The organism is Aestuariirhabdus litorea (assembly GCF_003864255.1).
GTDB lineage: Bacteria > Pseudomonadota > Gammaproteobacteria > Pseudomonadales > Aestuariirhabdaceae > Aestuariirhabdus > Aestuariirhabdus litorea.
In genome coordinates, this window is record NZ_QWEZ01000001.1 from 1882601 (window position 1) to 1940271 (window position 57671).

General features: G+C 61.2%; 52 protein-coding genes (1 of these 52 cut by a window edge). 14 read left to right on the forward strand and 38 right to left on the reverse strand.

Annotated elements, in window-relative coordinates; translation table 11 throughout:
* Positions 1 to 47, forward strand: partial view of a hypothetical protein gene (locus D0544_RS08730; RefSeq protein ID WP_125015564.1) — the 3' end only. It extends 340 nt beyond the left edge of the window; only the last 47 of its 387 coding nucleotides appear in the window; the start codon falls outside the window, past its left edge; it ends in the stop codon at positions 45 to 47.
* Positions 48 to 116: 69 nt separating this feature from the next.
* A complete protein-coding gene (gene plsB / locus D0544_RS08735; protein WP_125015565.1) occupies positions 117 to 2579 on the forward strand; it encodes a glycerol-3-phosphate 1-O-acyltransferase PlsB in 2463 nt (820 codons plus the stop codon).
* On the opposite strand, the gene D0544_RS08740 is transcribed toward plsB, so the two are convergent.
* On the reverse strand, positions 2551 to 3366 hold the full coding sequence (locus D0544_RS08740; protein ID WP_207905800.1) for a class I SAM-dependent methyltransferase: 816 nt from the start codon (positions 3364 to 3366) through the stop codon (positions 2551 to 2553). The genes plsB and D0544_RS08740 overlap by 29 nt on opposite strands.
* A gap of 97 nt (positions 3367 to 3463) precedes the next feature.
* On the opposite strand from D0544_RS08740, the gene D0544_RS08745 reads away from it, so the two are divergent.
* Entirely contained in the window at positions 3464 to 4255 is a 792-nt protein-coding gene (locus D0544_RS08745) for an FG-GAP repeat domain-containing protein (protein ID WP_125015566.1), read from the forward strand.
* Here D0544_RS08745 and D0544_RS08750 read toward each other — a convergent pair.
* The 9 genes from D0544_RS08750 to cysM form a co-directional block, all read right to left on the reverse strand.
* A complete protein-coding gene (locus D0544_RS08750; RefSeq protein ID WP_125015567.1) occupies positions 4243 to 5043 on the reverse strand; it encodes an undecaprenyl-diphosphate phosphatase in 801 nt (266 codons plus the stop codon). The two genes, D0544_RS08745 and D0544_RS08750, sit on opposite strands and share 13 nt — an antisense overlap.
* A gap of 78 nt (positions 5044 to 5121) precedes the next feature.
* Positions 5122 to 5796 (reverse strand): tRNA (adenosine(37)-N6)-threonylcarbamoyltransferase complex dimerization subunit type 1 TsaB, encoded by a 675-nt coding sequence (gene tsaB, locus D0544_RS08755; RefSeq protein ID WP_125015568.1) that lies wholly within the window; start codon positions 5794 to 5796, stop codon positions 5122 to 5124.
* A gap of 109 nt (positions 5797 to 5905) precedes the next feature.
* Positions 5906 to 7030 (reverse strand): hypothetical protein, encoded by a 1125-nt coding sequence (locus D0544_RS17235; RefSeq protein ID WP_207905801.1) that lies wholly within the window; start codon positions 7028 to 7030, stop codon positions 5906 to 5908.
* Positions 7031 to 7445: 415 nt separating this feature from the next.
* Positions 7446 to 8090, reverse strand: coding sequence for an adenylate kinase (adk, locus tag D0544_RS08765; RefSeq protein ID WP_125015569.1), 645 nt, complete (start codon positions 8088 to 8090; stop codon positions 7446 to 7448).
* A gap of 235 nt (positions 8091 to 8325) precedes the next feature.
* A complete protein-coding gene (locus D0544_RS08770; protein ID WP_125015570.1) occupies positions 8326 to 9720 on the reverse strand; it encodes an HDOD domain-containing protein in 1395 nt (464 codons plus the stop codon).
* Positions 9721 to 9821: 101 nt separating this feature from the next.
* On the reverse strand, positions 9822 to 10658 hold the full coding sequence (mazG, locus tag D0544_RS08775) for a nucleoside triphosphate pyrophosphohydrolase (protein WP_125015571.1): 837 nt from the start codon (positions 10656 to 10658) through the stop codon (positions 9822 to 9824).
* 3 nt (positions 10659 to 10661) lie between these two features.
* Positions 10662 to 12893, reverse strand: coding sequence for a GTP diphosphokinase (gene relA / locus D0544_RS08780; protein WP_125015572.1), 2232 nt, complete (start codon positions 12891 to 12893; stop codon positions 10662 to 10664).
* Between the two features lie 65 nt (positions 12894 to 12958).
* On the reverse strand, positions 12959 to 14305 hold the full coding sequence (rlmD, locus tag D0544_RS08785; protein ID WP_164880877.1) for a 23S rRNA (uracil(1939)-C(5))-methyltransferase RlmD: 1347 nt from the start codon (positions 14303 to 14305) through the stop codon (positions 12959 to 12961).
* 86 nt (positions 14306 to 14391) lie between these two features.
* On the reverse strand, positions 14392 to 15291 hold the full coding sequence (cysM, locus tag D0544_RS08790) for a cysteine synthase CysM (protein WP_125015926.1): 900 nt from the start codon (positions 15289 to 15291) through the stop codon (positions 14392 to 14394).
* 224 nt (positions 15292 to 15515) lie between these two features.
* Between cysM and D0544_RS08795 the strand changes: the two genes are divergently transcribed.
* Complete coding sequence (locus D0544_RS08795) at positions 15516 to 18335, forward strand: ATP-binding protein (RefSeq protein ID WP_125015574.1); 2820 nt, start codon at positions 15516 to 15518, stop codon at positions 18333 to 18335.
* On the opposite strand, the gene acpS is transcribed toward D0544_RS08795, so the two are convergent.
* The 13 genes from acpS to rpoE form a co-directional block, all read right to left on the reverse strand.
* Positions 18296 to 18679, reverse strand: a complete 384-nt coding sequence (acpS, locus tag D0544_RS08800; protein ID WP_125015575.1) for a holo-ACP synthase — start codon at positions 18677 to 18679, stop codon at positions 18296 to 18298. The genes D0544_RS08795 and acpS overlap by 40 nt on opposite strands.
* Positions 18680 to 18690: 11 nt before the next feature.
* Positions 18691 to 19446, reverse strand: a complete 756-nt coding sequence (pdxJ, locus tag D0544_RS08805) for a pyridoxine 5'-phosphate synthase (protein WP_125015576.1) — start codon at positions 19444 to 19446, stop codon at positions 18691 to 18693.
* Positions 19447 to 19506: 60 nt separating this feature from the next.
* The gene (recO, locus tag D0544_RS08810; RefSeq protein WP_125015577.1) at positions 19507 to 20217 is read right to left on the reverse strand and encodes a DNA repair protein RecO; all 711 of its coding nucleotides are present in this window, start codon (positions 20215 to 20217) and stop codon (positions 19507 to 19509) included.
* Between the two features lie 11 nt (positions 20218 to 20228).
* Positions 20229 to 21131 carry a GTPase Era gene (era, locus tag D0544_RS08815; protein WP_125015578.1) on the reverse strand — a complete coding sequence of 301 codons (903 nt, stop codon included), beginning with the start codon at positions 21129 to 21131 and terminating at the stop codon, positions 20229 to 20231.
* The gene (rnc, locus tag D0544_RS08820; RefSeq protein ID WP_125015579.1) at positions 21118 to 21807 is read right to left on the reverse strand and encodes a ribonuclease III; all 690 of its coding nucleotides are present in this window, start codon (positions 21805 to 21807) and stop codon (positions 21118 to 21120) included. The genes era and rnc overlap by 14 nt, the downstream gene beginning before the upstream one ends.
* Positions 21804 to 22178 carry a DUF4845 domain-containing protein gene (locus D0544_RS08825; RefSeq protein ID WP_164880878.1) on the reverse strand — a complete coding sequence of 125 codons (375 nt, stop codon included), beginning with the start codon at positions 22176 to 22178 and terminating at the stop codon, positions 21804 to 21806. Before D0544_RS08825 ends, rnc begins: the two co-directional genes overlap by 4 nt.
* 18 nt (positions 22179 to 22196) lie before the next feature.
* Positions 22197 to 23015 (reverse strand): signal peptidase I, encoded by an 819-nt coding sequence (gene lepB / locus D0544_RS08830; protein WP_243647309.1) that lies wholly within the window; start codon positions 23013 to 23015, stop codon positions 22197 to 22199.
* Positions 23016 to 23024: 9 nt separating this feature from the next.
* Complete coding sequence (lepA, locus tag D0544_RS08835; protein WP_125015582.1) at positions 23025 to 24824, reverse strand: translation elongation factor 4; 1800 nt, start codon at positions 24822 to 24824, stop codon at positions 23025 to 23027.
* A gap of 254 nt (positions 24825 to 25078) precedes the next feature.
* Positions 25079 to 26479 carry a DegQ family serine endoprotease gene (locus tag D0544_RS08840; RefSeq protein ID WP_207905802.1) on the reverse strand — a complete coding sequence of 467 codons (1401 nt, stop codon included), beginning with the start codon at positions 26477 to 26479 and terminating at the stop codon, positions 25079 to 25081.
* 41 nt (positions 26480 to 26520) lie between these two features.
* Complete coding sequence (locus tag D0544_RS08845; protein ID WP_164880879.1) at positions 26521 to 26946, reverse strand: SoxR reducing system RseC family protein; 426 nt, start codon at positions 26944 to 26946, stop codon at positions 26521 to 26523.
* A gap of 25 nt (positions 26947 to 26971) precedes the next feature.
* Positions 26972 to 27970, reverse strand: coding sequence for a MucB/RseB C-terminal domain-containing protein (locus tag D0544_RS08850; RefSeq protein WP_164880880.1), 999 nt, complete (start codon positions 27968 to 27970; stop codon positions 26972 to 26974).
* Between the two features lie 13 nt (positions 27971 to 27983).
* Complete coding sequence (locus tag D0544_RS08855) at positions 27984 to 28625, reverse strand: sigma-E factor negative regulatory protein (protein WP_125015585.1); 642 nt, start codon at positions 28623 to 28625, stop codon at positions 27984 to 27986.
* A 143-nt stretch (positions 28626 to 28768) separates the two neighbouring features.
* Complete coding sequence (rpoE, locus tag D0544_RS08860) at positions 28769 to 29347, reverse strand: RNA polymerase sigma factor RpoE (protein ID WP_481147841.1); 579 nt, start codon at positions 29345 to 29347, stop codon at positions 28769 to 28771.
* 270 nt (positions 29348 to 29617) lie between these two features.
* On the opposite strand from rpoE, the gene nadB reads away from it, so the two are divergent.
* Complete coding sequence (gene nadB, locus D0544_RS08865; RefSeq protein ID WP_125015586.1) at positions 29618 to 31240, forward strand: L-aspartate oxidase; 1623 nt, start codon at positions 29618 to 29620, stop codon at positions 31238 to 31240.
* Here nadB and D0544_RS08870 read toward each other — a convergent pair.
* Together D0544_RS08870 and D0544_RS08875 are read right to left on the reverse strand one after the other, a co-directional pair.
* Entirely contained in the window at positions 31237 to 31704 is a 468-nt protein-coding gene (locus D0544_RS08870; RefSeq protein WP_125015587.1) for a protein YgfX, read from the reverse strand. The genes nadB and D0544_RS08870 overlap by 4 nt on opposite strands.
* 28 nt (positions 31705 to 31732) lie before the next feature.
* Complete coding sequence (locus D0544_RS08875) at positions 31733 to 31987, reverse strand: FAD assembly factor SdhE (protein ID WP_125015588.1); 255 nt, start codon at positions 31985 to 31987, stop codon at positions 31733 to 31735.
* Positions 31988 to 32130: 143 nt separating this feature from the next.
* Between D0544_RS08875 and ygfZ the strand changes: the two genes are divergently transcribed.
* Both ygfZ and D0544_RS08885 read left to right on the forward strand, forming a co-directional pair.
* Positions 32131 to 33129, forward strand: a complete 999-nt coding sequence (gene ygfZ / locus D0544_RS08880; protein ID WP_125015589.1) for a CAF17-like 4Fe-4S cluster assembly/insertion protein YgfZ — start codon at positions 32131 to 32133, stop codon at positions 33127 to 33129.
* A gap of 75 nt (positions 33130 to 33204) precedes the next feature.
* Entirely contained in the window at positions 33205 to 34041 is an 837-nt protein-coding gene (locus D0544_RS08885) for an HDOD domain-containing protein (protein WP_125015590.1), read from the forward strand.
* A 62-nt stretch (positions 34042 to 34103) separates the two neighbouring features.
* On the opposite strand, the gene mmsB is transcribed toward D0544_RS08885, so the two are convergent.
* The 5 genes from mmsB to D0544_RS08910 all read right to left on the reverse strand — a co-directional run bounded on the left by mmsB (position 34104) and on the right by D0544_RS08910 (position 39765).
* A complete protein-coding gene (gene mmsB / locus D0544_RS08890) occupies positions 34104 to 34988 on the reverse strand; it encodes a 3-hydroxyisobutyrate dehydrogenase (RefSeq protein WP_125015591.1) in 885 nt (294 codons plus the stop codon).
* Positions 34989 to 35055: 67 nt separating this feature from the next.
* Positions 35056 to 36189, reverse strand: coding sequence for an enoyl-CoA hydratase/isomerase family protein (locus tag D0544_RS08895; protein WP_125015592.1), 1134 nt, complete (start codon positions 36187 to 36189; stop codon positions 35056 to 35058).
* A 12-nt stretch (positions 36190 to 36201) separates the two neighbouring features.
* On the reverse strand, positions 36202 to 37002 hold the full coding sequence (locus D0544_RS08900) for an enoyl-CoA hydratase (RefSeq protein WP_125015593.1): 801 nt from the start codon (positions 37000 to 37002) through the stop codon (positions 36202 to 36204).
* Between the two features lie 12 nt (positions 37003 to 37014).
* Positions 37015 to 38175, reverse strand: a complete 1161-nt coding sequence (locus tag D0544_RS08905; protein WP_125015594.1) for an acyl-CoA dehydrogenase family protein — start codon at positions 38173 to 38175, stop codon at positions 37015 to 37017.
* 93 nt (positions 38176 to 38268) lie between these two features.
* Entirely contained in the window at positions 38269 to 39765 is a 1497-nt protein-coding gene (locus D0544_RS08910; protein ID WP_125015595.1) for a CoA-acylating methylmalonate-semialdehyde dehydrogenase, read from the reverse strand.
* A gap of 261 nt (positions 39766 to 40026) precedes the next feature.
* Here D0544_RS08910 and D0544_RS08915 point away from each other — a divergent pair, with 261 nt between their 5' ends.
* The 3 genes from D0544_RS08915 to D0544_RS08925 all read left to right on the forward strand — a co-directional run bounded on the left by D0544_RS08915 (position 40027) and on the right by D0544_RS08925 (position 42709).
* The gene (locus D0544_RS08915; RefSeq protein WP_125015596.1) at positions 40027 to 40914 is read left to right on the forward strand and encodes an AraC family transcriptional regulator; all 888 of its coding nucleotides are present in this window, start codon (positions 40027 to 40029) and stop codon (positions 40912 to 40914) included.
* Positions 40915 to 41019: 105 nt separating this feature from the next.
* Positions 41020 to 42210 carry an AGE family epimerase/isomerase gene (locus tag D0544_RS08920; RefSeq protein WP_125015597.1) on the forward strand — a complete coding sequence of 397 codons (1191 nt, stop codon included), beginning with the start codon at positions 41020 to 41022 and terminating at the stop codon, positions 42208 to 42210.
* A 166-nt stretch (positions 42211 to 42376) separates the two neighbouring features.
* On the forward strand, positions 42377 to 42709 hold the full coding sequence (locus D0544_RS08925) for a hypothetical protein (protein WP_125015598.1): 333 nt from the start codon (positions 42377 to 42379) through the stop codon (positions 42707 to 42709).
* A gap of 77 nt (positions 42710 to 42786) precedes the next feature.
* Here the strand turns inward: D0544_RS08925 and D0544_RS08930 are convergent, their stop codons facing one another.
* From D0544_RS08930 to D0544_RS08940, 3 genes are read right to left on the reverse strand one after another with little or no spacing between them, the layout of a single operon-like run.
* On the reverse strand, positions 42787 to 44199 hold the full coding sequence (locus tag D0544_RS08930) for an NAD(P)(+) transhydrogenase (Re/Si-specific) subunit beta (RefSeq protein ID WP_125015599.1): 1413 nt from the start codon (positions 44197 to 44199) through the stop codon (positions 42787 to 42789).
* The gene (locus D0544_RS08935; RefSeq protein ID WP_125015600.1) at positions 44199 to 44492 is read right to left on the reverse strand and encodes an NAD(P) transhydrogenase subunit alpha part 2; all 294 of its coding nucleotides are present in this window, start codon (positions 44490 to 44492) and stop codon (positions 44199 to 44201) included. Before D0544_RS08935 ends, D0544_RS08930 begins: the two co-directional genes overlap by 1 nt.
* Positions 44489 to 45622 (reverse strand): Re/Si-specific NAD(P)(+) transhydrogenase subunit alpha, encoded by a 1134-nt coding sequence (locus tag D0544_RS08940; RefSeq protein WP_125015601.1) that lies wholly within the window; start codon positions 45620 to 45622, stop codon positions 44489 to 44491. Before D0544_RS08940 ends, D0544_RS08935 begins: the two co-directional genes overlap by 4 nt.
* Before the next feature lie 273 nt (positions 45623 to 45895).
* Here D0544_RS08940 and D0544_RS08945 point away from each other — a divergent pair, with 273 nt between their 5' ends.
* A complete protein-coding gene (locus D0544_RS08945) occupies positions 45896 to 47185 on the forward strand; it encodes a hydroxyacid-oxoacid transhydrogenase (protein ID WP_125015602.1) in 1290 nt (429 codons plus the stop codon).
* A gap of 48 nt (positions 47186 to 47233) precedes the next feature.
* Here D0544_RS08945 and D0544_RS17155 read toward each other — a convergent pair whose 3' ends face one another.
* The 3 genes from D0544_RS17155 to D0544_RS08955 form a co-directional block, all read right to left on the reverse strand.
* The gene (locus D0544_RS17155) at positions 47234 to 47380 is read right to left on the reverse strand and encodes a hypothetical protein (RefSeq protein WP_164880881.1); all 147 of its coding nucleotides are present in this window, start codon (positions 47378 to 47380) and stop codon (positions 47234 to 47236) included.
* Positions 47381 to 47496: 116 nt separating this feature from the next.
* Positions 47497 to 48177, reverse strand: coding sequence for a methyltransferase domain-containing protein (locus D0544_RS08950; RefSeq protein WP_125015603.1), 681 nt, complete (start codon positions 48175 to 48177; stop codon positions 47497 to 47499).
* Between the two features lie 81 nt (positions 48178 to 48258).
* Entirely contained in the window at positions 48259 to 49086 is an 828-nt protein-coding gene (locus tag D0544_RS08955; RefSeq protein WP_164880882.1) for a substrate-binding periplasmic protein, read from the reverse strand.
* A gap of 208 nt (positions 49087 to 49294) precedes the next feature.
* Between D0544_RS08955 and katG the strand changes: the two genes are divergently transcribed.
* Positions 49295 to 51505, forward strand: coding sequence for a catalase/peroxidase HPI (katG, locus tag D0544_RS08960; protein WP_125015605.1), 2211 nt, complete (start codon positions 49295 to 49297; stop codon positions 51503 to 51505).
* A gap of 99 nt (positions 51506 to 51604) precedes the next feature.
* On the opposite strand, the gene D0544_RS08965 is transcribed toward katG, so the two are convergent.
* Positions 51605 to 53083: a pyridoxal phosphate-dependent decarboxylase family protein gene (locus D0544_RS08965; protein ID WP_125015606.1), complete on the reverse strand. Its 1479-nt coding sequence runs from the start codon at positions 53081 to 53083 to the stop codon at positions 51605 to 51607.
* A gap of 188 nt (positions 53084 to 53271) precedes the next feature.
* Between D0544_RS08965 and modF the strand changes: the two genes are divergently transcribed.
* Positions 53272 to 54717, forward strand: a complete 1446-nt coding sequence (gene modF / locus D0544_RS08970) for a molybdate ABC transporter ATP-binding protein ModF (protein WP_125015607.1) — start codon at positions 53272 to 53274, stop codon at positions 54715 to 54717.
* A 100-nt stretch (positions 54718 to 54817) separates the two neighbouring features.
* On the opposite strand, the gene D0544_RS08975 is transcribed toward modF, so the two are convergent.
* On the reverse strand, positions 54818 to 55624 hold the full coding sequence (locus tag D0544_RS08975) for an NYN domain-containing protein (protein ID WP_125015608.1): 807 nt from the start codon (positions 55622 to 55624) through the stop codon (positions 54818 to 54820).
* A gap of 898 nt (positions 55625 to 56522) precedes the next feature.
* Between D0544_RS08975 and D0544_RS08980 the strand changes: the two genes are divergently transcribed.
* The gene (locus tag D0544_RS08980; protein WP_125015609.1) at positions 56523 to 57578 is read left to right on the forward strand and encodes a hypothetical protein; all 1056 of its coding nucleotides are present in this window, start codon (positions 56523 to 56525) and stop codon (positions 57576 to 57578) included.
* Positions 57579 to 57671 lie beyond the last annotated feature (93 nt).

Consider the following 57671-nt stretch of genomic DNA (forward strand, 5'->3'; position numbering starts at 1 on the left):
CGGAGCAGGGCGAACAACTCATTGAGTGGGCGCAGACTGAGAGCTAAGTTGGTCCCATTGCTCACCCGAGGGCGTATAATAGCCCCCGATTCCACAGGTCCCTTACTGCCGCCTCCATGAACCGACTCTTTACCTCCCGCTTTCTCTTTAACCTGCTCAGACCACTCCAGAATCTCTGGGTTCGCCCGACCCTGGACGGTCTCGACAACCTCAACCCCCTCGATCCCGAGCGTCCTGTCTGTTATGTGCTGTCACAACGGTCACTGAGCGACCTGCTGGTACTGGAGCAGCAGTGCATCAAGGCGGGGTTACCGAGGCCCTATCAGGCGATGCTGCCGGCCGAGATCGAGGAGCCCCGTGCCTACTTTTACCTGTCCCAGGCCCAGGGACTGATCCTGCAACGTGACCGTATGCTATCGGCCCAGCGGCTTGCCCGCCTGCTGCATTGGGTTGGGGAAGCGCCTCACCGCGATGTACAGCTGGTTCCCGTGAGCTTTTTCTGGGGACGTGCGCCGGATAAAGAGGAATCCCTGCTCAAGTTGCTGTTTGCCTATAACTACAGCGTGGGCGGTCGCTTTAGAAAGTTCATCACCACCCTGCTGCTGGGCCGCCAGACGATGATCCACTTCAACCACCCTCTGTCACTGCGGGAGCTGGTGGATGAGGGGATGGACCCGGCGCGAACCATGCGCAAGGCCAACCGTATTTTAAGGGTTCACTTCCGTCAGCAACGTACCTCGGTGGTAGGGCCCGATCTCTCCCACCGGCGCACCCTGGTGAGCGGCTTGGTGAAGACCCATGCGGTTCAGCTGGCGATCGAGGAGGAGGCAAAAAGCAGTGGTCTCAAGCCGGCCCAGATTGAGGGTCGCGCCCGCCTCTACGCCAACGAGATCGCATCCGACTACACCATCTCCGCCATCCGCTTTCTGGAATCCCTGCTGAGCTGGTTCTGGAACCGGATCTACCAGGGCATCGAAGTCCATAACCTGGAGCAGATCAAGGAGTACGCCAAGCGCCAACACGCCCTGGTCTATGTGCCTTGCCATCGCAGCCACATCGACTACCTGCTGCTCTCCTACCTGCTCTATCGCAACGGCCTCACCCCGCCCCATATCGCCGCCGGCATAAACCTCAACATGCCACTGGTTGGCGGCCTGCTTCGTCGCTGTGGCGCCTTTTTCATGCGCCGTAGCTTTCGCGACAACGCACTTTACACCGCCGTCTTCAACGAGTACCTGCACACCCTTTTCACCCGTGGTTTTCCGGTGGAGTACTTTGTTGAGGGGGGGCGCAGTCGCACCGGCCGTACCCTTAAACCCCGCACCGGCATGCTCGCCATCACCCTGCGCAGCTTCCTGCGCGACCACCGTCGACCAATCACCTTTGTGCCAATCTACGTGGGGTACGAACGGGTGCTCGAAGGCAACACCTATCTCGGAGAACTGCGCGGCAAGAGCAAGAAAAAGGAGTCTCCTCTCGATATTATTCGCACCCTGCGCGGCCTCAACAGCTCCTTCGGCAAGGTGCGGGTCACCTTCGGCGAACCCCTCGAGCTGGAACCCTTCCTGGACGCCCACAGCGATCAATGGCGCACGGCCGACAAGGACCCCCGCAGCCCGGCTCCCGAGTGGTTATCCCCCCTCACCAACCAGCTGGCCACCCGTATCGCCAGCCACATCAATGGCGCTGCCGCCATCAACCCGGTCAACCTGATCGCCATGGTCCTGCTCTCAACCCGTAACCAGGCACTGGGAGAGGAGGTGCTGGTGAGCCAGCTTGACAGCTACCTGAAATTGCTGCAGCAGGTTCCCTACGCCCCCCATGTCACCCACCCGGAGATGAGCGCGGCGGAGCTGATTCAGTATGTGGAAAACCTGGGACTGGTGGCCCGCCGCAGTGACTCACTAGGGGACATCCTCTTCCTGGAGGGCAACAACGCGGTATTAATGACCTACTACCGCAACAACATCCTGCACCTGTTTGCCATTCCTTCGCTGCTGGCCAACTATTTCATCAACGCCCACCGGGTGTCAGAGGCGGAGCTGATCGAGTTCAGCGCGCTCCTCTACCCCTATCTCAGCTCTGAGCTGTTCCTCCACTACGACGAGTCGCAGGTACCCGAGCTGATCCGCCGCTGGCTGGCGGCCATGGTGGAGCAGGGGCTGTTGATCGCCGAACAGGGGGATTATCGCCGCCCCGACAGCAGCTCCCCCGCGTTCGTGATTCTCAACCTGCTGGGCAAAGCGATCGCACCCACCCTGGAGCGTTTTTACATCGTGGCGAGCCTGCTCGACAGCAGTCACCACCACCCCATGACCGCCCAGGAGCTGGAGAACCAGTGCCATGACCTGGCCCAGAGGCTCTCCATCATTAACGGTCTCAATGCACCGGAGTTTTTCGACAAGGCGCTGTTCCGCAACCTCATCAACACCTTACAGCAGAGGGAGGCAGTGGTTCAGGAGGCGGATGCAACGCTCTGTGCCAGCGATCCCCTGAGCGGATTATTGACCAACGCCCGGCGGGTGCTGACGGCGGATGTGCGTCACAGCATCACCCAGGTGACGCGGGGGAATCAGTAGCGGCGGGCAGGGCGGCCCGCACGTAGAGGTCGAAGCGCCCCGATTTTCCCTCCAGGCTGTAGTCGGGCTTACGCTCCCCCAGCCAGGGGGCCTGGCGCGGGCGCTTGACCACCACCCGATAACGGGCCACCTCCCAGGCCAGTGGCAGCAAGCTGTCGGCATCCAGGTCGTCCCCCAGCAGCTCCCGGAAGACTCGCATCTCCTTTTTAACCAGTGCGGATTTGGTGCGATGGGGGAACATCGGGTCCAGGTATACCACATCCCATTGTGTTCCCTCGGCGGCAGCCTCCGCCAGAAACGTCTGCGCATGGGCTCGCTGCAGACGCATCCGACCCAGCACCTCGGCCACTTCGGGCTCGTACCGTCCTCGCTCCAGTCCGTCACGCAGCAGGGTATAGACCGCCGGTGCCCGTTCCAGCAGGGTCACCTCACAGCCCTGGGTCGCGAACACAAAACTGTCACGTCCCAATCCCGCGGTGGCATCCAGTACACTGGGACGGTAGCTCCCCTTGAGACCCAGGGCGCGAATAATCGACTGTCCCTTACCGCCGCCAAAGCGCCGACGATGATCAACGGCGCCACTGGCAAAATCGACCCGCACCGGACCGGGAGCCCCCTTCCCCCCCTGCTGTAAACTCCAGCCATCCTCGCCCAAAACCAGGGCGACACGGTTTGATGGCAGCTCTGCAGGCGCCTCCTCCAGGAAGCTAACCTGTAAATCGCCAGCCGTGTCACGGGCCTGATCCACCCATGCGGGGCTTTGCGCTATAACAACCAGATCCAACACGATCGATAACCTATCAACAAACAAACTAAAGGGAGGCTCAATTTTATCCCATTCGCGCCGATAAACCCCATTAAGATTGAGCCTCGGACCCCTTACTGTGGATATCAGTGCCTCCCCTCTCCCTAACCCCCACTCCGCCGCCGATACCCAGGGGCTGGATCCCCGCAGTTCATTGCGTTACCAGATACTGGCGCACACCTTTGGCGTCCGTATTGAGGCGCCACTGGGGCTGGGCAAGGCAGAGGCAAGTAGTGACCCGGTCGCCCCCAGGGTAAACGCCGTCAGCGCCTCTGCACAGCCGGTGCTCGAGCGCAGCAGCAGCCGCGTCATTAACCAAAGCCAAAGCTTGCAGGTCAGCGGTCAAGCGGAGAGCGAAGTCGTAGTGAATGATCCGCTGGCGATTGATTTGGGAGGCGATGGTTTCTCCACCACTTCGGTCGAGCAGGGAATCTGGTTTGATATCAATGGCGACGGCCACAAGGAGTTGACCAGTTTCGTCACCGGGAACGATGCCTTTCTCGCACTGGACCTCAACAACAACGGCACCATCGACAGTGGCCGGGAGCTGTTCGGTGACCAACTGGGAGCGCGAAACGGCTTCGAGCAGGCCGCCAGCCTCGACAGCAACGGTGATGGCTACCTGGACGCCATGGACGAGCAGTTCCATCGGCTGAGCCTGGTGACTCTGGGCGAAGATCGGCAGCTTCAACAGCAGTCTCTGGCACAGGCGGGGATCAGCCGTATCGGGCTCGCCTATCGCGACACTCACCAGGCAATTAACACCTACGACAGTATCCGCCAGCTGGGCACCGTCGATACCGTCGACGGGCTACGCCTCGACAGTGCCGACCTGATGCTGGGAGCCCGCAGTCCGGCTCAGGAAAAATAGATCAGGAACAGCAAGGCAGCCAGCAGCACCCGGTACACCACAAAGGGCAGCATACCGATCCGATTGATCACCGCCAGGAACCAGCGGATGCAGAGCCAGGCGCTGACGCCCGACAGCAGTGCCCCGATAAAGAGAACCGACCACTGCACCGGTTCAGCCTGGGCGATCAGGTCTCGGGTTTTCAAAGAACCCGCCGCCAGGATAATCGGGATGGACATCAGGAAGGAGAAGCGCGCCGCTACCTCGCGGGAGTAACCCAACAGCAGCGCCGCAGTGATGGTGATGCCGGAGCGCGAGGTACCGGGAATAATGGCCAGGGCCTGCGCCAACCCGATCAGCAGGGCATCACGCCAACCGATAGCACTCATGGGCTTTCCGCGAACGAAGCGCTCGGCCACCCCCAGCAAAATACCAAAAAGCAGTGTGGTGGTGGCGATCACCGCAATCGAGCGCATCGCCTCATCGACGCCACTGATGCTGACCGCCAACCCAAACAGCACGGCCGGGATGGTTGCCAACACCAGCAGCAGGGAGAGGTGTAGTTCGGCATTAAACTGCCGCGCACTCAACGCCTGCTGGCAACCGCGGGTCAGCTGCCACAGGTCGGAGCGAAAATAGATCAGGACGGCAGCCAGGGAGCCGAGGTGGACGGCAACGTCAAACGCCAGCCCCTGATCGGGCCATCCCAGTAGCTGCGATGGCAATATCAGGTGAGCCGAGCTGGAGATAGGAAGAAATTCACTGATACCTTGAATGAGTGCCAGCACAACTACCTGAACCGTTTCCATCAATGGGTCCTACCCTCTGCAAGCTGGCAACATAAACAGCAGCGGAATCCGTTCAACACGGAAACGCCGCACCGGCGTTCAACGCTCATGGCGTTTTTTGGCGACGCGATCACGGAGATAAACCGGCAACGCCTGCGCGGCAGCTACACTCTTACCCTGCTCGAAGAGCGGAACGGCCAGGCGCACAATATCCTCAGCCAACGGATAGGCGTCCACCTCGACCCGCGCCGGTGATAGCGGAATGCGGGAGCCCAGCCCCCAACCGGTACCGATGCCCATCCACCCCTGGGTATCTGCGGGCAGCACCACCTGCTCGGGCGCGCATACCTGCTCGGGAATGATCTCGACCACCCCATCGTCGCTGCAGTGATATCCGGCCCAGTAGATCTCGTCCATGCGAGCATCAATGGCGGCCAGCACGCGGGTGGCCTGATGGCACCTCGCGGCCTGTTGCGCCAGAGCTGCAAGGGTGGAGATCGGCAGCACCGGCTTATCGGTTGCGAAGGCAAGTCCCTGCACAATCGCGGTGGCGATTCGAACCCCAGTGAAGGCACCAGGACCGCGGCCAAAAGCGATGCCGTCAACCTGCGACAACACCAGGCCGGCACTCGCCAGCAGGCGGTCCACCATGGGCAAAATCATTTCACTGTGCTGGCGGGGAATCAGTGCCCACTCGGAGAGCGTCTCGCCATTCACATCAAGGGCGACGGAGCAGGCTTCGGTCGCAGTATCAATCGCTAGTAAGGTGCTCATGGATCCGCACAGCATGGTTAGGGGCCGCGATTATAGCAACAGTCAGCGACGACAACAAAAAGGCCCCCTGAAAAGGGGGCCCTGGGGCGGGTCATGCGATCACTCCGGCCTATCCGGCTTGCCCCTCCGCGGCCGGAGCCGCCGCTGGCGCGGCCGAAGCGGATTTTTTCGCAGCCGGTTTCCTGGTGGCCGTTTTTTTGGCTACCGGTTTTTTGGCCGCTGTCTTTTTGGGGGCTGCTTTTTTGGCAGGCGCTTTTTTGGCAGGCGCTTTTTTGGCAGGCGCTTTTTTGGCAGACGCTTTCTTCGCGGGAGCTTTTACCGCCGTTTTTGCTGCGGCTTTCTTGGTGGTTGAGGCCTTGGTGGTTGATTTTTTAGGGGCCGTTTTTTTCGGGGCTGCCTTTTTAGCCGCAGGCTTTTTAGCGGACTCGGCTTTGGCCGCGGGCTTCTTGGCAGCCGCTTTTTTGGTGGGGGCTTTGGCCTTGCCAACGCTCTTGGCTTTGACGGCTGACTTCTTCAACGCAGCCTTCGCCTTCTGCTCGGCTTTCTTCTCGGCCGCCTTTATTTTTGCAGCCGCTTTTTTTGCCGCCGCTTTGGCCTTGAGCAGCTCCTTCTTTTCCAACGCTTTCAAACGATCGGCTTCCGCCTTCTGTATCGCCTTGGCCTTGGCGGCTGCTTTTTTGGACACTTGCTTGAGCTTAGCCTTCTCCTTATCAGCCCGTGCTTTTACCTTGGCAGCATCCACTTTCGCACGGGCCTGCTTCCATTTGTTTTCAAATACCTTGACGGCTTTGACCAGCTCCTTGTCCGCTTTCTCCTGCAGCTTCTCTTTGAACAGCTCTACACGCACCTTGAGTGCCTCTTCCGCTGCCACCAGTGATGCTTTCACAGAGGCTTCCGCCAGGCTGGTTTTTGCAGCGCGCACACTGTCCTTCTCTTTTTGCAGCTTAGTTGCAAGACGCTTGGCAGCGCTGGCCGCTGAAGCCGCTGCCCGTTTCGCGGCTGCAGTGGAGGTCTTAGCTGCCTTATCCTTTGCCGCAGCCGATTTCTTTTGAGCTGCATCCAGTTGCTTTTGCACCGCTGTCACATTTTTTTCTGCTTTAGCAACAGCATCCTGGGCTTTGGTTAAAAACGCAGGAACAACGGGCTTCTTTGAAGCCTTGGGGGTTGCTTTCTTCGCTACCGATTTTTTGGCAGTCGGTTTTTTTGCCACGGTGGTTTTTTTACCTTTAGCCATCTCGCGATCTCCTGGAACAACTCAACAGTTTTTGGAACGAACCTGCTAAAACATAGCACAATAATTGTACGACCAATAAAACAAAGCCCGCTTTAGCGGTAGCAATGAAAAAAAACATTGAAGAGTAACCATCGTTTCTGCGTTTGTTTTTTCCGAGTCCCTTTCAGTCATCCATACAAGCACGTGGATTTATCACCTGAGGAGCGGAAAGTGAGCCCAGCGAGCCCGTGGATGCAGTAATCCACAGCGCCTGTTTGCTGGCGATGGGGTTTGAGGCCAGCACAGAAGGAGCTGCCAATACTTCTAGGAACAGACTCTGTTTTTGGCGGTTGCTGCGGTCTTTAGGGAGTCCCCTGGCTACAGATTCCGGGCGAAAAAAAACCGGGGTAAGCCCCGGTTTTTTTTCGCCCTGAAACTAGCTTAACGCGGAAAAGACCGACTGCGTTATCTGGTCGACACTGCCTACCCCCGCGATGCGGACGTAACGCGGCGCGTCATCCGCCTGCAGGCTTTGGTAGAAGTCGATCAGCGGAGCGGTCTGGCTGTGATAAACCTGCAGCCGCTTACGCACCGTCTCCTCTTTGTCATCCTCACGCTGAATCAGGGGTTCCCCGGTAAGGTCATCCTTGCCCTCAACCTTGGGAGGGTTATAGACAACGTGGTATACGCGACCGCTACTTTCGTGCATGCGTCGACCGCTCATACGCTTGATGATCTCGGCATCTTCGACCGCGATCTCCACTACATAGTCGATGGCAACACCGGACTCTCGCAAGGCTTCGGCCTGGGGAATGGTGCGGGGGAAACCATCAAACAGAAATCCCTTGGCGCAGTCGGGCTGCTGGATGCGCTCCTTGATCAGGTCAATGATGATCTCATCGGATACCAGGCCGCCCGACGCCATCACCTCTTTCACCTTGAGACCAAGGGGACTGCCGGCCTTGACCGCTGCACGCAACATATCACCGGTGGAAATCTGCGGAATCTCAAACTTCTCGGTAATGAATTGCGCTTGTGTACCCTTTCCGGCGCCCGGGGCACCCAACAGAATAACTCGCATGAAAACACTCCTTCACCACTATTCAGAAAAATCTTTCCCTTTTGGCTCTGATCAGGAACCACGCACGCACCGACTGCCGGGCAATTACGCCCGAAAAAGGGGCCCACAAGCATACTCAGGTCTGTGCGGCAGTACAAGCCGCCAGCGGATTGGGATTATCCCAAGTTAGCGGTGGTCAATTAATACGACTTTGGGCTACGCAGGTCCCGACCTGCAACGGGAGAGAGGCGGAGTTTCAAGCCGCCGCCATAGAGGAGGAGATCTGCTCAATGGAGTCACTTGACTCCAGTAGCGCTTCGAACTCAGCCTGGGCCTCCTCAATGGAGATACCCAGCAGCGCGCACACCTGGGAATCCAGCTGTGACAGGGTTGTGTACTCAATCTGGTTGCGGGTCAGCAGGTAGTTCACCAGCTGCATCAAGGCCACATAGGGCTGCTGCTCATAGTTCACCCCCGGTTGGGTATGATGAATGGCAGCGGACACCAACTCCGCCGGCATCTGCCACTCCTCCAGCAACCAGCCACCGATGCGACCATAGCCCAGGCTCAATATATCCCGCGCCTGGCCAAACCCCATCACCCGCTTTTCCAGCTCGAACAGCGGCTCCTCAGGCTCACGCTCTACCAGTCGGCAAAACAGGTTGAACTCAGGTGGGAACAGGTGCGCCAGCAACACCAGCCCAAACTGGTGCAGCATGCCGCATAGATAAGCCTTGGCGGGAACCAGCTTCAGGCTCGGGTTGGATTTTGCGGCAAGCCGCCGTGCCAGCTCGGCGCTGTAGAGGGAGTGGCGCCAGTAACGTCCGAGCGACAGCGGGCCACTGGAAGGCATGTGAAACGACTGACAGGCGGCGAGCCCGAGTGCGATGTTGCTGACCAGGTCGAAGCCCAGCACTCGGGTTATGGCATCCTGCACCGTCTCCACCTTGCCCCGGTACCCGAACAGGGCCGAACGTGCATGCCGCATGACCTGCAAAGAGAGACTGGGATCGGTCTCCACCAGCGTCGCCAGATCACGGGCACTGCTGTCAGGATCGTTGACCAGCTGTAGAATGCGCACCACATTGGCCGGCATCGGAGGCAGGCGCTGAAGGGATTTCAGCTTGGCACAAACCGCCGCTTCCAGGCCCGTGGCAGAGAGGCACTCAAGGTCGTCACAACCCGGCTCGCTGAAGCGGGCCACCAGGGCTCCAGGATTCAGGAAGCGAAACTCATCCAGGTCGGTGGCAATCAGGGTCTGTTCGCAGCCCGCTCTAAAGTAGACCGTCTCATGCTTGAGCAGGGCCGGATCGATCACCACTTTGAGACCATAGGGGGCGCCTATGGGGGGCAGTGCGTTGACGGCACAGTCATCAAAGAGTGTTTCAACCTTGTGCAACTCGCAACATCGGGCCTTGGGACCCAAAAGCGCCTTGATCTCATCTTCAGACAGCTTGTGGGTAAGGGGGTAAACCAGCAGGCTTTTACCGTTTCGGTGCTCGTAGACCCTGGCAAACGCCACCGCTGAAGGCTCGATACCCCGGCCGCTAACGGCCTCGCAGACAGAGAGTACAGGAGAGGCGAGGCGGTGCACCTTAAAGCGTGCCCCATTGGCCTGAAGATATCGTTTTACACGCGTGGCGATCGGCATACTACAATCCTGCAAATCCTATACGTTCAACCGCAACTATACGCCGACGATACTGGGACGATAGTAACCCTTTCACAATTTAACCTGTACAAACTGATCAATCAACCGCCATTTTCCGCCACCTTCACCCGTTGCCAGAGCGCCTCCATCTGCTCCAGGTCCGCCTCCTGGAGAGAGCTTCCCGCTTGCCTCAGCTGCGCTTCGACCCCTTCAAACCGACGCTGGAATTTGCGGTTGGCCTGCGACATGAGGGACTCGGCATCCGTGCCCAGATGGCGCGCCAGGTTGACACAGGCAAACATCAGGTCACCCAGCTCCTCGAGCGCCGCTTCGCGCCCTTCATCTTTGAGGGCCCGCTCGAGTTCATCCACCTCTTCAAAGATCTTGGCCACCACCGGCTGCGGGCTGTCCCAGTCAAAGCCCACCTCAGCGGCCCGTTTCTGCAGCTTTTGCGCACGCTTCAAAGCCGGCAGGCTTAGCGGCAGGTCGTCGAGCCACCCGCCCGGTTTGTCGTCGCCCCGGCTCTGTTTCAGCGCTCGCTCCTGCTGCTTGATGCGATCCCAGGTCGCCTTGATCTCCTGCTGGGAAACGGTCTGTTGAGGTGAACGGCGAGACGCCAGGGTACCCTCGGGAAACACATGGGGGTGGCGGCGAATCAGCTTGGCTACCAGGTTGTCGAGGATATCCGCCAACTCAAACAGCTGCTGCTCCTTCCCCAGCTGGGCGTAGAAGATCACCTGAAACAGCAGGTCCCCCAGCTCATCCATGACATGGGGATAATCCTCCCGCCGGATCGCATCGGCCACCTCGTAGGCCTCCTCCAGGGTATAGGGCACGATGGTCTCGAAGCTCTGTTGCAGATCCCAGGGGCAGCCGGTCTCCGGGTCCCGCAGACGCTCCATCAGTAACACCAGGTCCTCCAGCTGGTATCGAGCCATCCCTTAACCCCGCCGACTGCGCGATGCTTCGATCACGTTGGGGAGCTGGTTGATACGCGCCAGCACCATGGAGAGCGAATCCAGGCCATCGACCTCGATGGTCAGGGTCATGCGCGCCATGTTGTCGCGGGTATCCGAGAGGGTGTTCAGTGCAATCACGTTCACCTTCTCGTTAGCCAGTACCATGGTGATATCCCGAATCAACCCGGGCCGGTCGTAGGCCAGCAACTCGATCCCCACGGCATAGGTATTTTCCGGTTGACCACCCCAGTCCACCTCGATGAGCCGGTTGGACTCCCGCTCCTGCAGGAGCAGCGCCTGTTGGCAATCCTGGCGATGGATGGTCACACCCCGACCGAGGGTGATGTAGCCAATAATGGGGTCCCCCGGCAGTGGGTGGCAGCAACCCGCCATCTGGGTCAGCAGGTTACCCACCCCGCGAATGCGGATATCACCATCGGATACCTTGGCCTTGGGCATACGCAGCTGCAGTTCAAACTGCTTCTCATCGTCGTAGCCAACCTGGCGCTGGGCCGCATGGATCACGTGGGCCTGGCGAAGATCCCCGGCGCCTACCGCAGCGAACATATCCGCCGCCGTTTTGTAGTTGAGTTCGGGAGCCAGGGCATCGAAATCGACATCCACCAGCGCCAGGCGCTTGAGTTCGTGCTCGATCTGCTGGCGCCCGGCCAATTCGTTCTGGTCCCGGTCCTGCTCCTTGAACCAGTGCATCACCTTGGAACGCGCTCGACTGGTGGTGATGTAGCCCAGGTTAGGGTTCAGCCAGTCCCGACTGGGGGAGCCCCCCGCCGCGGTCAGGATCTCCACCTGGTCGCCGGTCTTGAGGCTGTAGGTCAGCGGAACGATGCGTCCTCCCACCTTGGCGCCCCGGCAGCTGTTACCCACCTCGGTGTGGATGCGGTAGGCGAAATCGATCGGGGTCGAGCCCACCGACAGATCCACTACGTGACCGTTTTTAGTAAACACGTAAATACGATCGGATTCGATATCGCTGCGCAGCTGGCCTGCCAGGCTATCGAGATCGCCAATATCTTCATGCCACTCCATCACCTGGCGCAGCCAGGCAATCTTCTCCTCGTAGCTGCCGCTGGCCTTGGTGTCGGTTCCCTTATAGCGCCAATGGGCACAGACCCCGAGCTCCGCTTCTTCGTGCATCTCGTGGGTGCGTATCTGCACCTCCAGGGTTTTTCCGCCCGGGCCAATCACCGCCGTGTGCAGGGAGCGATAGCCGTTCTCCTTGGGGGTCGCAATGTAATCATCGAACTCGCGGGGAATATGGCTCCACAAGGAGTGCACGATACCAAGGGTGCCGTAGCAGTCACGCAGCTGCGGTACCAACACCCGTACCGCGCGGATGTCGTAGACATCACGAAAATCGATCCCCTTGCGGCGCATTTTGCGCCAGATACTGTAGATATGCTTGGCCCGGCCGCTGATCTCGGCCTTGATCCCGGCCTCCGCCAGCGCCTGCTGAAGCTGCTGCATCACATCATCAATGTATTGCTGGCGGTCGAGGCGACGTTCATCCAGCAGGCGGGCGATCTTTTTGTAGTCCTGGGGTTTCAGGTATCTAAACGAGAGATCCTCAAGTTCCCACTTGATGTGACCGATTCCCAATCGATGGGCCAGGGGAGCATAGATCTCGAACACCTCGCGGGCCACCACCAGGCGCTTGTCCTTATCGAGATTCTTGACCGCCCGAATGGCGCAGGTACGCTCGGACAGTTTTATGAGGGCAACGCGCACATCGTCGATGATCGACACCAGCATCTTGCGCACATTCTCCAGCTGGCCCTGCACCTGGCCCAGCACCGCACCATGGCCCGGAGTCTGGATGGCACTGATAGCCGCCATACCCAGCACGCCCGAAATCAGCTTGGCCACACCGGCACCGAAGCGCTCTTTGACCAGCTCCAGCTCCAGTTTCCCTTCACGCACCCCGCGGTAGAGGATAGCGGCAATCAAAGACTCCTGGTCCAGGTTCAACTCCGCCAGGATCTCGGCCATCTCCAGGCCGGTGCGGTAGCTGTTGCTGTCCTGCCAATGGTCATCGCGATCGCCGCCCTGCAAGGAGGCGTCGCAGGACATCTGGCAGGCGGCCGTAATCAGCTCGACGTCACGAACATTGCTATCGCGGCCAATACGCGTCAGCCAGGCATCGATATTAACCGAACCATCTTCGTGAACCGGGTGATCTTCTCTTACTTTAACCATATTACGTCTTCACTTTCCTTCCGCACCTGCAGGAGACCCCAAGGAACGGGTTGGCTCCCACACTGTTAGTTTCCGGACTGCACGAAAAGTGCCATTGACTCTATGTGACCGGTCTGGGGAAACATGTCCATGACACACAGACGCTGCAGGCGGTATGCCCTGTCCCTGAGCAAGCCGGCATCCCTCGCCAGGGTGGCAGGATCGCAGGAAATATAGAGTATGCTGGCGGGGCCCAGCTGGCAAATATCGCTTATTGTCTCGGCGGCCCCAGCCCGCGGGGGGTCCAGCACCACCTTATCGACCCCATTGGGGCAGAGTGACCGCAACACCCCCTCTTCGGTCAGGTCCAGAACGTGGAAGCGGGCCGTCTCGATGCCCGCTGACTGTGCATTGAGCTGCGCCCGCTGCACCATGGTAGCACTTCCCTCCACACCCACCACCTCGGCCCCCAGCCGCGCCGCCGGCAGGGAAAAGTTGCCCAACCCGCAGAACAGGTCCAGCACCCGCTCGCCGGGCCCGGGGTCAAGCCACTCCATGGCCCGGGTTACCATCGCCTCATTGAGGGGACGGTTCACCTGGGTAAAGTCCAGTGGCTGGTAAGCGAGGGAAAGCGAAAAGGCCGACAAGGGGTAACTCAGCCGGGGGTTCCCCTCCCGGCTCCAGAAACAGTGCACCGAATGGCTGTCGCCCTGCAGATAGAGCTGCTGCAGGTGCTGCTCTGCGAACGCCTGCAAGCGCTGCTGATCCTCCTCGCACAGCGGCTGCAGGTGACGAAACAGCACCGCCGGCCCCCGTTCGCCCAGTAACAGCTCAAGGTGCGAGACCTGGTCGAAGGCCTTCAGGGAGCCAATCAGTTGCTGCAGGGGTTGCAGCAGGCACTCCAGTTCAGGGGCCAACACCGGGCACTGCGCCAGGGAGATCACCTGCCGACTGCGCGCTTCGCGAAAGCCAACCAATAGCTGCTTCTGTTTGCGGTGATAGTAGACCGCCAGGCGGGCCCGCGAGCGGTAACCAAAGGGCTGGGAACCAAGTGGGGGGGCCAGCTGGTCGGGCTGAACAGCGGCAAAGCGCTCCAGTTGACCCAGTACCGCCTGTTCCTTGTGGGTCAGCTGGGCCTGGCTGTCGAGATACTGCAGGGAACAGCCTCCGCAGCGGCCGAAGTGTTGGCAGCGAGGAGAAACACGCTCCCGGGAGGCCTCCTCAATGTGCAGGGCCCGCCCTTCGAGATAGCGCCCGTGGCGACGTTCGATCCGCACCGATACCTGCTCGCCGGGCAGAGCATTGTCGATAAAGAGGGGTTTCCCCTCATGGCGCGCAATTCCGCGCAGGTCGTGGGTCATCCCCTCCACGTGCACCCGCACCGGCTTCTGTGGCTGTTGCCGGGAGCGTCCCGGCTGCTGGTAGAACTTCACATTAACCCCATCAATGGGCGCCCCCCAACGGGGTGCGAGCTTAAAAGCCGCTAATTTTACGTGATATCGATCGGTTTATCAGCGCTTCACAGGGCACTGCCGGAAAATACTCCGGTGGAGAGATAGCGATCGCCGCGGTCACAGATGATCGCCACGATGGTCGCGTTCTCCAGCTCCCGGGAGAGGCGCAGGGCACCGGCCACCGATCCGCCCGATGAGACGCCACAAAAGATCCCCTCCTGGCGGGCGAGGGCGCGCATGGTGCGCTCCGCCTCCTCCTGCCCCATATCGATCACCCGGTCGACCCGCTCGGGCTCGAAGATTGAGGGCAGGTAAGCCTCGGGCCAACGTCGGATACCGGGGATGGAAGCCCCCTCCCTTGGCTGCAGGCCAACGATCTGCACGCTCGGGTTCTGTTCCTTGAGGTAGCGCGACACCCCCATGATGGTACCGGTGGTCCCCATGGAGCTGACAAAGTGAGTGATCTCGCCGCCGGTCTGGCGCCAGATCTCGGGACCGGTCCCGCGGTAGTGAGCGCCGGGGTTATCGAAGTTGCCAAACTGGTCGAGTACCCGCCCTTCACCCCGTTGCTGCATCGCCAGCGCCCGGTCACGAGCTCCCTCCATCCCCTCCTCACGGGTCACCAGCACCAGCTCGGCGCCATAGGCGGTCATCGCCGCACGCCGCTCTGCGCTCATGTTATCGGGCATGATCAACACCATGCGATAGCCCTTGATGGCGGCAGCCATTGCCAGGGCGATGCCGGTGTTGCCGCTGGTAGCCTCGATCAGGGTGTCGCCGGGGCAAATATCCCCCCGCTCTTCGGCCTGCTGGATCATGCTCAACGCCGGCCGGTCCTTGACCGATCCTGCGGGGTTGTTACCCTCCAGTTTAACCAGCACCCGATTGCTGGTCTGCCCGGGCAGGCGCTGCAAACGAACCAGCGGTGTCTCACCGATTAACTGTTCGATGGTGGGGTATTCCATGCCAGCGTTCTCCTGCCTGTCAGAGGGTTTATGAAAGGTGGCTTGCGCAACCGGTGAGGGGCAATAGTTGACGGTTTCGCTCAAAAACAAGGACATGATACTGTGATTCCTGAATCCATTATAAATACCCAAAACCTATATATTTATAAGAAATCAATTGGACCTATTTTATTCTCTAAATAGAATCCTGACTTCAACGGATACTTCCCGTAACCAAGGGTAAAATGTCGATGTTCCTGGCCGGAAAAAACAGTGGTATCAAACAGCGCGTGTTGGCCATGGCGCTACTGCCCACCCTCTCAATCACACTGATGTTGGGGGTCTTCTTTACCCTGACCCGCCTCAAGGATCTCGACAACCTGCTGTTTGAACGCAGCCTGACGATTGCCGAACAGTTTACTGCCACCGCCAGCTTCGGTTACCCCGCCGACGACTCCCCGCTGTTGCAGGAGGTTGCCAATGCCGCCCTGGAAAAAAGCGATGTGCGTGCCATCAGCCTCTACAACGCCGCCGGCACCCGTATTATCCACTCCGGTCCCGGCATGCTGCCGGTTCATCACCCGGCCAGCCCCTTCGGCAGCCAGCAACAAATTCTCCAGGGTGACCGGTCGTTACGCATCATCACCCCCATCTATCCGCCCGCCGAAAACCACTTGCACAGCGCCAATGAGTTACTCGCCCCACTGGGATGGCACGAGATCGAGTTTTCCACCGCCAATACGGAGATCAAGCAGTACCAGACCCTGCTCGGCAGCGGCGTACTGATCATCGTTGGTGTATTACTGAATATCTTTCTTGCACTGCGTATCGGTAGCCACATCACCCGACCGCTGCAAAAGATCTCCAACGCCGTCAGCCATATCCGCAACGGCAATCTGGATACCCGCATCAACACCGAAACCGGCGGTGAACTGCGCACCCTGGAGTCGGGTATCAACTCCATGGTCTCCTCCCTGCAGCAGGCCCATCATGAGATGCAGCAGAACATCGAGCAGTCGACCCGCGACCTGCAGGAGACGCTGGAAACCATCGAGATCCAGAACATCGAGCTCGACATGGCGCGTAAAGAGGCCCTCGAGGCGAGTCGCATCAAGTCGGAATTTCTCGCCAACATGAGCCACGAGATCCGCACTCCGCTCAACGGTATCATCGGCTTTACCAACCTGCTGCTGCGATCAAACCTCAATGAGCGCCAGCGTGAGTACCTGCAGACCATCCACAGCTCCTCCGAGGGGCTGCTGGCCATCATCAATGATGTCCTCGACTTCTCCAAGATCGAGGCGGGCAAGCTGGAGCTGGAGAGCATCCCGATGAACCTCGGTGACACCATCGACGAGGTGCTCAATATCCTTGCCCCTGCGGCCCACGAGAAGCAGCTGGAGCTGATTCCCCTGCTGTACTCCGACACCCCCACCCAGCTGATTGGCGATCCCCTGCGGATCAAGCAGATACTCACCAATCTGGTCAGCAATGCCATCAAGTTCACCCACCAGGGCTCAATCACTGTGCGCGCCATGCTGGAGGAGCAGCGCGCCAAGAACGCCGTCATCAAGATCAGTGTCACCGACACCGGCATTGGCCTCTCACGCCAGCAGCAGAAAGAGCTCTTCAAGGCCTTTACCCAGGCCGACACCTCCACCACCCGCCGTATTGGCGGCACCGGGTTGGGGCTGGTGATTTCCAAACGCCTGGCTCAACAGATGGGCGGGGATATTGGTCTCGAGAGCGAAGAGGGTGAGGGCTCCACCTTCTGGTTTACCATCAACGTTCCCCTGTCCAGTGAGCGTATTGACAAGACCCCCGAGCGTCACTACCCCCAGCGCAGTGCCCTGCTGCTGGAGACTCAGGAGTTGGTTCGCCAGGCCAGTGGCCACCTGATCCGCGCCATGCAACTGCAGTTGACATCCGTTGACACGGCGCAGGAGCTGGAAGCACAGCTCAGTGACGGAAGTATGCCTCCCTATGACCTGGTGATACTGAGTCACAACGAGCAACTCTTGCCTACCAGTAAGCTGCGACAGCTATTGGCCCTGCCCTGGGCCGCCCATACCGCTTTCCTGATCCTGGTGGACACCAACAAGGAGTACGAGGTTAACCGCCTGCTCACCACCACCTCCCGCGCCCTCACCATCGTCAAGCCCATGGTCCGGGCACGTCTTCACAAGGCCGTGGCCTGGGTACTGGGTTCAGTGCCCGAAGCTAACGAGCTGTCGCTTCCCCACGATACCCCTGTTGAGGTGGCCACCCGCGCCCCCCACATACTGGCGGTGGACGACAACGCCGCCAACCTCAAGCTGGTAACCGTGCTGTTGGAGGGGATGGGGGTACAGGTGACGGCAGTGGACAGCGGGCAGCAGGCAATCGTCAAAGTCAGGCAATATCGCTTCGACCTGATCTTTATGGATGTGCAGATGCCGGATATGGACGGCATGGACACCACCCGCCGCATTCGAGACATTGAGCTGGCCGAACACCGTACGCCCATCGTGGCGCTGACCGCCCATGCCCTGGCCGCCGAGAAAAAGGCCCTGTTGCTGGCGGGCATGGATGATTACATGAGCAAGCCCATCAGTGAGCCACAACTGCAGCAGATGATTCGCAAATGGACCGGCATCAAACTGAGCCTGCCCAGCCTGGAGATGTCGACCCGCGACTCACATCCGGAGCACCCCCCTTCCCGCCTGATCGACCTGCAGGAGGGTGTTCGACTGGCCGGTGGCAAAGAGGACCTGGCGGAGGAGATGCTCGCCATGTTGCTCGATAACCTGCCCCAGGATCGTCAACAGATCGAGCAGCAGTACAACGACAAGCAGCTGCCACAGCTGCTGGAGACCGTTCACAAACTGCACGGCGCCACCCGCTACTGTGGCGTCCCCCTGCTGCGACAGGCCTGTCACGAGATGGAGTCAGCCCTGAAGCTCAGCCGGAGGGGGGAGGAGAACAGCTCCCTGCAGCAGTTATGGAAAGAGTTGCTGACCCAGATCGATGCCCTCATCCAGTGGCATCACGCGCGCGCCGAGAGCACCACAAAGGCCACCACGTAGTCCTTCTCGTCGGACAGGGTCACTAAAAAGTCGCTGGCGCCGCGCTCGCTGGCGATCGCCAGGGCACGCTCACGCAACCGCAACAGGGGCGCCCCCAACGGGTCGTGCTCGACAAAGATATGCTGGAAGGAGACGCCATTGCCGATGCCGGTGCCCAGCGCCTTGGAGGCGGCCTCCTTGACCGCAAAACGTTTGGCCAGGAAGGTTGCCGGTTTGCTGGCCCGCTGGAACTGCTCCAGTTCGTCGGGGGTCAGTACCCGCTCGGCGAATCGATCTCCCAACTTGTCCAGCGAGCGCTGGATGCGGTCGATGCGAACGATATCGGTACCAATACCCACCACCATCACAATAATCCTCAGGCGCGCAGCGCACTAAAGCGTTGCGCTTCGAGCATCACGCGTTTCATTTCGACAATGGCCGGGGCCAGCCCGGTAAACAGCGCCCGGGCAATAATACCGTGGCCTATATTGAGCTCGTTGAGGCCGGGAATGGCGGCGATCGGCTCCACATTGTCGTAGTTGAGGCCGTGGCCGGCATTCACGATCAGCCCCTGTTCGAGAGCGAAACGAGTGCCCTCAACCACCCGCCGCAGCTCTGCCTCCATGGTCTGGGGAGCCGCATCGGCATAGGCACCGGTGTGAATCTCAATGGCAGGGGCACCACAACGCACCGCGGCGGCAATCTGCTCGGGGTCGGCGTCGATAAAGAGCGACACCTGGATACCCTGCTCTCCCAGATTGTCGCAGGCCGCCTTGATGCGCGACTCCTGCGCCAGCACATCGAGCCCCCCTTCGGTGGTCAGCTCTTCCCGCTTTTCGGGCACCAGGCAGACATGGGCCGGGGCGATGCGACGGGCAATCGCCAGCATCTCGTCGGTCACCGCCATCTCAAGGTTCATGCGGGTCTGAAGTACCTCTCGCAGCACCTCCAGGTCGCGGTCCTGGATATGGCGGCGATCCTCCCGCAGGTGAACCGTAATGCCGTCGGCGCCGGCCTGCTCAGCTTCGATCGCTGCCTGCACCGGATCGGGATAGCGCGTACCGCGCGCCTGGCGCAGGGTAGCGACATGGTCAATATTGACCCCCAGTAACAGGCGATTTTTGGACAGCATAGGTATCTCCTTCATAAAAGCGGGCTGGCCCAACGAATGGAACGGCCCGGCAGCATCTAATTAAACAAACAACTCCCGGCTACGCAATGGCCGCCCCCCCAGCAGGTGAGCCAGCGCATGGCGCATCAAGCGCTTGGCCGCCAGGCGCTGCTCGGGCGAATGCAGCTCCCCCCGCGCCAGGGCCAGCAGCATCTCCCCGCGGTAAACCTGGCTGCGCTCCCCGCTGCCCGGTAGCACCGAGAAAAACCCCGCTTCGGGGTCGTATTGATAGTACCCCTCCGCCACCAGCGCTGCCCCGCTGATCGCTTCCGCCTCCAGCGGCAACCCGTAGCCCATCAGCTCCAGCAGTTGCAGCTCAAAGGCCCGCAGGGTGGGTTCGAGGTCGGCGGCTTCGTCCAGGCTCTGCAGCAGCCGGGTATAGAGGGTAAAGAGTTCCGGATGGGGGTCCTGGGGCTGCAGCAGGCGCTGCAGCAGCTCGTTCACGTAGAGGGCGCAGAACAGGTAGTGGCCCTGCAAGCGGATGGGGGTGGCAGCGGCCTCGACATCGGTAGCGGTCTTCAGCTCCCGCTGCCCCTGCCAGCTTACCAGCAGGCGTCCGAAGGGTTGCAACAGCCCTTTATGGCGCGCCCGTCCCCCGCGTACCCCCTTGAACAGCACACTGACCCGTCCCTGCTCCTCGGTGAACAGGTCGGCGATGAGGCTGGTTTCCCGGTAGGGGCGAGCGTGGATCAGGAAGGCACTGCAGAGGCTGACCTGATGGGAAGAAGCCATGGCCAGCTCCGCTAGAGGTCGTTATAACCCAGACTGCGCAACGCTCGCTCGTCGTCCGACCAGCCACCCTTCACCTTGACCCAGAGGTTGAGCATCACCTTGGCGTCGAACAGCTGCTCCATGTCGAGCCGGGCCTCGCGCCCGATCAGCTTCAGGCGCGAGCCCTTGTCACCGATAACGATCGCCTTCTGCCCCGCTTTCTCCACGAGGATCAGGGCACTGATGTGAAGTACCCCCTCCTGCGCCTTGAACTCCTCGATCTCCACCGTCATCTGGTAGGGCAGCTCATCCCCTAACTGGCGCATGATCTTTTCCCGCACCAGCTCGGCGGCCAGGAAACGGGAACTGCGGTCGGTCAGCTGATCCTCGTCGTAGAAGTGCTCGCCGAGGGGAAGCAGCCGGGCAACGGCGGCCTCCAACTGCTCGACGTTGCGTCCCGACTTGGCGGAGATAGGGATGATCTCGGCAAAACCATGTTGTTCGGAGAGCGCCTGCAGGTGAGGCATCAGCTCCTGCTTGTTTTCAATGCGGTCCACCTTGTTGACCGCCAGGATCACCGGGCAGCGGCTGTGGCGAATTCGCTCCAGCACCATTTGGTCCTCATCGGTCCAGCGCATACGGTCGACCAGGAACACCACCAGGTCAACATCCTTGATGGCAGTGCTGGCGGCCCGGTTCATGTAACGGTTGATCGCCTTCTGCTCCCCCCGGTGCAAGCCGGGGGTGTCCACGTAGATCGCCTGCACCCCCTGTTCGGTTTTGATGCCTTGGATCTGGTGGCGGGTGGTCTGCGGACGACGCGAGGTGATACTGAGCTTCTGCCCGAGAATGCGGTTGAGGAGGGTCGACTTGCCCACGTTAGGGCGCCCCACCAGTGCGATAAAACCGCAGCGTGGCTCCTTAGTGTCCGTCATGGTCGGCTCCCAACGCTTTTAATACCTGGCGGGCGGCCTGCTGCTCGGCCCCCCGGCGACTGTTACCTACCCCGATACAGGGACTGTCAAGCAGCTCGACCACACAATGCACGCGGAACGTCTGGGCGTGGGCCTCACCCTCTACCCCCAGCACCTCGTAAAGAGGCAACGCCGCCTGCCGGGCCTGCAACAGCTCCTGCAGGCGGGTCTTGGGATCCTTTTGCGTATCCTCCAGCGTGAGGGCGTCGAGCCGGCTACTGTACCAGGCCAGAATGCGCTCGCGGCAGCACTCCATGCCGCGATCCAGGTAGATCGCCCCGATCAGCGCCTCCACGGTATCCGCCAGGATCGACTCGCGCCGGTAGCCACCGCTTTTCAGCTCACCGGAGCCGAGGCGCAGGTAGTCACCCAGCTCAAACTCCCGTGCCAACTCGGCCAGGGTCTGCCCCTTGACCAGGCGCGCGCGTAAACGGCTCAGCTGCCCCTCCTTGGCCTGGGGAAACTTGTTGAACAGCGCTTCGGCAATGGTGAAGTTAACGATCGAGTCTCCCAGGAACTCAAGGCGTTCGTTGTTGCGTGAGGCGTAGCTGCGATGGGTCAGGGCCAGCAGGGCCAGCTGCTGGTCGGCGAAGCTGTAGCCCAGCTTACGCGATAGTTTATCGATTCGGGTTTTCACTGATTCGCTACTTGCCAGTTGTGTTTAAAGCTCATCACCACATCGACATTGCCGGCAATATGAACCCGCTTTTCGTATTCAATATCGATCTTCATGAAGCCATCGGCCTCGTACACTTCGATGTCTTCTCTATCGAAGTCACGGATCATGTTGGTCTGGAAGCCCTTGCTGAGATAGCCTCTGACTTGAAGGATATCGGCGTCTTCGATACCCTGACGCTCCTTCATGTTCTCCAGCAGCTGTGCGATCGCCCGATCGTCCATATAGTAGGGCACCATCTTAAACACCAGCAGCAGGATCATGCCTCCCAGGGCAAGTGTCATCATCCATCCGGCGGTCGTCATTCCCCGCTGTCTATTGGCAAGTTTCATCATCCCTCCGGCCTCTTATTATCTTATGGATCCGTTGTTCTTGAAGCTGGGCAGCTCGCCCCACTGGGGCCAGTGCATCCAGATAGCCACTGCTTGACCCACTATATTCTCTTCAGGCACAAAACCCCAGTAACGACTGTCGTTGCTGTGATCCCGGTTGTCTCCCATCATGAAGTAGTGCCCTGCGGGAACCACCCACTCCTTCTGGGTACGAGGGTCCGGCGGGGTGATATCCTCACGGGTTGTATACTGGTGCTCACCATGGGTCTCCTCCATGATGCTGAAGGGGATCCCGCTTTGGGAGAAGCGTGCCACAAATCGTTTGCTCAGTGGCTCACCGTTGACCAATACGGTTTTGCCCTGGTAGCGGATGCGGTCACCGGGCAGGCCAATCACCCGCTTGATAAAGTTCACACTGGGATCGCGGGGCTCACGAAACACCATCACATCCCCGCGCTCGGGCTCGCCGATATCAATAATCTTGGTGTCCAGTACCGGCAGGCGAATGCCATAGTTGAACTTGTTGACCAGAATAAAATCCCCGATCTCCAGCGTCGGTTTCATGGAGCCGGACGGAATCTGGAAAGGTTCGTACAGAAAGGAGCGCAGCACCAGTACCGCCAACAGCACAGGAAAAACAGAACGGCAGGTCTCCACCCAGCTGGGTTCCCTGCTCATCTCCTCCAGGACGGTTTCGTTGACCAGCGCCGCCTGGCCATTCTGTTGGCATTGCGACATAGCCCTGGCCCGACGCGCCGGCGCCAGTTTGACGCGATCAAGCAGGGTCACCAACCCGGTGACCGCGACCAGCGCCACCAACACCAACGGAAAATTGATATCCATAAGTTAACCGTCCACCTTGAGTACTGCGAGGAAAGCCTCCTGTGGAATCTCCACACGACCCACCTGCTTCATTCGTTTCTTACCCGCTTTCTGCTTCTCGAGCAGCTTGCGCTTACGGCTCACATCACCGCCGTAGCACTTGGCCGTTACGTTCTTGCGCAGCGCCTTGACGGTTTGCCGCGCCACAATCTGGCCACCGATCGCCGCCTGAATGGCCACATCGAACATCTGCCGCGGGATCAGCTCCTTCATCTTTTCGGTCAGCACCCGCCCCTTTGACTGGGCGTTGTCCTTGTGGACGATCAGCGCCAGCGCATCGACCTTTTCGCCGTTGATCAGCACGTCGAGGCGTACCAGGCGCGCCGCCTGGAAACGGTCGAAACTGTAATCCAGCGAGGCAAAACCGCGGCTGACCGACTTCAGGCGATCGAAGAAGTCCAGTACCACCTCGTTCATCGGCAGCTCATAGGTCAGTGACACCTGTCCACCGGTAAACTGCATATCCTTCTGGATACCGCGCTTTTCGATACAGAGGGAGATCACATTACCCAGGTGCTCCTTGGGCACCAGGATGTTGGCGGTCACGATCGGCTCACGCATCTCGTCGATGGAGCCCAGGTCAGGCAGCTTGGAGGGGTTATCCACCAGCACGATCGAACCATCGCGCATCGCAACCTCGTACATAACCGTTGGAGCCGTGGTGATCAGGTCGAGATCGTACTCCCGTTCCAGGCGCTCCTGGATGATCTCCATGTGCAACATGCCGAGGAAGCCGCAGCGGAAGCCAAAGCCCAGGGCATCGGAGCTTTCGGGCTCGTAGAAAAGCGAAGCATCGTTGAGGGTCAACTTGCCCAGCGCCTCACGGAACGACTCATAGTCGTCGGAGCTGACCGGGAACAGGCCGGCGTAAACCTGGGGCTTGACCTTCTGGAAGCCCGGCAGCATGGCCACATCGGCGGTCTTCTGGTGGGTCAGGGTGTCACCCACCGGAGCCCCCTTGATATCCTTGATACCGGCGACCACGTAGCCCACCTCGCCCGCACGCAGAATACCGGTCTCCTTGCGCTTGGGGGTAAAAATACCCACGCCGTCCACCACATGGGCGTTACCGGTGGATTTCACCAGCATCTTGTCCCCTTTGCGCAGGGTGCCCTGCTTGACGCGAACCAGAGAGACGATACCCAGGTAGTTATCAAACCAGGAGTCGATGATCAGCGCCTGCAGGGGGGCCTCCACATCCCCGGCAGGGGGAGGAATTTCGGCCACCAGCCGCTCCAGCACATCCTCTACCCCCATACCGCTCTTGGCGCTGCAACGCACCGCATCGGTGGCGTCCAGGCCGATGATCTCCTCAATCTCCTGGGCCACCCGCTCGGGCTCTGCCTGGGGAAGGTCCATCTTATTGAGAACCGGAACCACCTCCAGTCCCTGCTCGATCGCCGTATAGCAGTTGGCCACCGACTGGGCCTCTACCCCCTGCCCGGCATCCACCACCAGCAGCGCGCCTTCACAGGCGGCCAGGGAGCGAGAAACCTCGTAGGAGAAGTCCACGTGCCCGGGGGTGTCGATGAAATTGAGCTGGTAGGTTTTACCGTCACGAGCCCTGTAGTCGAGGGTCACGCTCTGGGCCTTGATGGTGATGCCCCGCTCACGCTCAATATCCATCGAGTCGAGCACCTGGGCAGCCATCTCCCGGCTGGATAGGCCACCGCAGAGCTGGATAAAACGGTCAGCGATGGTGGACTTGCCGTGGTCGATATGGGCAATGATGGAGAAATTACGGATATGGGAAAGGTCGGTCACGATGGTTCACTAGATAACAGGAGTCGAAGTACGTGTTTCGGCTAGGCCAGTGAGGGCATTGGTGCAGGGGTTAGCCGCATCCGGAACCGCATTTAGGGCAAGCACTGGAGCCCGTTGGGGGCAAGCGCCGGAGACCCGCCGTAGGTCCCCTGAAAAACAGGGCGCAAGTGTACCCCATTTACCCCCTGTCCGCTATGGATGCGGCGCCGATAAGCGAGGCGGTCGCAAGGGCTGCGACCGCCGTGGGTAAACGCTTAATCCTGCAGTTTGAAGGTAATGTAACCCGGGCGGCCGCGACGGATCAGGCGCATGGAGATGGAGCGGTCCGCGGGCAGTTCTGCCACCAGGCTGGAGAACTGCTTGGGGGTCTCAACGGACTGGTTGTTGACATCGGTGATCACATCGCCGGGGCGCAGGCCGATCTCCTTGGCCGGACCACCAAGCACCTCACTGACCACCACCCCGTTGCTGATCTCCAGGTCGCTGCGCTGCTCCTCGCTCAGGGAGGTAACCTTTACCCCCAGGCGGTTAGCCTTTTTGGCAGGCTGGCCGGGAGCGCTGGCCTGGCGCTGTTCGGTCGGCAGCTCACCCACCGTCACATCGACGCTGATCTGCTTACCGGCCCGCACCAGCTTCACCTTAACGGTATCTCCCGGCGGGGTCGCCCCCACTGCGTGGGGAAGGTCAGCTGAGAGGTTGATCTCCTTGTCGCCAAAACGCAGAATCACATCGCCATCGCGCAAACCGGAGCGGTCACCGGGGCCATCGGGCATCACCTGGGCCACCAGCGCGCCGGCGGCCTTATCCAGCCCAAAGGATTCCGCCAGGTCCTTGTTCACATCCTGAATGACCACCCCGAGCCAGCCGCGAGAGACATAACCCTGCTTTTTCAACTGGTCCGACACCCGCATCGCCACATCCATGGGGATCGCAAAGGAGAGCCCCATGAAGCCGCCTGAGCGGGTGAAGATCTGCGAATTAATCCCGATCACCTCACCCTCCAGATTGAACAGCGGCCCCCCGGAATTGCCCGGGTTGATGGCCACATCGGTCTGGATAAAGGGAACGTAGTTTTCGCTCGGCAGGCTACGCCCAAGGGCGCTGATGATACCGGCAGTCACCGAGTAGTCGAAGCCAAAGGGAGAACCGATCGCGACCACCCACTGCCCCGGCTCGAGGTTGGCGGAGTGGCCAATCTTCACCGCCGGCAGATTGTCCGCCTCGATCTTCAACAGGGCCAGGTCCGATCGCTCATCAACGCCGATCACGACTGCTTCCAGCTCCCGCCGGTCGTTCAGGCGCACAATCACCTGGTCAGCACCATCCACCACGTGGTTATTGGTGAGAATATAACCGTCGCTGGAGATGATAAATCCGGACCCCAGCGACTGGGGGCGGGGCCGCCCCTCTTCCGAACGGGGGTGGGGACGCCCGAAAAACTCCTGGAAGATATCCGGCAGGGGTTGGCCGTTGGGCCCCAGAATCGGTTCCCCCTCCTTGGCTCCCCTCACCGTACTGATGTTCACCACGGCCGGAGAGGCCTCCTTGACCAGCTGGGTAAACTCCGGCAACTGGGCCGCCCAGCCGTTGGAAAACCATAGCAACGCACAGATGGCGGCGGTGATAGACCACATCGATGAATGAGATCGATTCATTATTTCTCCCAATTATCTAGCTGACTGTTGATTGCCTGGACTCAGGATTCCCTGGGCAGCAACCCCACGACCCGGGGCTGGGCTTCGCCCCGTTGTTGCAACGCCCGGCTGCGTAATGCAACCCCGGCAAAGCCTACCAGCAGCCCGGTAAAGGCACCCACAATGACGCCCACCTCGCTCAGCTGCATCCACTCACAGATCACCAGCGCCGCCATCATCAGTAGCAGCGGCATCAGGTAAACCAACATGGCGCCCTTGACGATCACCTGCTCGGGAACGGCGATGGTCACCGAGTCTCCCACCTGAACCGGGTAGCTGTTAAGGGCCCGCACCAGGTTGCAGTTTTCAGTGCGCCCCAGCTTGTTCAGCAGCTCCTGGCCGCAGACCGCGCGAGCACTGCACTGCCCGCAGCTCGACTGGCGACGGGTCTCCACCCAGATCGCTCCCGGCTCCACGGCAACCGCCACACCCCGCTCCTCAACCATCGCCTCGCTACCTCTGAGTTGGCGCAATCGAAACGGCGATGCGCTCCGCTGTACCCAACGGAATTTCACCCACCACCGTCACCATATAGTAATCCTCGTGGTCGCGAAAAACCCGGGAGATGGCGGTTGTGGCGCCGTTACTATCGGTGGCTTCACTGAGCAGATTTTCATCATCGAGCTCGACAAACAAGGAGAAGCTGGCCAGGCCATCGGAGTACATCAGGGAGTCAACGGGATGCTTGCCCACCGGGCTGCGCCGTTCGTCGCGCTGGGTCAGGGAGAAGCCGGCCGGCACCCAACCCACCTGCCAGTTCAGGGGGCGATCCGTCTCGTCGAGATCGAGCCGGGATTCGATGCGATGGGTCGTGACCAGCTGCTCGGGCAGCTGCTGCACATCCACCGAGAGGCGAAGTTCCTCGGGACGAATATCACTGCCCACCTGCAGGGAGACAAACTGCAACCGCTCCAGAACCCCGCCCTTGTCATCCAGCATCAGGGATTTCAACAACAAACCGGTCTGTTCATCCAGCCAAAGTTGATAGCCGTATCGGTGTCGGTCACCGGGGACCACATTGACCATAATGGCCGCACGCCCGGCTACCCGGTCGCGGCCAACGAATTCGCTGCGATAGGAGTCCCCGAGTGCGCTGAATCGCCGCAGCATCTGTTCCGGGGTGACCACCGTTTCACCGTGCTCGAAGCGCAGTACCTGGTCGCTGTTGAGAAAGGTGACCAGCTCTCCATCACGCACCACCTCACGGTAGCGGCCATCGAGATAGACCATGCGCGCACGGTGCTGGTTACCACTGAGGTCGCGCACGATCGAAAGGGTATTGAGCCCCTGGGCATTTTGAAACACCAGGTTGCCGCGAAAACTGAGGGTACTGTAGGCCTCGTTCATCGCCCGCAGCCAGATTTCACTCTTTTCATGGGTCTCGGCCAGCACAGAGGGGGAGATCCACCCGCCCCCCAGAACCAGGGCGACCATCAGTAGTTGTCTAATCACCGTTGTGCTCGCATCAACGACTTTCTGCATTAACCAGGCGGGCAAAGGGCAGCATACCCTGATACTGCCCCAACGCACTGTTTTCAGCATGCTGTAACATATAGGTCCTCAGGCGCTGCTGGGAGATCGCTTCGGCATACTGACGCGCCTGTTCAACCCGCTCCGCCGACAGCGACGCTGCCGACTCGCCGTAACCGGCCTCCAGAGTGCTGGCCCCCATGCGGTCAATCGCCTGGATCACCCCTGGCTGCTGAATGACCTGAGGGGCCTGGGCAAGACCGGACTCCATCACCGAGCCACTATTAAGGCTGTAGTTGTAGGTCTGCACACCAAAGAGTACCGCCACCGTGACACTGGCCGCGATGGCCACACGCCCGGCACGACTGGCCCACCGGCCATAGCGGCGACTGCTCTCGCGGCCCCCGTGGGGCGCCTCCTCAGCAATGGCATCACGGATAGAAGCCGACAGGTCGATCGATGACGGGCTCAGTTTTTCCTGCTTCAATACCGCCCCGAGCAGACGATAACGGTGCGCAAGATCGCGCAGCTCAGAATCCTGGTGGACCTCCGCCAACACCCGGTGCAATTCAAGCTCGTTGGCTTCGCTATCCCACACCGCTGACAGAGATTCACGCAATCGCTGGTCTGAACTCATTAAACACCTCAAACTTCGTGGTTAGTATCCGCCCATCCGGTTGATTCCAGCGCCGGTGCGCGTTTGTCTTAAGCATTGACCCCGAAGGGGCTCGCCAGTTCCCTTATACTGACGATGGTTTTTAACGATTTTAAAAACTGGCCTTAACGCAGCAGCGGCTCGATCTCACGGTCCACTGATTCCCGCGCCCGAAAGATTCTCGAGCGCACCGTCCCCACCGGGCACTGCATCACATCCGCGATCTCTTCATAACTTAACCCCTCAAACTCCCTCAGGGTCAAGGCCGTTTTGAGATCCTCGGGCAAATTAGTGATCGCCCGGTTGATGGTCGCCTCTATCTCATCGGTCAGCAGCCGGCTCTCGGGGTTGTCCAGTTCCCGCAGGGGGTTGCGCCCCTCCACGTACTCGGCATCCTCGGCATCCACATCGGTATCGGGCGGCCGGCGACCACGGGAAACCAGGTAGTTTTTTGCGGTATTGATGGCGATCCGGTAGAGCCAGGTATAAAAGGCGCTCTCTCCACGAAACTTTCCCAACGCCCGATAGGCTTTGATGAACGCCTCCTGGGTCACATCCTGGACCTCCTGGTGGTCGAAGACGTAGCGACTCACCAGCCCCAGAATCTTGTGCTGGTACTTAATCACCAGAAGATCAAATGCGCGCTTGTCGCCCTGCTGAACCCGGGCTACCAGTTGCTGATCTTCATCCTGCTGCTGGATCACTTATCTCTCCCACAGACCACCCGACGATGCTCTTGAACTGACCGCACCTTTGCCGACATCAGCGGATAGACTCCGCACCCTATTGTTAGTTCAAAAAACCTTAACATCCGCTTGATATCCGCTACCATCGCTATAAAGCACTTCTGTTATATGGGGGGGCAACGGCCATAAGTCAACCATTGGCCTGTGAGGGTTGCCCTCACCACAGGCAGGCTATACCCTTGCCTCGCCTTGCCGATAAACCATGGACACCCTCAAGCGAGCCCCCTGATGACAACAAAACATCTCCACGACGTGCTGGTCATAGGCAGTGGAGCCGCCGGCCTGAGTCTGGCGCTGGAGCTACCCCGTCACTTCAGGGTAGCGGTTCTCAGCAAGGCCAACCTGATGGCCGGTTCAACCTCCCAGGCCCAGGGGGGTATAGCGGCGGTGCTCGACAGCACCGACAGTGTCGAGCACCACACCGCCGACACCCTCACCGCCGGGGCCGGGCTCTGCCACGACGACGCCGTGCGCTTTACGGTCTCCAACAGCTCCGACAATATCCGTTGGCTTATCGACCAGGGGGTCCCCTTTACCCGCAGTGGCGACACCCCCGACACCGAGTCACGCTATCACCTCACCAAGGAGGGCGGCCACAGTCACCGGCGGGTGATCCACGCCGCCGATGCCACCGGCCACGCCGTGGCCAGCACCCTGATCCAACGGGCGCAGGAGGCCGACAATATTGAGCTCTACGAAAACCGGGTTGCCATCGATCTGGTGACGCATCGCCACATGGGGGGCGGTGCCCCCCGCTGCCTGGGGGCCTACGTGCTCGACACAGAGGCCGACCAGGTAGAGTTGTTCCAGGCTCGCAGTGTGGTGTTGGCCACCGGCGGGGCCAGTAAGGTCTACCTCTACACCAGCAACCAGGATGGTGCCAGTGGCGACGGTATCGCCATGGCCTGGCGCGCGGGCTGCCGGGTCGCCAATATGGAGTTCAACCAGTTTCATCCCACCTGTCTCTACCACCCCCAGGCCAAATCCTTCCTGATTACTGAAGCGGTACGGGGTGAGGGGGGAATCCTGCGACTGCCCGATGGCGAGCGCTTTATGGCGCGCTTTGACCCCCGCCTGGAGCTGGCACCCAGGGACATTGTCGCCCGTGCCATCGACCATGAGATGAAACGCCTGGGGGCCGATTGCGTGTACCTGGACATCAGCCACAAACCGGCCGATTTTATCCTCGAACACTTCCCTACGGTCCACGAGTGCTGCCTGCGTTTTGGCATCGACATCACCCGCGAAGCGATCCCGGTGGTGCCGGCGGCCCACTACACCTGCGGCGGCGTCATTGTCGACCAGCACGGCCGCACCGACCTGGAGGGACTGTATGCGGTGGGTGAGACCAGCTTCACCGGGCTCCACGGCGCCAACCGCCTGGCCAGCAACTCCCTGCTCGAGTGCATTGTCTATGCCCGCTCGGCGGCGCGGGATATCCAGCGGGAACTGGCTACCCCGCTGCCCGCCCTGCCGGCCCTCCCCGACTGGGACGAGAGTCAGGTGACCGACTCCGACGAGGATGTGATCATCGCCCACAACTGGGAGGAGCTGCGGCGTTTCATGTGGGACTACGTGGGTATCGTGCGCACCAATAAGCGCCTGCAACGCGCCAAGCACAGGGTCGATATGCTGCAGCAGGAGATCAACGAGTTCTACAGCAACTACAAGGTCAGCAACGACCTCATTGAGCTGCGTAACCTGGCGGTGGTGGCGGACCTGATCATCCGCTCGGCGCAGCAGCGCTGCGAAAGCCGCGGACTCCATTACACCCTCGATTACCCGCAAACCGCCCCCGAGGCGGTGGATACCGTCCTGGTACCCGGTAACCATCCGCGAGAACACCCCTAGGGCTCGCCGTCACTTCGCCCCTGAGGCCCTCCCCATCGCAGCAACAGGCGCAGGCGCCTGAGCTGCTCGGGATCGGCACTGTCGGCGAACAGCAGCACAGGATAGCGGCGCCCGCTCTCCTGGCCGCGAAAACTCAGCATGGTGAGCCGCGGTGATACCCAGGCCTCCCCGGTCGGGGTAACCGTCTCCCGCAGATCCCCCGCCACCAGCCACCACTGCTGCCCATCGTGTCCCAGGGCACGAACGCTGCCTACCCGGCACAGCAGATAATGACGTCCCAGCCAAAAGATCAGTTGGCCACAGAGCAGCGCCGCCCCCAGCAGCTTCACCAGGGGGACGAGGGGAGCACTCAGCCAGAGCCCCAGCAGGAGAAAAAAGAGGGAAACGGACCAGCAAAGCATCTGCGTGCTGGCCTCGATCCGCAGCTGGGTAAAGCGATTGTTAGAGGGTACGACCGAGTCCATGGCGGCACCATCAGGTGGGGGCCAGCCGTTAGTCGGGCTGCACCCGGTTAACGATAATATCGACGATACGCGCCAGATCCGGGTCTTCCGGCACCTCTTTGCGCATAAACCAGGCAAACATATCCTGATCTTCGCAGGTCAGCAGCTTTTCGTATCGATCCTGATCCGCTTCCGACAGGTCGTTAAACGCCTCTTTCAGAAAGGGCACCAGCAACACATCCAGCTCCAGCATCCCTCTGCGGCTGTGCCAGAACAGACGGTTGAGCTCCTCTTGCGACTTCATCCATCGATCTCCGATTATCCACGCAAATTAGCGGGCCATTATAGCCGCTTCTCTGTCACTGTTGCCATTAGCGCTTTTGCTCTATCATCGGCAACTCAAGGACGCATCCACGCCCCCTAGAAAAGATCCGGAGTACCCGCTCAATGAGCACCCAATGGCAACAGTTTCTGCAACAGCAACCCGCCCCCCAGCCATTATCCGATGGTGACAGCTGGTTCTGCGACCTCTCGGACTGGTCCATCCTCTCCGTTAGCGATGGCAACCCCAAACAGTTCCTGCAGGGACAGATCACCTGTGACCTCAACTCCTTTGCGGACAACAGCAGCACCCTGGGCGCTCGCTGCAACGCTAAGGGGAGAATGATGAGTAATTTTCGCCTGCTCCCCAACGGCACGGGCTACTGGCTGGTCATGCACCACTCCATCATTGACGCCAACGTTACCGACCTGGGCAAGTACGCGGTGTTCTTCCGCAGCACGCTGCGTAACGAGCAGGAGCAGCTCGCCGGAATCGGCTTGGCCGGCCCCCAGGCCCGGCAATGGCTGGAGCAACAGGGGATAGCGCTGCCCGCCCGCGACCAGAGAACAGAGCTGCTCGGCGGCCAGCTGGTCTGCGTCGACGAGCACAGCCCCCGTTACCAGCTGTGGCTACCCCTTGAGAGCGCCTGCCAGCAATGGGCTGCACTGGCCGGCACGCTGCCAAGGAATCCCCAGTCGCGCTGGACGTTGGCGGATATCCGCCAGGGTATTGCCTGGGTCGATAGCGACAGTCTCGAGCAGTACACCCCCCACCAGTTCAACCTGCAGGCGTTGGGGGCGATCAGCTTCCGTAAGGGGTGCTACACCGGGCAGGAGATCGTGGCGCGTATGCAGCACCTGGGAAAATCCAAGAGCCGGCTCTATCGGCTGCAGTGTGAAGCATTGCCAGAGCAGACGCCTTGCAGCATCAGTGATGAGACCGGAGCGGCTGTCGGAGAGCTGGTCAGTTTTGCTCCCAGCGAGCGGGGTGGTGAGCTGTTGGCGGTGGTTCGCAACGACGCAATTGAGAATAAAAAACTGGCTTTCGGTGCTAATAAGGTTCTCACCGTGGCCGAACTTCCTTATGCTATAACCCACAGGGAGCATCTGGAACAACGGACCTGAACAACAATAACGGCCCGCCCATCGTTACCTATGTCTCCATTGAGTAATAGCTACCAGCCAACAGTGAATTGATATATGAGCGATCTCGCAGCCAGCATTCTCGAGCAGTTGACCCGCGCCATTGAGCAAGACCAACTCCGACTCCCCACCCTGCCCGAAGTGGCCTTGCGTGTACGTGAAGCGGCGGAGGATCCCAACGTCGATGTGCGCAAGATCTGCAACGTTATCGGCAACGATGCCGCCATCAGTGCCCGTATTATCAAGGTGGTCAACTCCCCCCTGATGCGCGGCAGCCGCGAAATCGACAACCTGCAAAATGCGGTCAGCCGCCTGGGTATCACCTACTCCTGCAACCTTGCCACCGGCTTGGCCATGGAGCAGATGTTCCAGGCCACCAACGACATGGTTGACCAGCTGATGCGCGAGACCTGGCAAAAAAGCGTAGAGATCGCCGGTATCTCCCACGTTCTCTGCCGCCAGTACACCCGCCTGGCACCGGACCAGGCGACCCTGGCCGGCCTGCTGCACCGCATCGGCGTGCTGCCGATCCTGACCCACATTGAGGACAGCGGTGAGATTCCCGACGAAGCCACCCTGCGGCAGGTGATCCACGAGATCCACCCGATCCTCGGCAGCAAGATCCTGCGCACCTGGGACTTCCCCGCCGAGATCGCCGATGTTCCCAGCGAGTCGATCCATTTCGACCGCGATATCGGCGACAAGCCGGATTACGCCGATATCGTTATGGTGGCCATCCTGCAATCGGTGGCCGGCACCGACCACCCCTATGCGCGGCTCGACTGGAGCCAGGTCAAGGCCTTTGAAAAGCTGGGCCTCGACCCCGAGATGGAGATGAGCGAAGGCGAGGACCTGAGCGACGAGATGGAGGCGGCCATGGCGCTGCTGGGCTAGTTTCTCTTCTCCCTCCCACAAAAAACGGCGCCGAGGCGCCGTTTTTTGTGGGAGGGGCTCACCTACAGATCGCTGAACAGCTGCTGGATACTGGAGAAATCCAGTGCCCCCTTGCCCTGGCCGCTGTGGAGGGCGTAGAGGCTGCGTGCCAACGCACCCATGGGGGTAGAGCTGCGGGTCTGCAGCGCCGCCTCCATCGCCAGCCCCAGGTCCTTGGCCATCAGGTCAACCCCGAAGCCGCCCTGGTAACCGTTACTGGAGGGCACCGACTCCATCACCCCGGGATAGGGGTTGTAGAGCTCCAGCGCCCAGTTACGGCCGGAGCTTTTTTGCATGATATCCGACAGCACCTTGGGATCGAGGCCATTGGCCACCCCCAACTGGATCGCTTCAGCGCTACCCGCCATCAGCACCGCCAGCAGCATATTGTTGCAGATTTTGGCCACCTGGCCAGCACCGCTGTCACCGGCATGGAAGATGTTCTTGCCCATCTTCTCCAGCACCGGACGCGCCCGCTCCAGCGCCTCGCTGCTGCCGCCGACGATAAAAGTCAGGGTGCCCGCCGCGGCACCCGCAGTACCCCCGGAGACCGGTGCGTCGATCATGGTGATTCCGCGCTCAGCGGCGGCAGCGGCCACCTTGCGTGCCGACTCCGGCGCAATGGTGCTGCTGTCGATCACCAGGGTGCTGGCATCAATCGCCCCCAGTAGCCCCGTATCACCCAGGTAGAGCCCCTCCACGTGCTGGCTGGCGGGCAGCATGGAGATCAAAACCTCGACCTCACTGGCCGCCTCGGCCGCCGTGACCACCGCCGTGGCCCCGGCATCCACCAGCGACTGCACCGCCGCCGGCACCAGGTCAAACACCTTCAGCTCATGGCCGGCCGCGACCAGGTTCTTTGCCATCGGGCCACCCATATGCCCCAAACCGATGAATCCTATCTTCATTGCAACACCTCTTATTGTTATTGCCATAGCATGATGTGTGGCCCCTCCCGCAGGAGGGGCGAAAGAGTTACAGCTGCGCCAGGGGGTGCGAATCCTCGTCCCACAGGGGCGCATAAAAACCCTGCAACCAGGCGCTCGACACCTCATCGAGGGTGGCCGGCTGCCAATGGGGCTGGTTGTCCTTGTCGATCAACAGTGCCCGCACCCCTTCACGGAACTGCCCCTGCCGCGAACACTGCACCGACACCAGCAGCTCCAGCTGGAACACCTCCCGCAGGGAGAGGGGGCGGCAGCGTTTGATCTGCTCCACCACCAGGTGCGCCGAGGTGGGACAGCCGCGGGCAAAGGCCTGCACCGCGCGCTGCAGCCAGCGATCATCGGTCTCCAGCTTGAGGCAGGCCTCCAGACACTCCTGCAGGGTGCTGTGGTCCATCAGGCGGTTAATCAGGTCGTAATGGGTACGCAACGCCGACGGTGGAAAGTTGTGGAGGGAGCTCTTCTCGAAGCGGCGCAGCAGGCGGGTCACCCGCTCCCGGTTTTCGACGGCGTCCGCCCCCCAGGGCTCCACACAGAGGGCGTCGCAAAGCGCATCGTGCTCGCTGTTGTTGAGAAAACGATCCGCCAGCCCCGCAAAGATCGCATCGGCGGCGTTGAGGGAGGAGGCGGTCAGCCCGAGGAACTTACCCAGCCGTCCCGGCATCCGCGCCAGCAACCAGGAGCCGCCGACGTCGGGATAGAGGCCGATGTTGATCTCCGGCATCGCCAGGCGGGTGGTCTCGGTCACCACCCGGTGACTGGCGCCGGCCATCAGCCCAACGCCGCCCCCCATCACGATCCCCTGCCCCCAGCAGATCAGGGGCTTGCTATAGCCATGGATCAGGTAGTCGAGGCGATACTCGCGGCTGAAGAACTCGACCGCGTAGGAGCTCTCCGACCGGTTCTGCTGGTCGTCGCACATCGACTCATAGAGGCGGCGAATATCGCCGCCGGCGCAGAATGCCTTCTCGCCCGCCCCCTGCAAAACCACACAGGCGATGCGCTGATCCTGCTCCCAGCTCAGCAGCTGGCCATAGAGCAGGTCGATCATCTCCAGACTGAGGGCGTTGAGCGCCTTCTCGACATTGAGGGTGGCGAAGGCCACCTGGTAGTCCCCCGCCGGACGGGTTTCAAACAGAACCGGGGCCTGGTTGGGCTGTGTCATGAACGGGTCCCCTTAGCCATTTTTCCACTCGGGTTTGCGCTTCTCCAGAAAGGCGTTCACCCCCTCCTTCTGGTCCTCGGTATCAAACAGGTCGACAAACAGCTCCCGCTCCACCGGCAGGGCCTGGGCCAGGGGATTTCTGCGCGCGGCCTGCACCAGGGTTTTGCAGACAGTAACACTGCTCGGACTCTGGCGGGCTACCCCCTCGGCCAGCTTAAGGGCGGCGTCCAGGGACTCACCCCGCCCCACCACCTGCTCCACCAGGCCGATCCGCTCGGCAGTGGCGGCATCGACCCGCTCTCCGCACAGGATCATGCGTTTGGCCCAGCCCTCACCCACCAGCCAGGGCAGGTTCTGGGTACCGCCCGCGCAGGGCAGCAGCCCCACCGTGGCCTCCGGCAGCGCCATCTGCGCTTGCTCCTCGGCGATGCGAATATCGCAGGCCAGGGCGCACTCGAGGCCACCCCCCATAGCGTAGCCGTTGATCGCCGCGATCGAAACGCCACGGAAGGCGCTCAGGGTTTCAAAGGCGTGCCCGAACAGGCGCGCCATCTTCCGCGCCCGAGCCTTATCGCCGTCGGCAAACAGGTTGAGGTCGGCGCCGGCCGAAAAGAACTTCTCCCCCTGCCCATGGAGCACCAGGGCATAGATATTGCGATCGGCGTTGAGCGCCTCCACCAGGGTCACCAGCCCGGACAGGCTCTCGGCATCCCAGGTGTTGGCGGGGGGGTTATTGATGGTGACCAGGGCAGTGTGCTCGCGCACCTCCACCCGCAACTTGTCGGTAATCTCTGAATAGGATCTGTCGTTCATGAAACGTCCTCACTAACGAATAATATCGACGGCACCGTCCATCAACAGGCGTCGACTGATGATGACGCGCATGATCTCGTTGGTACCCTCAAGAATCTGATGCACCCTCGCATCGCGCACATAGCGCTCGAGCGGGTACTCACGAATATAGCCGTAACCGCCATGGATCTGCAGCGCTTCGTTGCAGATATCGAAGCAGCGATCGGTGGCAAAGCGCTTGGCCATGGCACTGTAGGTGGTGGCTTCGGGGTCGCCGCTGTCGAGCTTGCTGGCCGCCAGCCGCACCATCTGTCGCGCCGCCACCAGCTCGGTGGCCATGTCCGCCAATTTGAACTGCAGGGCCTGGAAGGCCGCCAGCGGTTTGCCAAACTGCTGGCGCTCCTGCATATAGCCCTGGGCCTGCTCCAGGGCGGCCTGGGCCACCCCCAAAGAGCAGCTGGCGATATTGATGCGGCCGCCATCAAGCCCCTTCATGGCGATCTTGAACCCCTCACCCTCGGCGCCCAGCAGGTGAGCGGCCGGCACCCGGACCTCCTCGAAGGTGATCATGCGGGTGGGCTGGCAATTCCAGCCCATCTTCTCCTCCTTGCGACCGTACAGGATGCCCTCGGCATCGGCCGGCACCAGCAGGCAGGAGATGCCACTCGCCCCCGCCTCGCCGGTGCGGGCCATCACCACCAGCAGGTCGGTGGAACCGGCCCCGGAGATAAACACCTTGGAGCCGTTAAGCACATACTCATTCCCCTCCCGGCGCGCACTGGTGCGCAGGGAGGCGGCATCGGAGCCGGCATTGGGCTCGGTCAGGCAGTAGGAGGCCAACAACTCGCCACTCACCAGCGCCTCGCAGTAGAGCGCCCGGGTCGCCTCGTTGGCAAAGCTGCACACCATCCAGGTGGCCATGTTATGGATGGTCAGGTAGGCGGTGGTAGCGGTACAGCCCCGCGCCAGCTCTTCGAAGATCAGGCTGGCGTCGAGACGACTCATACCCATGCCGCCGCTCTGGGCGGGGGAGTAGATCCCGCAGAAGCCGAGCTCACCGGCCCGCTTGATCACCTCCAGCGGAAACTCCTGCTCAGCATCCCAGCGGGCAGCGTGGGGGGCCAGCTCGCTGTCGGCAAACTGGCGCGCCATGGCGCAGAACGCCTGCTGGTCTTCGTTAAGGTTAAAATCCATATTTATCTCCACACACAACCGGGCATCCGCTGCGGACACCCGGAATCAATACCCTGGCCAAACCGGGGCCCGCTGTAACGGGCCTGGTGGCGATTAACGGAGGTTAATGGTCATATTGGGACCGCTGTTCATCCCCTGGTCGAACCAGCGCGCGGTGATGGTCTTGGTCTCGGTGTAGAAACGCACCGCCTGCTTGCCGTAGGCGTGCTGATCTCCGTAGAAGGAGTTCTTCCAGCCGGTGAAGGAGAAGAAGGGCAGCGGTACCGGAATCGGCACGTTGATGCCCACCTGCCCCACCTCGATGTGGTGCTGGAAGTGGCGGGCCGCAAGGCCGGAGGCGGTGAAGATCGAGGTGCCGTTGCCGAAGGGACTGTTATTGATCAGGCAGATCGCCTCATCCAGGCTGTCCACCTCCATGGTGCAGAGAACCGGCCCGAAGATCTCCTCCTTGTAGATCGACATCTCGGGAGTGACCTTGCTGAACAGGGTCGGCCCCACCCAGTTGCCGTCGGGGTAGTCCTCGACCACGCAGTCGCTGCCATCGAGCAGGCACTCGGCCCCCTCCGACTTGCCCTGGGCGATCAGCCCCAGCACCCGCTCGCGGGCCTGGGGAGAGATCAGGGGTCCATAACCCGCCTCGGCATCGTCCCAGGCACCGGGTTGAACCTTGGCCATCGCCTCCCTCAACTCGGGGATCCAGCTGGCCGCCTCGCCCACGAACACCGCCACACTGATCGCCATGCAGCGCTGGCCGGCGGCCCCTACGGAGGCCCCCACCAGATTATTGATCACCTGGTTCTTGTCGGCGTCGGGCATGATCACCATGTGGTTCTTGGCACCGGTCATCGCCTGCACCCGCTTGAGGTGGTCACAACCGGTCCGGTAGACGTGAGCCCCCACGTTGACCGAGCCCACGAAAGAGATGGCGCGCACATCGGGGTGGGTCAGCAGGGTATCGACCTGCTCACGGCCACCGTGCACCACCTGCAGCAGCCCCTTGGGGAAGCCCGCCTGCTGGAACAGTTCGGCGAGGCGGTTGGGAGTCATCGGATCCTGCTCGGAGGGCTTGAGGATAAAGCTGTTGCCGCAGGCGATCGCCAGCGGGAACATCCACAGCGGAATCATCGCCGGGAAGTTGAAGGGGGTGATACCGGCGCAGACGCCCAGCGGCTGCAGGTAGCTGTAGGTATCGATGGCGCGGGCCACGTTCTCGGCGGTCTCACCCATCAGCAGGCTGGGGATGTTGCACGCCTGCTCGGCGACCTCGATCCCTCGCCACACATCGCCCTTGGCGTCGGCAAAGGTCTTGCCGGTCTCCTTGGCGAGGATCTCCGCCAGCTCGTCGTGGTGCTCCTTCAGCAGCGCCTGGTAGACCATCATGATGCGTGCCCGCTCGGGTGGAGGCACGTCACGCCACTCTGCGAAGGCCGCCTTGGCGCTGCTGATGGCAGCCTCCATCTCCTCGGGGGTGGCGTAGGGCACGTGACAAAGCACCTCCTGGGTCGCCGGGTTGGTCACGGGAAGGGGCTGCTCGCAGCGGCTCTGCTGCCACTCGCCATTGATCAGCTGGGGTATGGTATTTGCGGTCATCGTCGGTCACCCATGGTGTTTTAGCGTTATTGTCAGTACTGCGGTGTTGATAGCTCGGTGGGGGGAGTCGCGGGTCTCACACGCCGGCACCCGAAGGATCCGAAGACCGGTTCAGGACTCGCCCAACATTGTCTCCTTTGTACCACGACACCCGGTGGATAAGGATTGACTAAATTGCTCGCATGATGGACTATTTTGCGATACGCATTTCCACACCCGGAACAGGTACACTTCCATCATTAACTTATTTTTCAACAGGTTATGAGCGACATATCGTCCGGATGGCCGCTGCCGGCTGAAGGGATTCGTTTTATAACCCCCGATTTCCTGATCCGTACCCTGGCCGCACACCCCCTCACCCAGGACTGCTACCCCCTGGGCTTTGGCTACTACCCCGATGCGGCCAGCCACCGCATGGAGCGACACCACCACGACGACAACCTGCTGATCTTCTGCACCCACGGCAGTGGGGAGGCCTGGCTCGGCAGCCAGCACTACCCGCTTCATGCCGGCGAGCTGCTGTTGCTGCCTCGGGGCCAGTCCCACAGCTACCGCGCCTCCCCCACCCACCCCTGGACCCTATACTGGTTCCACTTTGACGGCCTGCACAGCGACCTGATGATGGACCGCCTGCAGCAACTGGCCGAGGGACCGGTGTTGAAAACCGGCCTGCAGGCCAAACTGCTGAGCGACTTCAGCAGCCTGATGAGCTTGCGCGACGGGGGTTACCAGCTGGACAACTTCATCTACGCCTCCAACCACATTGCGCAGATGCTGAGTTTTGTGGCGCTGGTGATCCGTCCGCGCCTGAAACTCAAGTCCGGCAGCTACCTTGACCTCGACCGCATCCACAGCCTGATGCAGGAGAACCTGCACCAGCACCTCGACCTGGACACCATCGCCGCCAGTGTCAGCCTCTCCAAGTACCACTTCTCCAAAAAGTACAAGGAGCTCACCGGATACTCGCCGATCCAGCACTTTATCCACCTGAAGATGCAACACGCCTGTTACCAGCTCGACGTCTCTGATCGCAGCATCCAGGAGGTAGCCGCCCAACTGGGGTACGATGACGCCTACTACTTCTCGCGCCTGTTCAGCAAGATTCTCGGGGTCTCCCCGAGCCAGTACCGCGCCCACAAACACCGCTAACGGCCCGCGGATCGGCAAAAGCCAGCCCCCGCGCTTTTACCGGCCACCACTGCGCCGCTATAATGCCGGGCTCCACAGGCAACCGGACACCGCGCCCGCGACTCCATGACCACCTCCTTCTACGCCCCGCTGGGCAATGCTGCCGCCCCGCAACAGGCCCGTATTGAGCAGTACCTGTTCGGCGCGCTGCTGCCAATGTGGCGCGAGCACGGCATCGATCGCCGTCATGGGGGATTTTTCGAGCGCCTCGACCAGCAGCTTAAGCCGCTGCCCCTGGACAGCAAGCGCCTGTTGGTCCAGTGCCGCCAGATCTTCGTCTACAGCCTCGCCTACAGCACCCTCGGCAATCCGCAGGACGCCCACGCGGCGCGCCAGGGGTTCGAGTTTCTGGTTCGTCACTACCGCGACCCCGACCTGGGGGGCTGGTTTTTCAGCACCCACGACGACGGCCGGGTTCGGGATACCACCAAAGATGCCTACGGGCACGCTTTCGTGCTCTTTGCCTGCGCCTACTACTATCGAGCCTTTGGCGAGGAGTCGGCGATCGAGCTGGCGTTGGAAACCGCCGATATTCTGGAGCAGCGGCTCAAGGACCCCAAGGGCGGGGGTTTCTTCGAGTCCGCCTCCGCCAACTGGCAGCCGCAACCGGCGATCCGCCGGCAGAATCCCCACATGCACCTGCTGGAAGCCTTCGTGGCCCTCTACCAGAGTGTCGCGACGCCCCGGCGAGAGCGCTTCCAGGCCCTGGCCGATAGCGTGCTGCAGCTCTTTAGCCAGCACTTTTTCGACACCCGCAGTGCCACCCTGGGGGAGTTTTTCGACGACCAGTGGCAGCCCCACCCGGAGCAGGGTGAGCGTATTGAGCCGGGTCACCACTACGAGTGGTACTGGCTGCTGATGGACTACGACCGCAGCCGCAACGACCCGGTCCTCTGCGCACAGGCCGAAGCCCTCTACCACTGGGCCGATCGCCACGGACAGGACCCCCGGGGCGGGATCTTCAATGTAGTGGCCCGCGATGGCCGCCCGATGGACGACAACAAACGCATCTGGCCGGTGACCGAGTGCCTCAAGGCGCGCGCCATCCGTTACCGGCAACGTGCCGAGGCGCAGGACCTGGAGTTGCTCTACCGGCAGCTCGACTACCTGTTCGGCCACTACCTCAAGTCCGATGGCCGCTGGCACGAATACCTGGCCCGCAACAACCAGCCCCAGCCCCACGACCTGCCGGGCAGCACCGGCTACCACCTGTTCCTCGGATTGATGGAGGCACGCCGGGTGCTGCAGGGCCTGTAGCGCGCCCGCTTGCTTCATCGAGCGACCAGGGCTTGATCAATACTCTCGCAGGGTTTATGGTTTTTGGCTTCCGATCGGCGCCACCGTTTTCCAAAGCCCAGGGACCGGACAGCAGAGCGTCGCCACCACCGATCGGCCACCCTTTACCGACAGCGCAGGAGTCGTCATGAACACCCCCAACCCGCCCACCGCCCTGGGACTGCTACTGGATATCAGCCCCGACTGCCCACAGAACTGCTGTACCCTCAGCCAGCTCATGGTCAAACAGTTGCAGCATCGCTTTGGCGAGCAGTGCGTGCAGGACAGCTGTGCGGGGGAACGGGTAGAGGATGGCCTGGTGTGCGGCGACCTCTGCCGTATCCGTCTCGCCCCCCCCGACCGCGACAACCAGCAGCTGATCGAAACGGTACTGCACCTGACCGAGACCCTCCAGCAGCAGTTCGACCTGCACCCCCAACACTTCAGCGTACGCCTCGCCGGGCAGGCCAGCCCAGCCTGATACACGCCGGCACGCGACTGAAAAAAACGGCAGCCAGTGGCTGCCGTTTTTGCTGGGTTGTCCCCCTTTAAACCCGGTCAGAGCTTCTTCAGGTGCTGGATCAGCTCCCCCGCCACCTGCTGGCCATCTCCATAGAGCATCTGGGTATTGTCCTGGTAAAAGAGCGCGTTCTCGACGCCGGAGAAACCGGTACCGGCCCCCCGCTTGATCACGATCACGTTCTCCGCCTTGGCCGCATCCAGCACTGGCATACCGTAGAGGGGGCTCGACTTGTCGTTGCGGGCATCGGGGTTGACCACGTCGTTGGCCCCGATCACCAGCGCCACCGTGGTGGTGGGGAAGTCCGGGTTGATTTCGTCCATATCGAAGATCTTGTCGTAGGGAACCCCCGCCTCCGCCAGCAGCACATTCATGTGCCCCGGCATACGGCCGGCCACCGGGTGGATGGCAAACTTCACCTTGACGTTGTTCTCCTCCAGCAGCTCCGCCAGCTCCCACACCTTGTGCTGGGCCTGGGCCACCGCCATGCCATAACCGGGCACGATCACTACCTGGCTGGCGTAGGCCATCATGATCGCCGCATCCTGGCTCTGGATCTCCTTCATGGATCCTTCGATCTCGCTCGCCTCCTTGGCCCCGCCACTCTGGCCGAACCCACCAAAGAGCACGTTCCACACCGAGCGGTTCATCGCCTTGGCCATCAGCTGGGTCAGCAGGGTACCCGCCGATCCCACCACCGTACCGGCGATGATCATGGCGGCGTTATCCAGCACATAGCCCTCCAGGCCAACCGCCAAACCGGTCAGGGCGTTGAACAGGGAGATCGCCACCGGCATATCGGCGCCCCCTACCGGGGTGGTGACAAACACCCCCAGCAGCAGCACCAGCAGGAAGAAAAGCAGCACCAGCAGGGTGCTGTCGGTGTCGAACAGTTTGACCCCCAGGTAGATCACCAGCACCAGCAACCCCAGGTTCACCCAGTGCTGTTGCGGCACCAGCGAAGTGCGGCGAAAACGACCGTCGAGTTTGGCCCAGGCCACCAGCGAACCGCTGAAGGAGAGGGTGCCGATAAAGGCCCCCACGATCGCCACGATCGCCACATCGCTGCTCAGCACCAGGCTCACCCCCGCGCCGGGGATCGCCTGGCTCTGGTTGATCGCGCCAAACAGCTCCACCGCCGCAATGGCGCCGGCCGCACCGCCGCCCATACCGTTGAACAGGGCGATCATCTGCGGCATATCCACCATCGCCACCGTTCGCCCCTTCTGCCAGGCATAACCGCCGCCCAGAATGATCGCCACCACCATCAGCAGGTAGTTGGAGACCCCGTGCAGGCTGGGGTCAAGGAAGGTCACCAGGGTAGCCAGCACCATCCCCACCCCGGACCAGAGGATGCCGCGCCGCGCCGTGACCGGCGAACTCATCTGCTTGAGCCCCAGGATAAAGAGCACCGCTGCCAGGAAGTAACTGGCCTGAATCAGGATAACCATCAGCCCTTACCTCCCTTGCTGCTCTTGAACATCTCCAGCATACGCTCGGTCACCACGTAACCGCCCACGGCGTTGCCCGCCGCCAGCAGTACTGCGATAAAGCCCATCAGCTGCTGCCCGAGGGTGGTGGCGTGTCCCAGGGCCACCATCGCCCCCACCAGCACAATGCCGTGGATAAAGTTGGAGCCCGACATCAGCGGGGTGTGCAGAATCACCGGCACCCGGCTGATCACCTCGTAGCCGGTGAAACCGGCCAGTAAGAATATGTAGATTGCAGCCCAGCCTTCGATCATGACTTGCCTCCTTCCAGACGCTCCCGTGCCGCCGCAAAGCGGATCTCACCATCGTGGGTCAGGCAGCTGTCCGCCAGCACCTGGTCCTCCCAATCGATCGACAGCTCCCCTTCACGAATCAGCAGTTTGCAGAAATTCAACAGGTTTTTGGCGAACATCTCGCTGGCGTGGATCGCCAGCATACTGGGCACGTTAAGGGGGCCATAAACGGTGACCCCGTTGTGCTCGACCTGCTCGCCGGCACGGGTCAGTTCGCAGTTACCGCCCCCCTCGGCCGCCATATCAACGATCACCGAGCAGGCGTGCATCGACTCCACCATCTCCGTACTGATGATTCGTGGCGAGGGGCGCCCGGGGATCGCGGCGGTGGTGATCACCACATCGGAAGCCGCCACCCGCGCCGCCAACACCTCCTGCTGGCGCTTCTTCTCCTCATCGGTCAGTTCCCGCGCGTAGCCACCCAGGCCATCGGCCGAAACCCCGGTATCGACAAAACGCGCCCCCAGCGACTCCACCTGCTCGCGCGCGGCCGAACGCACATCGTAGGCCTCCACGATCGCCCCCAGGCGACGGGCGGTGGCGATCGCCTGCAACCCGGCCACGCCGGCCCCCACCACCAGCACCTTGGAGGGGCGAATGGTGCCCGCCGCGGTGGTCAGCATGGGGAAGAACTTACCGGAGATGGAGGCGGCCATCAGCACCGCCTTATAGCCCGCCAGGGAAGCTTGGGAGGTGAGTGCATCCATCGACTGGGCGCGGGAGATGCGGGGTATCAGCTCCATCGAAAAGGCGGTGATGCCCCGTTCCTTCATGGCGAGGATTCCCTCGTCGTTGGCGTAGGGCGCCATAAAGCCGACACAGATCGTACCGGGCTTCATCAAAGCCACCTCCTCGGGGGTGGGAGGCAGCACCTTCAGCAGCACCTCGGCCGCTTCAAACACCTTCTTGCGCTGTTTGTAAAATTTGGCATCGCTGTAGAGCGCGTCGGCGTGTCCCGCCGATACCCCCACATCCGTCTCCAGCACCAGCTCGGCGCCCAACTGCTGCAGGCGCAACGCCACCTCGGGAACAATGGCAACCCGTCGTTCCCCCTCTTTGATCTCTTTGGGTACAGCCACCGATACCGCCATGCAGTCTCCTCCAGCCAGATAACACCAAATGCAAAGGTCGCCCCACGCAAAACACACACAGAGCGCAGGGAAAACAAGTCAGATAACACTATAGCAGCTGATTATGAGAGTGTTTTTTTTACCTCGGTTAACGATAAAAAAACGATCTCACCCCACGACGTTCAGCCTATTGGGCTCGGGCAACAAAGCGGCTATGCTGTTGGCACTTACTCATCGCCGCCTCGGGGCCCGATCCCGACCGCTGCCCTCAACATAAAAACAACAGGAGTCCCCATGAGTCACACGCAAACGATGGAGCATATCTTCACCATGGACACCTCCAGCATCAAATACGGTGCCGGAGCCACCCGTGAAATCGGCGAAGATATGAAGAACCTCGGCGCTCGCCGGGTAATGGTGGTCACCGACCCCAACCTGACCCACAACCCCGCCGTGGTTACCGTCATGGAGTCGCTCAAGGCCGCCGGACTGGATGCCGTGCTGTTCGACCAAACCAGCGTCGAGCCCACCGACCTCTCCTTTAAAGAGGCGATCGCCTTTGCGACCGCCGGTCACTTCGACGGCTACGTGGGGGTCGGTGGCGGCTCCAGCATGGACACTGTCAAGGCCGCCAACCTCTACGCCACCTACCCGGCGGAGCTGCTCGAATACGTCAACCCTCCGATCGGTAAGGGCACCCCGGTGCCTGGCCCCCTCAAGCCGATGATCTGCGTGCCCACCACCGCAGGAACCGGCAGCGAGACCACCGGAGTGGCGATCTTCGATTTTCTGGAGATGGAGGCCAAGACCGGCATCGCCCACCGCGCGCTGCGCCCGATCATGGGCATCATCGATCCCGACAACACCCGCACCATGCCCCCCATGGTGGCCGCCTGCACCGCGCTGGACCAGTTCAGCCACGCCATCGAGTCGATCACCGCCCTGCCCTATAACCAGCGCCCCGCTCCCGAGTCGCCGGCGCTGCGCCCCGCCTACCAGGGGGCCAACCCGATCAGCCATATCTGGGCCTGCAAGACCCTGGAGATGATCGCCAGCAACCTGGTACGGGTCACCAGCGATCCCGACGACGATGAGGCCCGTGGCCAGATCATGCTGGCCGCCACCTACGCCGGTATCGGCTTTGGCAACTCCGGCGTCCACCTGCCCCACGGCATGTCCTACCCGGTAGCGGGCATGGTCAAGGATTACCGCCCCGAGGGCTACGTCACCGACCACCCCACCGTGCCCCACGGCATGGCGGTGGTGCTTAACGCCCCGGCAGTGTTCCGCTTCACTGCCCCCACCAACCCCGAACTGCACCTGGAGTGCGCCCGGCTGATGGGGGTCGATACCCGCGGCGCGAGCGCTGGGGATGCCGGCGAGGTGCTCTCGGCGGGCATCGTCAAGATGATCCGCGACTGCGGCCTGCCCAACGGCCTCTCCGGCGTCGGCTACGGTCCCGAGGATGTGGACAAACTGGTGGCGGGCACCCTGCCCCAGCACCGGGTCACCAAACTGTCGCCGCGCCCCGCCTCGGCAGAGGACCTCAAGCAGCTGTTCCTCGACTCCATGGTGCTCTGGTAGTCGCCCCAGACCCGGGCCGGAGACTACCGGCCCGGGTTCCTGCGCCTCTCATAACGAGGTGATTGCGGTTTCGTTGAGCAGGCTGTGACCGAGCTTGAGGGAGAGCGCATTTTTGCAGGAGACCTCCTTGGGGGTGTTCTCGTTCGAGGCGGAGTTTTCCGCCAGCAGCCCCATGCGCGGGTAGGCTCCGGCCACCCCCTCACCGCAGAACAGTAAGCTCAGCTCCTCGCAGTTTTCGCCGAAGATGCTGTCGCACGCCGATTTCAGCAGCTCGATCCTGTCCTTTTCCGCTACGGGCGGTGATACGACTCCTACCCCTGCTCCCCTCGGGGCCGCTCCGCCACCAGTACCAGGAAGGGCCAGAGGGGGACGCCGATGCGGCGGCTGAACACCAGTTTGCAGCCCATTGACTCCAGCAGGGGGGCCACCTCCACCGGACGGCACCCCAGGGAGAGCGCCGGCAGCCGCCAGATCAACGCCTCCACCCGGGCGGCCAGCCATTTGAGCAGCGGTGAGCGGGGTTCGGTGGAGTGGACAATGGCGATGCAGCCACCGGGACGGGTCACGCGGAACAGCTCGCGCACCGCCTGCAGCGGGTCCGCCAGCGGACAGAGGCTGTAGCTGGAGAGCACCGCGTCGAAGCTGTTATCGGCGAAGGGCAGGCGGTGCATATCTCCATCCACCACCGCTACCCGCCCCTGCAGCTGTGCACGCTCGATGCGCTGGCGGGCCACCGCCAGCATGCCGGGGCTGCTGTCCAGCAGGGTCACACGGCCGGACTCCCCCACTCGTCGGGCCGCCCGCAAGCCGCTGGAGCCGGTACCGGCACCGGCATCGAGCACCCGGTCGCCGGGGGCCAGCGCCAGCTTCACCAGCAGCTCCCGCCCCCGCTGGTCCGAGCGGGCGGTGAGCAACGCATGCTGGCAGTCGTAGCGACGGGCGATCCGGTTATAGAGGCGGCGGAGACGTTGACTATCGAGGGCGGGTCGCACGGGGAATGCTCCAGGCGGTCGTCAGGTTAGAAGAACAGGCTCAGGGGATGGGGTCAGGCCAGGCGGTCGGCCAAAAGGGTATCAGGGAGCAGTGGGCAGCGGCCACTCCTCGATGCCGTAACGGGCCAGGATCTCCCGCAACTGTCCCGACTGATGCAGCGCCCGCAGGCCGCTGGAGAAGAGCTCGGCGTACTCCGCCGCTTTGGGGTTAGCGGGAGAGATCGCCATATAGGCGTAAAGCTCCCGGGTGCAGCCGACATTTTTCATCGCTAACCCCGGCTGGGTGCTGAGGCTGTAGCTGACCAGGTTCTCCTCCTCGACGAAGGCGTCCATGCGCCCAAGGGCGACCCGCCGAATCATGCGTTCGGTGAGGTTATCGCCGCTGTGCACCACAAACCATTGGGGGTGGGCCTGGATCAGCGGGTCCAGCGCCTCACCGTAGCTGTAGTTGCGGATAATGCCGGTTTTGCGATTGCGCAACGACGCCTCCCCCTCGAAACGCCACTCGCTATCGGGGAGTGCGAAGAAGCAGTAGCGGTTGCGTGAGACGGGCAACTCGGGAAACACAAAGCCGGGGGCTTCCTCCTTGAAGGTGGAGGGGGTGGCGGTGTAGAGCCCGGTGCGCACATTAACCAGGGCGCGACTGTAGTTCTCATTCACCAGGCGCACCCGGTGGCCGGCGGCGCTGAAAATGGCGCGAATAATATCGACGGCAAAGCCCTCTTTTTCCTCCCCCGCCTTGCAGCTGAAGGGGCACCAGTAGTCAGGAGAGGCCAGTACGATCTCATCGGCAAGGGTATCGTTGCGGGGCCACAGCAGGACCAGCGCCAACCCCACCAACGACAGGGCCAGGCGCCCACAGGTACGGGAGCCGAATAGGGGGGAAAAGCAGGAAAACAGCGTGGTCACGGTCCGTTGATCCAGAACAAAAGCATTAATAGAGGCAGCCATCCCGCTGCACGAGTGCAGCTTACAACCCATAGAAAGCCCCTATCAACCCCATACACAGAATGATTTAACCCCCTGTGCAGCGAGCACCTATAGTGTTTGTACGAGCAGAGCCCCCCGGGGGCTCACCCAAGCCATACCCAATCCGTCAGACGACGAGGAGATGATCATGGGCAGGAACAACAGCGATAATGCGGGCCAATGCCCCTTTATGCACGGATCACGCACCACCATGGGCGATCAGGGCACCGCCAACCAGCAGTGGTGGCCCAACCAGCTCAACCTCAAAATACTCCACCAGAACAGCGCCGAAACCAACCCGCTGGGGGAGGCCTTCGACTACCGCGACGCCTTCAACAGTCTCGATTACGAGGCCCTCAAACAAGACCTTAAGGCGCTGATGACCGATTCCCAGCCCTGGTGGCCCGCTGACTACGGCCACTACGGGCCCCTCTTTATCCGCATGGCCTGGCACAGCGCCGGCACCTACCGGGCGGGCGATGGTCGCGGTGGCGCCGGCAGCGGCGGCCAGCGCTTCGCCCCCCTCAACAGCTGGCCCGACAACGTCAACCTCGACAAGGCTCGGCGCCTGTTGTGGCCGATCAAGCAGAAGTACGGTAATGCCATCTCCTGGGCCGACCTGATGATCCTCACCGGCAACGTCGCCCTCGAATCCATGGGACTCAAGCCCTTCGGCTTTGGCGGCGGGCGCGCCGATACCTGGGAGCCCGAGGAGGATATCTACTGGGGCAGCGAGAAGGAGTGGCTGGCCGACGAACGCTACAGCGGTGAACGGGATCTGGAGGATCCGCTGGCGGCGGTGCAGATGGGGCTGATCTACGTGAACCCCGAAGGCCCCAACGGCAACCCCGACCCCTTGGCCGCGGCCCGGGATATTCGTGAAACCTTCAAACGCATGGCGATGGACGACGAGGAGACCGTGGCCCTGATCGCCGGCGGCCATACCTTTGGCAAGACCCACGGCGCCGGTGACGCCGCCCAGTTGGGGCCCGAGCCGGAAGCCGCCCCGATCGAGCTGCAGGGGCTGGGCTGGGCCAACAGCCAGGGCAGCGGCAAGGGGGTGGACACCATCTCCAGCGGCCTCGAAGGGGCCTGGACTCCCAACCCCATCCAGTGGGATAACGGCTTCTTCGACACCCTCCTTGGCTACGAATGGGAGCTGACCCGCAGCCCCGCCGGCGCCCAGCAGTGGACCCCCAAGGAGGCCGCGGCCAAGGGCACCGTGCCCGACGCCCATGACCCCAGCCAGCGCCACGCCCCCATGATGGCGACCACCGACCTGGCGCTGCGGGAGGACCCGGCCTATCGCGCCATCTCCGAGCGCTTCCACGCCAACCCGGACCAGTTCGCCGATGCCTTCGCCCGCGCCTGGTTCAAACTCACCCACCGGGATATGGGCCCCGTCGCCCGCTATCTCGGCCCCGAGGTACCCGGCGAATCCTTGCTGTGGCAGGACCCGCTCCCCCCCCTCGACCACCCACTGGTGGACAGCGCCGATATCGCCCGACTCAAGGCGCAGCTGCTGGAGAGCGGTCTCTCCATCTCTGAACTGGTAGCCACCGCCTGGGCCTCCGCCTCCAGCTTCCGCGGCTCCGACATGCGCGGAGGTGCCAATGGTGCGCGCATTCGCCTCGCGCCGCAGAAGGATTGGGCGGTCAATAACCCGGATCAGCTGGCGCGGGTACTGCCGGTGCTGGAGGATATCCAGCAGGCATTTAACCAGTCCCAGCAAGGGGGCAAGCGGATCTCCCTGGCGGACCTGATCGTACTGGGAGGCTCGGCGGCCATCGAGCGGGCTGCTCAACACGCAGGCATCGACATAGAGGTCCCCTTCACACCGGGCCGTACCGATGCCACCCAGGAGCAGACCGATGTCGAATCCTTCGCCTACCTGGAGCCGGTGGCCGACGGCTTTCGCAACTACCTCAAGGGGAGCTACCCGGTTCCCGCGGAGGAGCTGCTGATCGACCGGGCGCAACTGCTGACCCTCACCGCCCCGCAAATGACGGTGCTGGTGGGCGGGCTGCGGGTGCTTAACGCCAACAGCGGGCAGGCCCCGGAGGGGGTCTTTACCCACCGGCCCGAGACTCTCAGCAACGACTTTTTCGTCAACCTGCTGGATATGGGCATTGAGTGGACAACGGTGGCCGGTGAGGCCAACCGCTTCGAGGGACGCGACCGCGCCAGCGGTGAAACCCAATGGAGCGCTACCCGGGTCGACCTGGTGTTTGGCTCCAACTCGCAGCTACGCGCCCTGGCCGAGGTCTACGCCCAGGCGGATAACCAGGAGCGTTTTGTGCGCGACTTCGTGACCGCCTGGTGCAAGGTGATGAACGCCGACCGCTTCGACCTCAACTGAGGCTCCTGACCTACCCACCCCGGCTGGCGCCCTCCCCGGCGCCAGCCGATTCCGGCCCCATCCTCCGGGCCAGGTTCACAATCACTCAACGTCCAGCCCTCAACCGCTATCCCCCGCCTGCAGCAGCAGGTTTCCCAGGCGAACCACTTCATCCACTAACCCCGCCACCTGCTCCGGCGCGTGGCGCGCGCCGATGTAACAGGGACGGATCGCCAGCGCCTCCCCCACCCGGGTAGAGGTGGGCATAAAGCGATTCTCCCTCACCAACTGGCGCAGCAGCATCTGGTTGAAGGCGTTAAGGTCGTCGATACGCTCATCCACAAAGCGGAAGCAGCAGATCGACAGGGTGGGCTCCAGCAACAACTCCAGTTGCGGGTGGGCACGGGCGATCTCCGCCAGCTCGAGGGCCATGTCGTTGTGGCGCACGATGCGCTGGCGAAAGCCCTCGACACCGATCTCCCGGATCATGCTCCACACTACCACCCCGCGACAGGGGGCGCTGAGCTCCACCCCGAAGTCAAAGTAGGGGATGCCGAAACTGTCGAGGGAGTGGTCGAAACGCTCCGGCTCATCGCGCTGCATGCTGCCCTCCAGGTAATCGGCGGGCTCCTGGGTAAAGGCGCGCATCAGAATGTCGCGATCGCGCACAAAGGTGGCCGCCACCCCCACCGAGGCCCCCAGCCATTTGTGGGGATCGACAATCACCGAGTCGGCCAGTTCGAGGCCATCGTAGAGGACGCTTTTGCGAGGATCGAGAATACCCGGCAGGCCGTAAGCGCCATCGACATGGAACCAGACCCCCTGCGCCCGCGCCAGCTCGCCCATCGCCCTGAGCGGATCAATGGCGCCGGTGTTGGTAGTGCCAGCGTTGGCGACAATGGCCACCGGCAGGCGCCCCTCGGCGCGGTCCTCCGCCAGCGCCCGCTCCAGCGCCTCCACCCGCATCCGCCCGCTACCGTCGCTGGGGATGATGCGCACCGAACGGCGCCCCAGCCCCAGCACCCCCGCCGCCCGCTGGATGGTGTGGTGACACTGGTCGCTGGCGTAGAGGCACGCCGGGCGTTGCCCCCCGCGGCCCGTCATTCCCTCGCTGGCCGGGTCGATGCCAATCCCCTCAAAGGCCTGCTGGCGAGCGCCCCCCAGCGCCACCAGGTTGGCCACCGAACCACCGCTGCTGTAAACCCCCTTGAGATGGCCGATGCCCAGCATTTGTGACAGCCATTCGAGGGAGAGCTCCTCGACAAAGTTAAAGGCGGTGAGCATATAACGCTGGGGGGAGCTGACCGAGGCGGCGGTCAAGGCCAGGGTACTGGCGGTCACCCCGCCGGTGGTGATGTAGCCGCTGAAACCCGGATTGGGAATGGCGGAGGCGTGGGCCACCAGGGTGTCGATCAGCGCCCGGTTGACCGCCTCGATCCCCTCGCCGCGCTCGGGGAGCGGTCTATCGAGCTGCCGCTTCCAGTCGACCCCCGACTGCAGGGCGTCGGGGTGGGTGAAGTTGAGGTAGTTATCCAGCGCCGCACCCAGCTGCGACAACAGCGCCTGCAGGTGGCCGGTTTCAGCCAGCTCTCTGTCCACGGTTAGATCCTCCCAAAATCCGCTCGTGCAGACCCCGAAGTATAGGTGGTGGCCGGGGATTGCCGCACAGCAGCGACAGGATTGATGGCATCCCTGCCCCGGGATCGCGCCTCCCTGACTACCGAAGCGGGCCAAAAACCGGCACACTAGCGCCTCCATCCATCACCCGACCCGATACCCCGCCCGCGATGAAACTCAGCCAGATCCACCACCCCCTAAGCAAAACCCTCGCCCTCAGCATCGACGACTGGACCCTCAACCCCACCGAGCAGTGGGCGCTGGTGGGCAGCAACGGCTCGGGCAAGAGCCTGGTCGGGCAGCTGCTGAGCGGTGACCTTAAGCCCGCCCGGGGATCGGTGAGCGGGCGCCCGCCCCACGTCGGCTACGTCTCCTTCGAGAAGCAGCAGGCGCTGCTGGAGGCAGAGCGCTACAAGGACGACACCGACTTTCTCGACCGCGTCGATACCGGCACCCCGGTGCGGGAGCTGGTGCAGCAACGGGTCCGGGACGAGGCGCGCCTCAACGAGCTGGCCAATCTGCTGGGGATGACCGAGATCCTTGATCGCGGCTTTCGCCTGCTCTCCACCGGTGAGACCCGCAAGCTGCTGCTGGCCCAGGCGTTGATGGAGCAGCCCGACCTCTTGGTGCTGGATGAGCCCTTCGACGGCCTCGACCAGGCCTCCCACGCCAGCGTCGAGACACTCATCAGCCGCCTGATGCGCGAAGGGGTGATGGTGGTATTGCTGCTCAACCGCTTCAGCGAACTGCTGCCGGAGGTGACCCACCTCGCCTACGTGAGCCAGTGCCAGTTGCTCGCCCAGGGCCCCCGCGAAGCGCTGCTGGAGGGGGGCGCGTTGGAGACCCTGCACCGTTTCCACCAGCTGCCCGACACCCTGCCCCCCCGGGACCCGTCCCAGGCGGTCAATCCGCCACCGGCCGACCAGCCGCTGGTGAAGATGAACAACATTCGTGTCAGCTATGCGGAAAAAACCATTATTGAAGGTCTCGACTGGCAGGTCGATGCGGGCCAGCACTGGGCGGTACGCGGTCCCAACGGCTGCGGTAAGACCACCCTCCTGAGCCTGGTCAGCGGTGACCACCCCCAGAGCTACGCCAACGATCTGCGCCTGTTCGGTATCCAGCGCGGCAGCGGCGAGAGCATCTGGGAGATCAAGCAGCATATCGGCCTCGTCTCCTCCAACCTGCAGCTCAACTACCGGGTGCCGATCAGCGCCCTCAACATGATCATCTCCGGCTTTTTCGACACCATCGGAGTCTACACCCAACCCTCCGACCGGCAGCGGGAGCTGGGGCGGGAGTGGCTGCGGCTGATCCACCTGGAGCACCACGCCAATACCCCCATTGCCCAGCTCTCCTACGGCGAGCAGCGTATGCTGCTGATCGCCCGCGCCATGGTCAAGCACCCACCGTTGCTGATCCTCGACGAGCCCTGCCAGGGGCTCGACGAGATCAACCGGCAGATGGTGCTGGCGCTGCTCAACCAGATCGGCCAGCTCGGCGAGAGCACCCTGCTGTTTGTCAGCCACCATGATGAGGATTACCCCGATTGCATCAACCACCGGTTGGAGTTTGTGCCCAGGGGGGATGGGGGCTTTAGCTATCGGCAGCCTTAGCGGCTGATTGGCTTTAACCGCGCAGGAGCCCCCCCCAACTCTCGTCGGTTTGGAGGGTGCGGGGCACTTAAGGCAGGTGTCAGGGAATAGTCCGCTATCTCTATTTGGCGTGGATATAGAGCTGCTTGATGTTGGATCCGCTTTGATTGCGCTCCTCTATGAGGAAGATATCCTTCTTCGCTTTCACCAGGTCGGATAACTTTTTAAAGCCGAAATTGCGTGAATCAAAATCCGGTTGTAGCTTGGTTAAATAGCTGCCAAAGGTGCCTAACTGAGCCCAACCATCATCATCGCTGGACTGCTCGAGGGCATCGAGCATGAACTGTTTGGGAAAGCTGTTTTTCTCCCTCGCCTGCCCCTGTCCTTTGGAGTCCGTTACCGTTTTAGCCTCCCGACCTGAACCCTGATCACTGGTATCGGACTCCTTCTTGGCCGACGGACGAAGCACTTCGGTAAAAATAAACTTATGGCATGAATTCCTGAACGCATCGGGGGTTTTCTTCTCTCCAAACCCCAGCACGGTCAGCCCCTCTTCCCGCAGCCGCATCGCCAGCCCGGTAAAATCGCTGTCGCTGGTGACCAGGCAGAAGCCGTCAAACTTTCTCGTATAGAGCAGGTCCATCGCATCGATAATCAGGGTACTGTCGGTGGCGTTTTTGCCCGTTGTGTAGGCAAACTGCTGAACCGGCTTGATGGCGTATTTCTGCAACACCTTCTTCCATGAAGCGCTGGTGGGAGCGGTAAAGTCACCATAGATTCGCTTTACCGTGGCCTCCCCAAAGCGCGCCACCTCTGCCAAAAGGCCGTCAATAACAGCCGCCTGGGCATTATCCGCATCAATCAAAACAGCCAGCCGAACCGAGGGCTCCTCGGACTCGTTTTTTACAATCAATCTTGGAGATACCATAACCTTTCCTTACCTGTGTTCCCGAAAACCCACCCGCCTTTGGCCCACCCAGAATGGGAGCACTCCCTTAATCTGGAGCCGGTGGTTGTGATGTTAATGCTTCACGCTCGCTACAGACACTCTACAGCATTCCAAAGCGCACCACATAGACGACCGGTGATGACGCGGCGGTGTCGCCGTTAAGCCAGAGTGCGTTTGATGGGCTACCCAGGGTCAAGCTTGCCGGAGGCCGGTGCTGTTACAGAGGCAGAGTTCCCGCGCAATCTACGCCTTGCTCTTAAGGTAGCGCCTTCGGCGCAATGGGTTTTGCCTTGCGGCAGGCATCCTGTCGGGAGGCACCCCGACCGGTGCCTTAAGGGGGCGACCAGCGCCCCCTTAAGAATCCCCGCTGGCTCCACCAAACCGGCCTGCGGCTGCGCGCGTCACTGCTTCCGCTATCGGGCGTGCCGAGCGGGCCTGATCGGACCATTCCCCCACTGCTCGCCGGCTTGGAGGGTGAATGGGGTGTCACCTGCGGGTTTCTTTATTGGGCCAGTAGGCCGCTGGAATGATGTAAGGACTGCGAGCAGGCAAACCTTGTATTTGTGGAGCGACTGCGGAGCAATAGGCGCATTTCAAGAAGCCATCTCGCTTTGTGAAAAGTGCGTGCACCCTTTGCACGTCCGTATTTAAATAAAGCTAACGATATCAGTGCGTTATAAGCCTGACGGAGGAGATATAGAGATCAAGCAGCGGAGATACACGCCCGGGTCGCTTTTCACATGGCGAGTTCTGTGAAAAAGAGTACTTTTCTCATATAAGTCAAAGGGGTACGCTAGACCTAATCAATCAGACGCTCGGGGAAAAGTGCTCGGGTCGTTATACAAATGTTATGTGTAAAAGGAACGTCTGAGCAGCAATGGCAGAAACGAGAAAAAGCGAGGAAGAGGAGTGGCTTGAGAATTACAGGAAGGAGCTCGAGCAGCAAAATAAAATGATGCTGTCTAAGTACGAAAAAGTCATTGAAGATTTTGTGCAGCATTGCAAATCAATCAATGTTGCTCTTGATTCTGAGTCATTCACATTTACTCCAACTATAGGGGTTGTTTGCGAACACCCAAACATCCTTTCTAAGTTGGTGCCATCTTTAACGCAAGACAAAGAAGGGCTTTACTCCTGGGGAGAGCTATCTACATACCTTAAAATCAACGGTTGCAATCCCGGCTATTTTTATGCTCAAAACTTTATGGCAATGGTAAGTCCGGTATTTCGAAGGGGAATGCATGGCGTAAACAATTGGGATCCGAGATTCATCGATGAGTTTTGGGGTCTAAGCATGGAGGGTATAGAAGCATATTTAAGCCTTGATCTTAACCGAGTTAGGGTCAACGTAGATAATTCATGCTATATGGAGGCAGATACTTGGTTCGGCGCACCATTTAACGAAGATATTGCTAAAATTGCAGATGGTGTTAGCCATCTTCGACCACCATCCGATCTGGATGAGAGCTATTTAGATTTCCTGTTTAAAGATGCTTATGCTTTGGACATTTGTTGGAGCACAAAAGGGAGCATCAAGTCATTCCAAGCTCTAGAATTCAAAGGCCCGAAGAACGTTATTCAGAAAAACGGTGATACTTTCCACCCGGTTCGGTACATACACGCTGAGTATGACCTAAACAAATCTGAATTCAGGCATTTTGATGGGGCAACGCAATATCATACTCCCGAGGAATATTTGGCAAGAAGGGATTCAAATTTCAGGCACAATGTCAAAGAAGATATGAAAATTAAGCCTGAATCAATTAAGTCATTTAAATTAAACGGTAGCGTATCTGTCGAGTTGTGGACAAAATTGTCCTCCCACTTTTTCGCCAGCAATCCGCTGATTTATGAGTATTTTTCGGGCAGCTATCCGCCTCATTTAGTTGATACTTTAGAGAAAATAAGGGCGCGTAGTGAAGGCAATACATAACAATACCATAAACACGAACGTCAAAAAGCTACGCTGCGCTTCGCTTTTTGCCTCCGGTTATGGCTGGCGTTAACCCTCCAACGTGCATTCGCA

Coding starts and splice junctions, on each gene's coding strand:
- plsB (WP_125015565.1), top strand. CDS start 117: ATGAACCGACTCTTTACCTCCCGCTTTCTCTTTAACCTGCTCAGACCA.
- D0544_RS08750 (WP_125015567.1), bottom strand. CDS start 5,043: ATGGAAACGGTTCAGGTAGTTGTGCTGGCACTCATTCAAGGTATCAGT.
- tsaB (WP_125015568.1), bottom strand. CDS start 5,796: ATGAGCACCTTACTAGCGATTGATACTGCGACCGAAGCCTGCTCCGTC.
- D0544_RS17235 (WP_207905801.1), bottom strand. CDS start 7,030: ATGGCTAAAGGTAAAAAAACCACCGTGGCAAAAAAACCGACTGCCAAA.
- adk (WP_125015569.1), bottom strand. CDS start 8,090: ATGCGAGTTATTCTGTTGGGTGCCCCGGGCGCCGGAAAGGGTACACAA.
- D0544_RS08770 (WP_125015570.1), bottom strand. CDS start 9,720: ATGCCGATCGCCACGCGTGTAAAACGATATCTTCAGGCCAATGGGGCA.
- mazG (WP_125015571.1), bottom strand. CDS start 10,658: ATGGCTCGATACCAGCTGGAGGACCTGGTGTTACTGATGGAGCGTCTG.
- relA (WP_125015572.1), bottom strand. CDS start 12,893: ATGGTTAAAGTAAGAGAAGATCACCCGGTTCACGAAGATGGTTCGGTT.
- cysM (WP_125015926.1), bottom strand. CDS start 15,291: ATGGAATACCCCACCATCGAACAGTTAATCGGTGAGACACCGCTGGTT.
- D0544_RS08795 (WP_125015574.1), top strand. CDS start 15,516: ATGTCGATGTTCCTGGCCGGAAAAAACAGTGGTATCAAACAGCGCGTG.
- acpS (WP_125015575.1), bottom strand. CDS start 18,679: ATGGTGGTGGGTATTGGTACCGATATCGTTCGCATCGACCGCATCCAG.
- pdxJ (WP_125015576.1), bottom strand. CDS start 19,446: ATGCTGTCCAAAAATCGCCTGTTACTGGGGGTCAATATTGACCATGTC.
- recO (WP_125015577.1), bottom strand. CDS start 20,217: ATGGCTTCTTCCCATCAGGTCAGCCTCTGCAGTGCCTTCCTGATCCAC.
- era (WP_125015578.1), bottom strand. CDS start 21,131: ATGACGGACACTAAGGAGCCACGCTGCGGTTTTATCGCACTGGTGGGG.
- D0544_RS08825 (WP_164880878.1), bottom strand. CDS start 22,178: ATGAAACTTGCCAATAGACAGCGGGGAATGACGACCGCCGGATGGATG.
- D0544_RS08840 (WP_207905802.1), bottom strand. CDS start 26,479: ATGAATCGATCTCATTCATCGATGTGGTCTATCACCGCCGCCATCTGT.
- D0544_RS08855 (WP_125015585.1), bottom strand. CDS start 28,625: ATGAGTTCAGACCAGCGATTGCGTGAATCTCTGTCAGCGGTGTGGGAT.
- nadB (WP_125015586.1), top strand. CDS start 29,618: ATGACAACAAAACATCTCCACGACGTGCTGGTCATAGGCAGTGGAGCC.
- D0544_RS08870 (WP_125015587.1), bottom strand. CDS start 31,704: ATGGACTCGGTCGTACCCTCTAACAATCGCTTTACCCAGCTGCGGATC.
- D0544_RS08875 (WP_125015588.1), bottom strand. CDS start 31,987: ATGAAGTCGCAAGAGGAGCTCAACCGTCTGTTCTGGCACAGCCGCAGA.
- ygfZ (WP_125015589.1), top strand. CDS start 32,131: ATGAGCACCCAATGGCAACAGTTTCTGCAACAGCAACCCGCCCCCCAG.
- D0544_RS08885 (WP_125015590.1), top strand. CDS start 33,205: ATGAGCGATCTCGCAGCCAGCATTCTCGAGCAGTTGACCCGCGCCATT.
- mmsB (WP_125015591.1), bottom strand. CDS start 34,988: ATGAAGATAGGATTCATCGGTTTGGGGCATATGGGTGGCCCGATGGCA.
- D0544_RS08895 (WP_125015592.1), bottom strand. CDS start 36,189: ATGACACAGCCCAACCAGGCCCCGGTTCTGTTTGAAACCCGTCCGGCG.
- D0544_RS08900 (WP_125015593.1), bottom strand. CDS start 37,002: ATGAACGACAGATCCTATTCAGAGATTACCGACAAGTTGCGGGTGGAG.
- D0544_RS08905 (WP_125015594.1), bottom strand. CDS start 38,175: ATGGATTTTAACCTTAACGAAGACCAGCAGGCGTTCTGCGCCATGGCG.
- D0544_RS08910 (WP_125015595.1), bottom strand. CDS start 39,765: ATGACCGCAAATACCATACCCCAGCTGATCAATGGCGAGTGGCAGCAG.
- D0544_RS08915 (WP_125015596.1), top strand. CDS start 40,027: ATGAGCGACATATCGTCCGGATGGCCGCTGCCGGCTGAAGGGATTCGT.
- D0544_RS08920 (WP_125015597.1), top strand. CDS start 41,020: ATGACCACCTCCTTCTACGCCCCGCTGGGCAATGCTGCCGCCCCGCAA.
- D0544_RS08925 (WP_125015598.1), top strand. CDS start 42,377: ATGAACACCCCCAACCCGCCCACCGCCCTGGGACTGCTACTGGATATC.
- D0544_RS08930 (WP_125015599.1), bottom strand. CDS start 44,199: ATGGTTATCCTGATTCAGGCCAGTTACTTCCTGGCAGCGGTGCTCTTT.
- D0544_RS08935 (WP_125015600.1), bottom strand. CDS start 44,492: ATGATCGAAGGCTGGGCTGCAATCTACATATTCTTACTGGCCGGTTTC.
- D0544_RS08940 (WP_125015601.1), bottom strand. CDS start 45,622: ATGGCGGTATCGGTGGCTGTACCCAAAGAGATCAAAGAGGGGGAACGA.
- D0544_RS08945 (WP_125015602.1), top strand. CDS start 45,896: ATGAGTCACACGCAAACGATGGAGCATATCTTCACCATGGACACCTCC.
- katG (WP_125015605.1), top strand. CDS start 49,295: ATGGGCAGGAACAACAGCGATAATGCGGGCCAATGCCCCTTTATGCAC.
- modF (WP_125015607.1), top strand. CDS start 53,272: ATGAAACTCAGCCAGATCCACCACCCCCTAAGCAAAACCCTCGCCCTC.
- D0544_RS08975 (WP_125015608.1), bottom strand. CDS start 55,624: ATGGTATCTCCAAGATTGATTGTAAAAAACGAGTCCGAGGAGCCCTCG.
- D0544_RS08980 (WP_125015609.1), top strand. CDS start 56,523: ATGGCAGAAACGAGAAAAAGCGAGGAAGAGGAGTGGCTTGAGAATTAC.